The 56420-nt window shown below is 72.9% G+C and carries 54 protein-coding genes and 2 rRNA genes (1 of these 56 running past the window's edge); 38 read left to right on the forward strand and 18 right to left on the reverse strand.

Annotated elements, in window-relative coordinates:
* The 10 genes from ACFQ6N_RS08305 to pstB all read left to right on the forward strand — a co-directional run.
* A 23S ribosomal RNA gene (locus ACFQ6N_RS08305) occupies positions 1–93 on the forward strand; the annotation flags it as partial.
* 71 nt (positions 94–164) lie between these two features.
* Positions 165–281, forward strand: a 5S ribosomal RNA gene (rrf, locus tag ACFQ6N_RS08310).
* Between the two features lie 73 nt (positions 282–354).
* The gene (mshD, locus tag ACFQ6N_RS08315) at positions 355–1365 is read left to right on the forward strand and encodes a mycothiol synthase (RefSeq protein WP_380647767.1); all 1011 of its coding nucleotides are present in this window, start codon (positions 355–357) and stop codon (positions 1363–1365) included.
* 374 nt (positions 1366–1739) lie between these two features.
* Positions 1740–3917 (forward strand): RNA degradosome polyphosphate kinase, encoded by a 2178-nt coding sequence (locus ACFQ6N_RS08320; protein ID WP_380647977.1) that lies wholly within the window; start codon positions 1740–1742, stop codon positions 3915–3917.
* Between the two features lie 122 nt (positions 3918–4039).
* Positions 4040–5125, forward strand: coding sequence for a CHAD domain-containing protein (locus ACFQ6N_RS08325; protein WP_380647768.1), 1086 nt, complete (start codon positions 4040–4042; stop codon positions 5123–5125).
* Positions 5126–5198: 73 nt separating this feature from the next.
* Positions 5199–5660 (forward strand): NUDIX hydrolase, encoded by a 462-nt coding sequence (locus tag ACFQ6N_RS08330; protein ID WP_380647770.1) that lies wholly within the window; start codon positions 5199–5201, stop codon positions 5658–5660.
* 225 nt (positions 5661–5885) lie between these two features.
* Positions 5886–7019, forward strand: coding sequence for a phosphate ABC transporter substrate-binding protein PstS (gene pstS / locus ACFQ6N_RS08335; RefSeq protein ID WP_380647771.1), 1134 nt, complete (start codon positions 5886–5888; stop codon positions 7017–7019).
* A 151-nt stretch (positions 7020–7170) separates the two neighbouring features.
* Positions 7171–8148, forward strand: coding sequence for a phosphate ABC transporter permease subunit PstC (pstC, locus tag ACFQ6N_RS08340; RefSeq protein ID WP_380647772.1), 978 nt, complete (start codon positions 7171–7173; stop codon positions 8146–8148).
* A complete protein-coding gene (gene pstA / locus ACFQ6N_RS08345) occupies positions 8145–9215 on the forward strand; it encodes a phosphate ABC transporter permease PstA (RefSeq protein WP_380647773.1) in 1071 nt (356 codons plus the stop codon). Before pstC ends, pstA begins: the two co-directional genes overlap by 4 nt.
* A 42-nt stretch (positions 9216–9257) precedes the next feature.
* A complete protein-coding gene (gene pstB, locus ACFQ6N_RS08350) occupies positions 9258–10034 on the forward strand; it encodes a phosphate ABC transporter ATP-binding protein PstB (RefSeq protein WP_380647774.1) in 777 nt (258 codons plus the stop codon).
* 308 nt (positions 10035–10342) lie between these two features.
* Here pstB and ACFQ6N_RS08355 read toward each other — a convergent pair whose 3' ends face one another.
* Both ACFQ6N_RS08355 and ACFQ6N_RS08360 read right to left on the reverse strand, forming a co-directional pair.
* On the reverse strand, positions 10343–11338 hold the full coding sequence (locus ACFQ6N_RS08355; RefSeq protein WP_380647775.1) for an anion permease: 996 nt from the start codon (positions 11336–11338) through the stop codon (positions 10343–10345).
* Between the two features lie 5 nt (positions 11339–11343).
* Positions 11344–11964: a DUF47 domain-containing protein gene (locus tag ACFQ6N_RS08360; protein WP_030059626.1), complete on the reverse strand. Its 621-nt coding sequence runs from the start codon at positions 11962–11964 to the stop codon at positions 11344–11346.
* Positions 11965–12324: 360 nt separating this feature from the next.
* Between ACFQ6N_RS08360 and ACFQ6N_RS08365 the strand changes: the two genes are divergently transcribed.
* Positions 12325–12714 (forward strand): metal-sensitive transcriptional regulator, encoded by a 390-nt coding sequence (locus ACFQ6N_RS08365; protein WP_380647776.1) that lies wholly within the window; start codon positions 12325–12327, stop codon positions 12712–12714.
* Positions 12715–12788: 74 nt separating this feature from the next.
* Here the strand turns inward: ACFQ6N_RS08365 and ACFQ6N_RS08370 are convergent, their stop codons facing one another.
* Together ACFQ6N_RS08370 and ACFQ6N_RS08375 are read right to left on the reverse strand one after the other, a co-directional pair.
* Entirely contained in the window at positions 12789–12977 is a 189-nt protein-coding gene (locus ACFQ6N_RS08370) for a hypothetical protein (RefSeq protein WP_380647778.1), read from the reverse strand.
* A 196-nt stretch (positions 12978–13173) separates the two neighbouring features.
* Positions 13174–14073, reverse strand: a complete 900-nt coding sequence (locus tag ACFQ6N_RS08375) for a hypothetical protein (RefSeq protein ID WP_380647779.1) — start codon at positions 14071–14073, stop codon at positions 13174–13176.
* 163 nt (positions 14074–14236) lie between these two features.
* On the opposite strand from ACFQ6N_RS08375, the gene ACFQ6N_RS08380 reads away from it, so the two are divergent.
* Complete coding sequence (locus tag ACFQ6N_RS08380) at positions 14237–14428, forward strand: hypothetical protein (RefSeq protein WP_380647780.1); 192 nt, start codon at positions 14237–14239, stop codon at positions 14426–14428.
* An 82-nt stretch (positions 14429–14510) separates the two neighbouring features.
* Here ACFQ6N_RS08380 and ACFQ6N_RS08385 read toward each other — a convergent pair whose 3' ends face one another.
* The gene (locus ACFQ6N_RS08385; protein ID WP_380647781.1) at positions 14511–15245 is read right to left on the reverse strand and encodes a phosphatase PAP2 family protein; all 735 of its coding nucleotides are present in this window, start codon (positions 15243–15245) and stop codon (positions 14511–14513) included.
* Between the two features lie 193 nt (positions 15246–15438).
* Positions 15439–16542, reverse strand: a complete 1104-nt coding sequence (locus ACFQ6N_RS08390; protein ID WP_380647978.1) for an NlpC/P60 family protein — start codon at positions 16540–16542, stop codon at positions 15439–15441.
* A 323-nt stretch (positions 16543–16865) separates the two neighbouring features.
* On the opposite strand from ACFQ6N_RS08390, the gene ACFQ6N_RS08395 reads away from it, so the two are divergent.
* The 6 genes from ACFQ6N_RS08395 (at position 16866) to ACFQ6N_RS08420 (ending at position 24435) form a co-directional block, all read left to right on the forward strand.
* Positions 16866–17216 carry a hypothetical protein gene (locus ACFQ6N_RS08395; RefSeq protein WP_380647782.1) on the forward strand — a complete coding sequence of 117 codons (351 nt, stop codon included), beginning with the start codon at positions 16866–16868 and terminating at the stop codon, positions 17214–17216.
* A 168-nt stretch (positions 17217–17384) separates the two neighbouring features.
* Complete coding sequence (locus ACFQ6N_RS08400) at positions 17385–18215, forward strand: hypothetical protein (RefSeq protein WP_380647783.1); 831 nt, start codon at positions 17385–17387, stop codon at positions 18213–18215.
* A 220-nt stretch (positions 18216–18435) separates the two neighbouring features.
* On the forward strand, positions 18436–19476 hold the full coding sequence (locus tag ACFQ6N_RS08405; protein ID WP_380647784.1) for a hypothetical protein: 1041 nt from the start codon (positions 18436–18438) through the stop codon (positions 19474–19476).
* A gap of 7 nt (positions 19477–19483) precedes the next feature.
* Positions 19484–21058 carry an SCO6880 family protein gene (locus tag ACFQ6N_RS08410; RefSeq protein WP_380647785.1) on the forward strand — a complete coding sequence of 525 codons (1575 nt, stop codon included), beginning with the start codon at positions 19484–19486 and terminating at the stop codon, positions 21056–21058.
* A 44-nt stretch (positions 21059–21102) separates the two neighbouring features.
* A complete protein-coding gene (locus ACFQ6N_RS08415) occupies positions 21103–22452 on the forward strand; it encodes an ATP-binding protein (protein WP_380647786.1) in 1350 nt (449 codons plus the stop codon).
* 183 nt (positions 22453–22635) lie between these two features.
* On the forward strand, positions 22636–24435 hold the full coding sequence (locus ACFQ6N_RS08420) for a bifunctional metallophosphatase/5'-nucleotidase (protein ID WP_380647788.1): 1800 nt from the start codon (positions 22636–22638) through the stop codon (positions 24433–24435).
* A 56-nt stretch (positions 24436–24491) separates the two neighbouring features.
* Here ACFQ6N_RS08420 and ACFQ6N_RS08425 read toward each other — a convergent pair whose 3' ends face one another.
* The 5 genes from ACFQ6N_RS08425 to ACFQ6N_RS08445 form a co-directional block, all read right to left on the reverse strand.
* Positions 24492–26030, reverse strand: a complete 1539-nt coding sequence (locus ACFQ6N_RS08425) for an ATP-binding protein (protein WP_380647789.1) — start codon at positions 26028–26030, stop codon at positions 24492–24494.
* Entirely contained in the window at positions 26027–26797 is a 771-nt protein-coding gene (locus ACFQ6N_RS08430; protein ID WP_380647790.1) for a response regulator transcription factor, read from the reverse strand. The genes ACFQ6N_RS08425 and ACFQ6N_RS08430 overlap by 4 nt, the downstream gene beginning before the upstream one ends.
* Before the next feature lie 77 nt (positions 26798–26874).
* The gene (locus tag ACFQ6N_RS08435) at positions 26875–28014 is read right to left on the reverse strand and encodes a S1C family serine protease (RefSeq protein WP_380647791.1); all 1140 of its coding nucleotides are present in this window, start codon (positions 28012–28014) and stop codon (positions 26875–26877) included.
* 164 nt (positions 28015–28178) lie between these two features.
* Positions 28179–29237, reverse strand: coding sequence for a LacI family DNA-binding transcriptional regulator (locus tag ACFQ6N_RS08440; RefSeq protein ID WP_380647792.1), 1059 nt, complete (start codon positions 29235–29237; stop codon positions 28179–28181).
* A 128-nt stretch (positions 29238–29365) separates the two neighbouring features.
* On the reverse strand, positions 29366–30097 hold the full coding sequence (locus ACFQ6N_RS08445) for a response regulator transcription factor (RefSeq protein ID WP_380647793.1): 732 nt from the start codon (positions 30095–30097) through the stop codon (positions 29366–29368).
* Positions 30098–30779: 682 nt separating this feature from the next.
* Here ACFQ6N_RS08445 and ACFQ6N_RS08450 point away from each other — a divergent pair.
* The 7 genes from ACFQ6N_RS08450 (at position 30780) to ACFQ6N_RS08480 (ending at position 35594) form a co-directional block, all read left to right on the forward strand.
* The gene (locus tag ACFQ6N_RS08450) at positions 30780–31073 is read left to right on the forward strand and encodes a MoaD/ThiS family protein (RefSeq protein ID WP_380647794.1); all 294 of its coding nucleotides are present in this window, start codon (positions 30780–30782) and stop codon (positions 31071–31073) included.
* Between the two features lie 5 nt (positions 31074–31078).
* The gene (locus ACFQ6N_RS08455; RefSeq protein ID WP_380647795.1) at positions 31079–32557 is read left to right on the forward strand and encodes a hypothetical protein; all 1479 of its coding nucleotides are present in this window, start codon (positions 31079–31081) and stop codon (positions 32555–32557) included.
* 208 nt (positions 32558–32765) lie between these two features.
* Positions 32766–33488, forward strand: a complete 723-nt coding sequence (locus ACFQ6N_RS08460; protein ID WP_380647797.1) for a DUF2993 domain-containing protein — start codon at positions 32766–32768, stop codon at positions 33486–33488.
* Positions 33489–33765: 277 nt separating this feature from the next.
* On the forward strand, positions 33766–33846 hold the full coding sequence (locus tag ACFQ6N_RS08465) for an Ms5788A family Cys-rich leader peptide (RefSeq protein ID WP_350517234.1): 81 nt from the start codon (positions 33766–33768) through the stop codon (positions 33844–33846).
* A 234-nt stretch (positions 33847–34080) separates the two neighbouring features.
* Entirely contained in the window at positions 34081–34917 is an 837-nt protein-coding gene (locus ACFQ6N_RS08470; RefSeq protein WP_380647798.1) for a sulfurtransferase, read from the forward strand.
* Positions 34918–34956: 39 nt separating this feature from the next.
* Positions 34957–35247 (forward strand): DUF1416 domain-containing protein, encoded by a 291-nt coding sequence (locus tag ACFQ6N_RS08475; protein ID WP_030059605.1) that lies wholly within the window; start codon positions 34957–34959, stop codon positions 35245–35247.
* A gap of 74 nt (positions 35248–35321) precedes the next feature.
* Positions 35322–35594 carry a DUF3099 domain-containing protein gene (locus tag ACFQ6N_RS08480; protein ID WP_380647799.1) on the forward strand — a complete coding sequence of 91 codons (273 nt, stop codon included), beginning with the start codon at positions 35322–35324 and terminating at the stop codon, positions 35592–35594.
* A 46-nt stretch (positions 35595–35640) separates the two neighbouring features.
* Here ACFQ6N_RS08480 and ACFQ6N_RS08485 read toward each other — a convergent pair whose 3' ends face one another.
* Positions 35641–36003 carry a DsrE family protein gene (locus ACFQ6N_RS08485; RefSeq protein ID WP_380647800.1) on the reverse strand — a complete coding sequence of 121 codons (363 nt, stop codon included), beginning with the start codon at positions 36001–36003 and terminating at the stop codon, positions 35641–35643.
* A gap of 348 nt (positions 36004–36351) precedes the next feature.
* Here ACFQ6N_RS08485 and ACFQ6N_RS08490 point away from each other — a divergent pair, with 348 nt between their 5' ends.
* The 3 genes from ACFQ6N_RS08490 to ACFQ6N_RS08500 all read left to right on the forward strand — a co-directional run bounded on the left by ACFQ6N_RS08490 (position 36352) and on the right by ACFQ6N_RS08500 (position 38541).
* Positions 36352–36954 carry an FABP family protein gene (locus ACFQ6N_RS08490; protein WP_380647801.1) on the forward strand — a complete coding sequence of 201 codons (603 nt, stop codon included), beginning with the start codon at positions 36352–36354 and terminating at the stop codon, positions 36952–36954.
* A 140-nt stretch (positions 36955–37094) separates the two neighbouring features.
* A complete protein-coding gene (locus ACFQ6N_RS08495; RefSeq protein ID WP_380647802.1) occupies positions 37095–37559 on the forward strand; it encodes a Fur family transcriptional regulator in 465 nt (154 codons plus the stop codon).
* Between the two features lie 19 nt (positions 37560–37578).
* The gene (locus ACFQ6N_RS08500; RefSeq protein WP_380647979.1) at positions 37579–38541 is read left to right on the forward strand and encodes a YgfZ/GcvT domain-containing protein; all 963 of its coding nucleotides are present in this window, start codon (positions 37579–37581) and stop codon (positions 38539–38541) included.
* A 45-nt stretch (positions 38542–38586) separates the two neighbouring features.
* Here the strand turns inward: ACFQ6N_RS08500 and dtd are convergent, their stop codons facing one another.
* Positions 38587–39027 (reverse strand): D-aminoacyl-tRNA deacylase, encoded by a 441-nt coding sequence (gene dtd, locus ACFQ6N_RS08505; RefSeq protein ID WP_380647804.1) that lies wholly within the window; start codon positions 39025–39027, stop codon positions 38587–38589.
* 666 nt (positions 39028–39693) lie between these two features.
* On the opposite strand from dtd, the gene ACFQ6N_RS08510 reads away from it, so the two are divergent.
* From ACFQ6N_RS08510 to ACFQ6N_RS08520, 3 genes are all read left to right on the forward strand, one after another.
* Positions 39694–40332 carry an ABC transporter substrate-binding protein gene (locus ACFQ6N_RS08510; RefSeq protein ID WP_380647805.1) on the forward strand — a complete coding sequence of 213 codons (639 nt, stop codon included), beginning with the start codon at positions 39694–39696 and terminating at the stop codon, positions 40330–40332.
* Positions 40333–40406: 74 nt separating this feature from the next.
* Positions 40407–41366: an asparaginase gene (locus ACFQ6N_RS08515; protein WP_380647806.1), complete on the forward strand. Its 960-nt coding sequence runs from the start codon at positions 40407–40409 to the stop codon at positions 41364–41366.
* 188 nt (positions 41367–41554) lie between these two features.
* Positions 41555–41764 carry a dodecin gene (locus ACFQ6N_RS08520; protein WP_380647807.1) on the forward strand — a complete coding sequence of 70 codons (210 nt, stop codon included), beginning with the start codon at positions 41555–41557 and terminating at the stop codon, positions 41762–41764.
* A 52-nt stretch (positions 41765–41816) separates the two neighbouring features.
* Here the strand turns inward: ACFQ6N_RS08520 and ACFQ6N_RS08525 are convergent, their stop codons facing one another.
* From ACFQ6N_RS08525 to ACFQ6N_RS08535, 3 genes are read right to left on the reverse strand one after another with little or no spacing between them, the layout of a single operon-like run.
* On the reverse strand, positions 41817–42641 hold the full coding sequence (locus tag ACFQ6N_RS08525) for a heme ABC transporter ATP-binding protein (RefSeq protein WP_380647980.1): 825 nt from the start codon (positions 42639–42641) through the stop codon (positions 41817–41819).
* Positions 42632–43759, reverse strand: a complete 1128-nt coding sequence (locus ACFQ6N_RS08530; protein ID WP_380647981.1) for a FecCD family ABC transporter permease — start codon at positions 43757–43759, stop codon at positions 42632–42634. The genes ACFQ6N_RS08525 and ACFQ6N_RS08530 overlap by 10 nt, the downstream gene beginning before the upstream one ends.
* A gap of 29 nt (positions 43760–43788) precedes the next feature.
* Positions 43789–44808, reverse strand: a complete 1020-nt coding sequence (locus ACFQ6N_RS08535; RefSeq protein ID WP_380647808.1) for a hemin ABC transporter substrate-binding protein — start codon at positions 44806–44808, stop codon at positions 43789–43791.
* Between the two features lie 171 nt (positions 44809–44979).
* Between ACFQ6N_RS08535 and ACFQ6N_RS08540 the strand changes: the two genes are divergently transcribed.
* Both ACFQ6N_RS08540 and ACFQ6N_RS08545 read left to right on the forward strand, forming a co-directional pair.
* Positions 44980–46530 (forward strand): HtaA domain-containing protein, encoded by a 1551-nt coding sequence (locus tag ACFQ6N_RS08540; protein ID WP_380647809.1) that lies wholly within the window; start codon positions 44980–44982, stop codon positions 46528–46530.
* Between the two features lie 55 nt (positions 46531–46585).
* The gene (locus tag ACFQ6N_RS08545; protein ID WP_380647810.1) at positions 46586–48244 is read left to right on the forward strand and encodes an HtaA domain-containing protein; all 1659 of its coding nucleotides are present in this window, start codon (positions 46586–46588) and stop codon (positions 48242–48244) included.
* A gap of 157 nt (positions 48245–48401) precedes the next feature.
* Here ACFQ6N_RS08545 and ACFQ6N_RS08550 read toward each other — a convergent pair whose 3' ends face one another.
* Together ACFQ6N_RS08550 and ACFQ6N_RS08555 are read right to left on the reverse strand one after the other, a co-directional pair.
* Entirely contained in the window at positions 48402–49070 is a 669-nt protein-coding gene (locus tag ACFQ6N_RS08550; RefSeq protein WP_380647811.1) for a heme oxygenase (biliverdin-producing), read from the reverse strand.
* A 277-nt stretch (positions 49071–49347) separates the two neighbouring features.
* Positions 49348–49839 (reverse strand): inorganic diphosphatase, encoded by a 492-nt coding sequence (locus tag ACFQ6N_RS08555; protein WP_188300447.1) that lies wholly within the window; start codon positions 49837–49839, stop codon positions 49348–49350.
* Positions 49840–49915: 76 nt separating this feature from the next.
* On the opposite strand from ACFQ6N_RS08555, the gene dacB reads away from it, so the two are divergent.
* The 5 genes from dacB to ftsH all read left to right on the forward strand — a co-directional run.
* Positions 49916–51526, forward strand: coding sequence for a D-alanyl-D-alanine carboxypeptidase/D-alanyl-D-alanine-endopeptidase (gene dacB, locus ACFQ6N_RS08560; protein WP_380647813.1), 1611 nt, complete (start codon positions 49916–49918; stop codon positions 51524–51526).
* A 142-nt stretch (positions 51527–51668) separates the two neighbouring features.
* Positions 51669–52841: a zinc-dependent metalloprotease gene (locus ACFQ6N_RS08565; protein ID WP_380647814.1), complete on the forward strand. Its 1173-nt coding sequence runs from the start codon at positions 51669–51671 to the stop codon at positions 52839–52841.
* 283 nt (positions 52842–53124) lie between these two features.
* Complete coding sequence (tilS, locus tag ACFQ6N_RS08570) at positions 53125–54252, forward strand: tRNA lysidine(34) synthetase TilS (protein WP_380647815.1); 1128 nt, start codon at positions 53125–53127, stop codon at positions 54250–54252.
* Between the two features lie 71 nt (positions 54253–54323).
* Positions 54324–54878: a hypoxanthine phosphoribosyltransferase gene (hpt, locus tag ACFQ6N_RS08575; RefSeq protein WP_380647816.1), complete on the forward strand. Its 555-nt coding sequence runs from the start codon at positions 54324–54326 to the stop codon at positions 54876–54878.
* Positions 54879–55104: 226 nt separating this feature from the next.
* On the forward strand, positions 55105–56420 hold the 5' portion of the coding sequence (gene ftsH, locus ACFQ6N_RS08580) for an ATP-dependent zinc metalloprotease FtsH (protein ID WP_380647817.1). The gene runs 739 nt beyond the window's last position; only the first 1316 of its 2055 coding nucleotides appear in the window; the start codon lies at positions 55105–55107; the stop codon falls past the right edge of the window.

Raw genomic sequence — 56420 nt, forward strand, 5'->3', positions numbered from 1 at the left:
GGCTCCCAGTAGACGACTGGGTTGATAGGCCGGATATGGAAGCCCTGTAAGGGGTGGAGTTGACCGGTACTAATAGGCCGAGGGCTTGTCCTCAGTTGCTCGCGTCCACTGTGTTGTTCTGAAACAACGACCGCCCTGCCGGCGGGTCGACAGTTTCATAGTGTTTCGGTGGTCATAGCGTGAGGGAAACGCCCGGTTACATTCCGAACCCGGAAGCTAAGCCTCACAGCGCCGATGGTACTGCAGGGGGGACCCTGTGGGAGAGTAGGACGCCGCCGAACAATCATTCAGAAAAACCCCTGATCCATCATGGATCAGGGGTTTTTCGCATTTCCGGTGACGTATCGTCAGGGCATGGACGATCAGACAGCGGTCATTGCGGAGAACGTGCTCCGGCCCGGGCAGCGCGACGGCGCCCTGCGTGTGCTGGCGGAGGCCCAGGTGGTGGACGGCCGGGCTGCCGTGTCCGAGCAGGGCCGGATCCGGCTGCGTGCCGCGGAGACTCCGCGCCCGGGCGTCATCCACCTCATCGAGACCGAGACCAAGACCGAGTCCGAGAGCGGGACCGGCACCGGGGCCGACGTCGCAGCCGAAGCCGTCCTCGGCTACGGCCAGCTCGAAGTCCCGTCGGCCTCGACTGCCAACCCCGCCGCCGAGCTGGTGGTCGACCCGGCCGCCCGCGGCCGCGGCCTGGGCCGCCCGCTGGTGGACGCCGTGCTGGCGCAGGCCCACCGCGCGGGGCACGACGCGGTGGACTTCTGGGTGCACGGCGGTCATCCGGCGGCCCGGCACCTGGCCGGGGCGTACGGCGCCGAGCTGGTCCGCGAGCTGCGGCAGATGCGCCGGACCGGTCCGCAGACCGAGGAGGTGCCCGTCCCCGAGGGCGTCGAACTCCGTACCTTCCGTCCGGGCGAGGACGATGCCGAGTGGCTGCGGCTGAACGCCCTGGCCTTCGCCCACCACCCGGAGCAGGGCGCCTGGACCGAGCAGGACCTGGCCGAGCGGATCGCCGAGCCCTGGTTCGACCCGGCCGGCTTCTTCCTGGCCACCCGCGGCGGCCGGGTGGTCGGCTTCCACTGGACCAAGGTGCACCCGGCCGGCGGCTCCGAGCCGGAGCTCGGCGAGGTGTACGTGGTCGGGGTGGACCCGGCCGAGCAGGGCAGCGGCCTCGGCCGTGCGCTGACCGCGGCGGGCCTGCGCCATCTGACCGGTACCGCCGAGGGCGGGCGGGGACTGGACACCGTCCTCCTCTACGTCGACGCCGACAACCCGGCCGCCGTGCGGGTGTACGAGCGGCTGGGCTTCACCGTGCACGAGGTGGACCTGATGTACCGGGCCCGGTACCGCGGGGACCGCTCGGCCTAGCCGGTCGGTCAGCCCGCTCGGTCGGTCGGGCAGGTCGGTCAGCCGGTCGGGCAGGTCGGTCAGCCCGCCCGGCCGGTCGGGAGCGGCCGGCCGCGGGGGAGGGGCCGGGACGGCGGCGGCCCTTGCCCCGACCGACTCAGCTTTCCTCCTGGCCATGCGGTGTTTACCGTGGATTCAATTGCTGCCGCGAAGATCACAGGATGAAGTCCGTAGTGTCTCGCTCGTGCAGAGTCGACCGCCACGCACCGGCCGGTCCTGTACGGACCGCGCCCGGAGGCTGGGTGCTGTCCCCGGGTCCGGCCCGGGGCGAGGACGACGGCCCGCAGAGCCATTCGCGTCCGGACGCCGTCCTGCTGCTGGAGGAGCTGGAGCCCATGAGCATCCCCCGCCCCGTCTCTGCCGCGCTGTCGCCGACGGCCAGGATGTCCAGTGCGCTGGGCATCCCGCCGGAGCTGCCGGCCACGGACGAGCAGGAGTTCGAAGCGTTGCCCCAGGGCCGCTTCCTGGACCGTGAGCGCAGTTGGCTCGCGTTCAACGAGCGCGTCCTGGAGCTGGCCGAGGACCCGGGGATACCGCTGCTGGAGCGGGCCAAGTTCCTGGCGATCTTCGCCAGCAACCTGGACGAGTTCTTCATGGTCCGGGTGGCCGGCCTCAAGCGCCGGATCGCCACCGGGGTCGCCCAGCGCAGCGCGTCCGGCCTGCAGCCGCGCGAGGTGCTGGACCTGATCTGGACCCGCTCACGCGAGCTGATGGCCCGGCACGCGGCCGCCTTCCAGCAGGAGGTGCTGCCGGACCTCGCCACCGAGGGGATCGAGCTGGTCCGCTGGCCGGAGCTGGCCGAGAAGGAGCAGGCCCGGCTCCACACGCTGTTCCGGCAGAAGATCTTCCCCGTCCTGACCCCGCTGGCCGTCGACCCGGCGCACCCCTTCCCGTACATATCGGGGCTCTCGCTCAACCTGGCCGTCGTGGTGCGCAACCCGGTCTCCGGGCACAAGCACTTCGCCCGGGTGAAGGTGCCGCAGTCGCTGGCCCGCTTCCTGGAGGCCTCGCCCCAGCGGTACGTCCCGCTGGAGGACGTGATGGGCGCGCACCTGGAGGAGCTCTTCCCGGGGATGGAGGTGCTGGCCCACCACGCCTTCCGCGTCACGCGCAACGAGGATCTGGAGGTGGAGGAGGACGACACCGAGAACATCCTCAAGGCCCTGGAGAAGGAGCTGATGCGGCGGCGCTTCGGCCCGCCGGTCCGGCTGGAGGTCGAGGAGTCGATCGACCCCTACATCCTGGACCTGCTGGTGCGGGAGCTGAACATCACCGAGGCGGAGGTCTTCCCGCTGCCCGGGCCGCTGGACCTGACCGGGCTGTTCGGGATCGCCGAGCTGGACCGCCCCGAGCTCAAGTACCCGAAGTTCGTGGCGGGTACGGCCCGCGGGCTGACCGACGTGGAGTCGGCCTCCCAGCCCGACATCTTCGCCGCGATGCGCGAGCGCGACGTGCTGCTGCACCACCCGTACGACAGCTTCTCCACCTCGGTGCAGGCCTTCCTGGAGCAGGCCGCCGCCGACCCGGACGTCCTGGCGATCAAGCAGACCCTGTACCGGACCTCCGGCGACTCGCCGATCGTCGACGCGCTGATCGACGCGGCCGAGTCCGGCAAGCAGGTCCTGGTCCTGGTCGAGATCAAGGCGCGCTTCGACGAGCAGGCCAACATCAAGTGGGCCCGCAAGCTGGAGGAGGCCGGCTGTCACGTCGTCTACGGCCTGGTCGGGCTGAAGACGCACTGCAAGCTGTCGCTGGTGGTCCGCGAGGAGGGCGACACCCTGCGCCGCTACTCGCACGTGGGTACCGGCAACTACCACCCGAAGACGGCGCGGGTCTACGAGGACCTCGGCCTGCTGACCTCCGACCCGCAGGTCGGTGCCGACCTCTCGGACCTCTTCAACCGGCTGTCCGGCTACTCGCGCCGCGAGTCCTACCGCCGTCTGCTGACCGCCCCGCGCGGCCTGCGCGACGGCCTGGTCTCGCGGATCCACAACGAGATCGCCAACCACGCGGCGGGCCGTCCGGCGTACGTCAAGCTCAAGGTCAACTCGATCGTCGACGAGGCCGTGATCGACGCGCTGTACCGGGCCTCGCAGGCCGGGGTGCCGGTGGACGTCTGGGTGCGCGGGATCTGCGCCATCCGTCCCGGCGTGCCGGGGCTGAGCGAGAACATCCGGGTCCGCAGCATCCTGGGCCGCTTCCTGGAGCACTCCCGGGTCTTCGTGTTCGGCAACAACGGCGATCCGGAGGTCTGGATCGGCAGCGCCGACATGATGCACCGCAACCTGGACCGCCGGATCGAGGCGCTGCTGCGGATCACCGATCCGGCGCACCGCGCCGAGCTGTCCGGGCTGATCGACCTCGGGGTGTCGGACGAGACCGAGTCCTGGCACCTCGGGCCGGACGGGGCCTGGACCCGCCACTCGCTGGACGCCGAGGAGCGCCAGCTGCGGCACGTCCAGGACCTGCTGATCGACTCGCGCCAGCGCCGCCGGGCCGCCACCGCGCGCTGACGCGTCCACTGATGCGAAGCCGCCGGGGCAGCCGGCCCTGAGGACTCTCGAAGGGCAGCTGCCGCCGGCGGTCGGCCACCAGCTCCGGGGACGGCCCCGGGGGAACGGGGATCTACCACGCCATGACCGATGCGCCGATGACGGCCCAGGCGGCCTCCACCGCGACCGCCGGGGACATCCTTGCCCGCCACCTCACCGCCCAGGCGGGCGCCTTCCTGCGCGCCCTGCCGCTGGCGGTGGGCGAGGTCGGCGCCAGACCCGGGACGGCCTCCGTCCTCCCGGCGGCGGGCACCGCGGACCTGCTGCGGGCCGTCCGGCGGATCGGCGGGCTGCTGCACACCTTCGGCTCGGTCTTCGAGCAGAGCTGGGCGCAGGAGTCACGCACCGAACTGCGCTGGCTGCTCAACCTGCTGGCGCTCGAACCCGGCTACGTCCGCCGCTCGGCCCGGCTGCTGGGCGCACTGGACTCGCTGAGCGGCTCCGACCCGGACGGGACGGGCATGCTGACCGGCCACGCGGGCGCCCCCAAGGCGCGGGCGCTGCTGGACCGGCAGCTGACCCTGGCCAGGACGCGGGCGCACTCCACTGTGCTCCAGGAGCTCCGCTCGGCGCGGCTGCACGCCCTGGCGGACCGGATGACGCTGCTGGTCGGCGAGGCGCCGCTGCTGGAGTCGGCGGCCGGCCGGGCCCCGGCGGTGCTGCTGCCGCACGCCGCCGCCGCGTTCGCCGCGCTGTCCGCGACCGCCCAGCAGCTGCCGCTGCACCGGGCCGCGACGCCGTACGGCGGGGACGGGATGCGCCGGCTGGGCGCGGTCCCGGCGGCCCGGGGCGCGGTGGACGCGGACACGGCGCTGGCCGCCGACGACGCGCCCTGGGCCCGGCTGCGGATCCTGGTGAAGCGGGCCCGGTACGCGCTGGAGGTGTGCGGCCGTCCGTCCTCCGAGCTGGACGAGCTGGACGCGGTGCTGGCCCGGCAGCAGGAGGCCGCGGACGCCGCGGTCACCGCCGCCACGGCGGCGCGCACCCCGCGGATCACCCCCGCGACGGCGTACGTGCTGGGCGTGGTGCACGCCGACCAGCGGCGGGAGGTGGAGTCGGCGAGGTACGCGTTCGGCCGCCGGTGGCCCGACCTCCCGCCCGGCCCGGACGGCTGGCTGGAGCTCCCGGCCGGGTCCTGGGCGCACTCCGCGGCACCGAGGACGGTCTGAGGTGGGCGGGCGCCCGGCAGCGGGACGGGCGGCCGCGGAGTCCGGGGCGGGGACCGGGGCGGGGCGTCCCCCGGTGGTCCTGGCGGCGGGCGCGGTGCTGTGGCTGCCGGGCCGGCTGAAGAAGAGCGGCCGGCTGGGGCGGCCGCGGATCGCGCTGATCCACCGGCCCAAGTACGACGACTGGAGCCTGCCGAAGGGCAAGCTCGACCGCGGCGAGGGCATGGCCGACGCGGCGCTGCGCGAGGTGTGGGAGGAGACCGGGTTCCGCTGTCTGCTCGGCCCGGAGCTGCCCGCGCAGCACTATCAGGTGCAGGGCCGTCCCAAGGAGGTCCGGTACTGGGCGGCGGTGCCGTCGAGCGGCGCCTTCCGGCCCAACCGGGAGGTGGACCGGCTGGAGTGGCTGCCGGCCGGGAAGGCACGCGCACGGCTCACGTACGACCACGACCGGGTGCTGGTCGACGCCCTGCTGGCGATCCTGGGGGCGAAGCCGGTGCGGACGGCCGGCGGGCCGCCGGTGGAGGAAGCGTGGAAGTGATCTCGCCGCGCCCTCGCCGTGACGCAACCGTTACTACCTGACGTAGTTTCCTGCCATCCTTTCGAGGTTCACTCCCCGTTCACTTGCGACCGGCTGTCGTGTCACTTCCCCGGCTTAACTTCGGGACCACCGGAGGGCCGCACGGGCCCCGGACCACAGCAAACCCGCGCTTCGCCGTCCTCGTACGGCCCGCGCAGCGGGCATTGCCACAGAAAGGGACACCCAGTGAAGCTCCAGCGGAACGGCCGCTCCAAGGCCCTCGCGATCGGTGCCATGGCGCTCGTCAGCTCGCTGTCGCTCGCCGCCTGCGGCTCGGACAACAACAACACCTCGACCGCGGCCGGCTCCGGCGGTTCCGCCTCGGCCGGTCCCGCGATCACCTGTGGCAAGCCCGGTTCGCTGATCGCCGCCGGCTCGACCGCCCAGGGCACCGCGGTCGACGTCTGGAAGACCAACTTCAGCGGCGCCTGCTCCGGCACCACCATCAACTACCAGGGTGTGGGCTCGGGCGCGGGCATCCAGCAGTTCACCCAGGGCAAGGTCCAGTTCGCGGGCTCCGACTCGGCCCTGAAGCCGGCCGAGGTCGACGCCTCCAAGGCGGTCTGCACCGGCGGCCAGGGCATCGACCTGCCGATGGCCGGCGGTCTGATCTCGCTGGTCTTCAACGTGGACGGCGTGGACAGCCTGGTCCTGGACGGCCCGACCGCCGCCAAGATCTTCGACTCGCAGATCACCAAGTGGAACGACCCGGCCATCGCCGCCCTGAACCCGGGCGCCAAGCTGCCGGACGCGGAGATCCAGTCCTTCCACCGCTCGGACGACTCCGGCACCACCGACAACCTGACCAAGTACTTCGCCGCCGCCGGCAACGGCGCCTGGACCTACCCGTCCAGCAAGACCTGGGCGGCCAAGGGCGGCCAGTCCGCCAACGGCAGCGCCGGCGTCGCGGCCCAGGTGAAGCAGGTCAAGAACTCGATCAGCTACGTCGAGCTCGCCTACGCCCAGACCAACAGCCTGAAGAGCGCCTCGATCAACACGGGCGCCTCCAAGCCGGTCGAGGCCACCGCCGCGAACGCCGCCAACACCTTCGCCAAGGCCCAGATCGCCGGCACCGGCAGCGACCTGGCGCTGAAGCTGGACTACGCGACCAAGGACGAGGGCTCCTACCCGCTGGTCCTGGTCACCTACGAGATCGTCTGCGACAAGGGCAACAAGGCCGACACCCTCGACACCCTGAAGGCGTTCCTGACCTACACGGCCAGTGACGCGGGCCAGAAGGCGGCCGGCGAGAAGGGCTACGTCCCGCTCCCGAAGGAGCTGACCGACAAGGTCAACGCCGTCATCCCGACCCTGGCCTGACCCGACAGGACCACCGGTGGGGCGGCCCCGTGAGCGAGGGGGGCCGGGGCCGCCCCACCGGAGCGCACCGAACCCAGCACCACGTCCGGGGCACCGCCGCCATGGTGCCGTCCCCCTTCCCGGGGCGGCGCCACCAGACCGGAGTAGACCAATGACTTCATCCTCCCCTGCCGCCCCGCGAGGCAGGGAAAGCCGGCCGCGCGACAGCCGGGTCGGCGACAAGATCTTCATGAACCTCGCCCGGGGCTCGGGCATCCTGCTGCTGGTCATCATGGCCGCGATCGCCGGCTTCCTGGCCTGGCGCTCGGGTCTGGCCCTCAGCAAGAACGACGGAAACTTCCTGACCTCCTTCGAGTGGGCGCCGGACGCCCCGAAGCCGGTCTTCGGCATCGCCGTCCTGGCCGTCGGCACCATCGTGAGCGCCGTCATCGCGATGGCGATCGCCGTCCCGGTGGCCATCGGCATCGCGCTGTTCATCTCGCACTACGCGCCGCGCCGGATCGCCCAGCCGTTCGCCTACCTGGTCGACCTGCTCGCCGCCGTCCCCAGCATCGTCTACGGCCTGTGGGGCGCGCTCTTCCTGGTCCCGCACATGGACGGCCTGACCAGCTGGCTCAACGACTACCTGGGCTGGACGTACATCTTCGACCAGACCAAGTCCGGCACCCCGCGCAACCTGTTCACCGTCGGCATCCTGCTGGCGATCATGGTCCTGCCGATCATCACCGCGGTCACCCGCGAGGTGTTCCGCCAGGTGCCGCGGATGCACGAGGAGGCGGCGCTCGCGCTCGGCGCGACCCGCTGGGAGATGGTCCGCACCGCGGTGCTGCCGTTCGGCCGCCCCGGCATCATCTCGGCCTCGATGCTCGGCCTCGGCCGCGCGCTCGGCGAGACCATCGCGGTCGCGGTGGTGCTCTCCTCCAGCAACGTCCTCTCGCTGCACATCCTCGACGCGGGCGGCGGCACCTTCGCGCAGAACATCGCGCTGAAGTTCGCCGAGGCCGGCGACAACGGGCGCAACGCCCTGATGGCCTCCGGCCTCGTCCTGTTCGTCATCACCCTGCTGGTGAACGGTGCCGCGCGACTGATCATCGCCCGCCGCAAGGAGTACTCGGGGGCCAACGCATGACCGTCACCGCCGTCGTCGAGGACGCCCGACCCCTCGGCCGCCCGCTGACCGCCAACCGCCTGCCCAAGTGGGCACCGGCCGCCGTCGCCGCCGGCTCGATCGTCGCCGGCTGCGCGATCGGCGCCCTCGGGGGCCTGGAGAGCCACCTCCAGTGGGGCCTCATCTCGGCCGCGCTGTTCCTGCTGGTCAGCTACGGACTCTCGGCCCGGATCGAGGGCCGCCGGCAGGCCAAGGACCGCTTCGCCACCTCGGTGGTCTGGGTCGCCTTCATCCTGGCCGTCGTCCCGCTGGTCGCCCTGACGGTCTACACCGTCCAGCAGGGCATCCACGTGGTCGACGGGAACTTCCTCAGCCACTCGATGAAGGGCGTGCTCCAGTCCGGCCCGGGCGGCGGCATCTACCACGCCCTGATCGGCACCCTGGAGCAGGTCGGCCTCGCCACCGCGATCGCCGCCCCGATCGGTCTGCTGACCGCCGTCTACCTGGTCGAGTACGGCCGCGGCAAGCTCGCCAAGGCGGTCACCTTCTTCGTCGACGTCATGACGGGCATCCCGTCGATCGTCGCGGGTCTGTTCATCCTCTCGGTCTGGAACCTCGCGCTGGGCTTCAACTACTCCGGCTTCTCGGGCAGCCTCGCGCTGGCGATCCTGATGATGCCGGTCGTGGTCCGGTCCACCGAGGAGATGCTCAAGCTCGTCCCGAACGAGCTGCGCGAAGCCTCGTACGCGCTCGGCGTGCCGAAGTGGAAGACCATCCTGCGGATCGTCCTCCCCACCGCCATCGGCGGCATCACCACCGGTGTGATGCTCGCGGTCGCCCGCATCACCGGCGAGACCGCCCCGGTGATGATGCTGGTGTTCGGCGCCGACTACATCAACAGCAACCCGTTCGACGGACCGCAGCAGTCCCTGCCGATGTACATCTGGACGCAGTACTCGCAGGTCAACAACGACTACGGCTACGCCCGTGCCTGGGGCGCGGCGCTGGTGCTGATCGCCTTCGTGATGGGGCTCAACCTCATCGCCCGGGGCATCGCCCGCTGGCGCTCGCCCAAGAGCGGGCACTGAGCGACCGACTGACGTACGAGACAGACGAGAGAAGCAACGATCATGGCCAAGCGCATCGACGTCAGCGGACTGTCGGCCTTCTACGGCACCACCAAGGCCATCGAGGACATCTCGATGGCGATCGAGCCCCGCTCGGTGACCGCCTTCATCGGCCCCTCCGGCTGCGGCAAGTCCACCTTCCTGCGCACCCTGAACCGGATGCACGAGGTGATCCCCGGCGCCCGGGTCGAGGGCAAGGTCCTCCTGGACGACGAGAACCTGTACGCCTCCAACGTCGACCCGGTCGCCGTGCGCCGGGCGATCGGCATGGTCTTCCAGCGGCCGAACCCGTTCCCGACCATGTCGATCTACGACAACGTGATCGCCGGCCTCCGGCTCGCGGGCGTCAAGAAGAAGTCCGTCCTGGACGACGTGGTGGAGCGCTCGCTCAAGGGCGCCAACCTCTGGAAGGAGGTCCACAACCGGCTGAACAAGCCGGGGGCCGGCCTCTCCGGCGGTCAGCAGCAGCGCCTGTGCATCGCCCGCGCCATCGCGGTCGAGCCGCAGGTCCTGCTGATGGACGAGCCCTGCTCCGCGCTCGACCCGATCTCCACCCTCGCCATCGAGGACCTGATCGGCGAGCTGAAGTCGCAGTTCACCATCGTCATCGTGACCCACAACATGCAGCAGGCGGCCCGCGTCAGCGACCGCACCGCCTTCTTCAACCTGGCGGGCGTCGGCCAGCCGGGCAAGCTGGTCGAGCTGGACGACACCCAGCGGATCTTCTCCAACCCGTCGGTCCAGGCGACCGAGGACTACATCTCCGGCCGCTTCGGCTAGACCGACCGGACCCGTCACGAGCGGCAGTGCGGCGAGTGACGGAACGCGAGCTGTCCCGCGGTGCTGCATGGCGGTGCCGCCGCGGGACATGAAGAAGGGCCCGCCCCCGAGATGTGGGGGCGGGCCCTGTCAGTTGTTCACCCGCTCGCCTCCGGGGCGCTCGGACCCGGTGCCGACGGTCGGCGGGCGCTGCGCCACCTCCTGCGTCGGCGGCTTGGCCCTTCTCCCTTTCGGCACCGGCGCGCCCCTTTGGCTCGGGGCGGGCGGTCGGGGTGGCTCGGGGCTGATCGGGCGTTCGGGCCGGGTGATCAGCCCCAGAACAGGTGGACGAACCAGTACACCAGCGCCGCGACGATGGCGGCCGCCGGCATCGTGATGAACCAGCCGAGCACGATGTTCTTGGCGACTCCCCAGCGCACCGCGCGGATCCGCTTGGTGGCGCCCGCGCCCATGATCGCCGCGGTGATCACGTGGGTGGTGGAGATCGGCGCCTTGAAGACGAACGACGTGATGTACATGATCGCCGCGGACGTGGCCTCGGCAGCGAAGCCCTGCGGCGGGTCCAGCTCGATGATCTTTCGGCCGAGCGTCCGCATGATCCGCCAGCCACCCGCGTAGGTGCCCAGCGAGAGCATGGTCGCGCAGGAGATCTTCACCCAGACCGGGATGTCCCCGGTGGTCTGGTGGCCGGAGATGGTGAGCGCCATGACCACGATGCCCATGGTCTTCTGGGCGTCCTGCAGACCGTGCGCCAGGGCCATCGCGGCGGCCGAGGCGGTCTGGGCGACCCGGAAGTTGCGCTTGGCCTTGTGCGGGTTGGCCCGCCGGAAGATCCACAGGATCGCCAGCATCACCGCGAAGCCGCCGATCAGGCCGACGACCGGCGAGACCACCATCGGGATGACGATCTTGTCGATCACCCCGCTCCAGATCACGTCGATCCCGCCGGCCAGCGCCGCGCCCACCATGCCGCCGAACAGCGCGTGCGAGGAGGAGGACGGCAGACCGAAGTACCAGGTGACCAGGTTCCAGGCGATCGCGCCGACCAGGGCGGCGAACAGGATCGCCATCCCCTGGTTGCCGGTGGGGGTCTCGATGATCCCCTTGGAGACGGTGTGCGCCACGCCGCTGCCGAGGAAGGCGCCGGCCAGGTTCATCACGGCGGCCATCGCGAGCGCGGCCCTGGGCGTGAGCGCCCGGGTGGAGACCGAGGTGGCGATCGCGTTCGCCGAGTCGTGGAAGCCGTTGGTGTAGGTGAAGAAGAACGCAACGCCGATGACGGCGATGAGTGCAGCCATGTCCACGAGGGTCAGGACTCCTTGACGGCGATGGTCTCCACCGTGTTGGCGACGTGCTCGAACGCGTCCGCCGCCTCCTCAAGGACGTCCACGACCTGCTTCAGCTTGAGCACCTCGATGGCGTCGTACTGACCGGAGAACAGGTGGGCGAGCAGCTTGCGGTGGATCTGGTCGGCCTGGTTCTCGAGCCGGTTGACCTCGATCCAGTACTCGGTGAGGTTCGACATGCTCCGCAGGTTCGGCATCGCCTCGGCGGTGAGTTCGGCGGCCCGCGCCAGCACCTCGATCTGCTGCTCGATCCCCTTCGGCAGGGTCTGGATGTCGTAGAGGACGACCAGGTCGACGGCCTCCTCCATGAAGTCCATGATGTCGTCCAGCGACGAGGCGAGGCTGTAGATGTCCTCGCGGTCGAAGGGCGTGATGAAGGACGAGTTCAGCTGGTGGAAGACGGCGTGGGTGGTGTCGTCCCCGGCGTGCTCGGCGGCGCGCATGCGCTCGACGATCTCCGCACGGGCCGACACGTCTGATCCCAGCAGCTCCAGCAGGAGCTTCGATCCGACGACGAGGTTCTCCGCCGCGGCGGCGAACATGTCGTAGAAGCTCGTCTCCTTCGGGGTCAGGCTAAAACGCACGGAAATCTCCGATGTGCGGGGTACGGACTGAACGATGCTAGGTGCAACCAAGCGCAATCGCGCAAACGGGTGCCGGGAATGGAGCCGGAACCTCCCCTTCCGTTCGGCTGCCGCACCGGCTGACCCGGGACGCCCCGCCACGTGCGGACGCGAGCCCCCAGTCTGACGGAACCTCGCCCGGATTGTCCCCGTCGTGCGCGCGGAAGAGCCGGGTCGCCGCTCAGACGGGTGAACCGCCGGACGGCCCCGCCGGGACCGTCCGGCACATGCCGCGTCGGCGGTCGGAACACCACGGAAGGCCCCGGTGTTGGACACTTGTGGCCGACGCAGCCACCAGGCACTCAGACGAAGGCGGGGCCGATGACCACCACGCGAGCGCGCACCGAGCCGGATCACGCGCACGGGGCCGACCCGCACGCCGACCACACCGCACCCGCGGCCGCCGGGGCGCAGCAGGGCGGGCACGGCCCGCACGGCTACAGCGCGCAGAAGGACGCCCACCTCAAGCGGCTGCGCCGGATCGAGGGCCAGATCCGCGGCCTCCAGCGGATGGTCGACGAGGACGTCTACTGCATCGACGTGCTCACCCAGGTCTCGGCCAGTACCAAGGCACTGCAGTCCTTCGCGCTCTCGCTGCTGGAGGAGCACCTGCGGCACTGCGTCGCCGCGGCCGCCGAGCAGGGCGGCGCCGAGCTGGACGCCAAGGTCGCCGAGGCCACCGCCGCGATCAGCCGGCTGCTGCGCAGCTGAGCCGCCGGCAGCCACGAGTCCGGCCCCGGCTCGCGCCCGCCCGCGCCCGGCTCCTTGCCTCCGGCCCGGCCCCGTCAGCCGTCGGCCTCCCGGTCGGCGGGCCCGGGCTCGGCCCGGTCGAGCAGCACCTCGTCGATCCGTTCGGTCGGCAGCCGGTCGCCGGAGCTGGCCGTCGCGGCGATCATCAGCTCGCCGGCCAGCTCGATCTCGTCGAGGGCCGCGTCGTCGTGGCCGCCGCTGCGGCCGCCCGTGGACGACACCACCTGCACCACCCCTTCAGTGCCTCGCCAGCCCGGGCGGCAGCCACCCGACGTCCAGCCTAGGCACTCCGGGGCCCGTCCACATGGCACGGACGGGCCATCTCGGCGCCGCCGAAACGGGTGGCCATCGCTCCCCGGACGGCCACCCGCTACGGCGGCGCCCCGTTTCGCCCCGGCGCCGGAGCACTGCCGCAAGGGCCTACTTGGGGCTCTCCGTGGGCTTCATCTGGTAGATGTCCGAGGCCGACGGCTCGGCCGCCTCGACCGGCTTCCCGAAGTCCGACAGCGCGGTCGTCGAGGTCACCTTCACCTGGTCCTTGGCCTCCTTCGAACCGGCCACCCCGGCGAAGGTGAACACCTCGACCACCTTCCGCAGCCGGCCCTGGTCGTCCAGCCAGGCGTCGTACGGGACGTCCTTGACGGTGAACGTCTGGGCGCCCATCCGCAGGCCGTCCCCGCCCCGGCCGCCGGTCGCGTCGGCCGCCTTCGCCAGGTCCAGGGTGCCCCGGTAGTGGTGCAGCGAGACCCCGTCGACGGTCTCGGTGCCGACCGCCTCCGCCTTCTGCGCCCCGCGCAGCGCCCCCGCCGACGAGGCCGGGTCGGTGGCGCCGCTGCTGACCAGGTTGCCGTCCGGCAGCTGGCGCACGTCCAGCTTCACCCACTTGCCCTCGGGCACCTTGGCACCGCTGTTCTGCAGGTAGACGGTGCCCGGCAGGACCACCTCGACGATCTTCCCGGTGGTCGCCGCGCCCGGCGGCACCTGGACCTCCAGCCGGCCGATCCGCTTCACGTAGTCGTAGCCGCCCGTGCCACTGAACGAGGCCTTCTTCTCGGCGGACTCGGTGACCAGCTCGGTGGCGGTGTGCGCCGAACCGGTGCGGCCGGTGATGTCGGCGGCGTTGCGCACCGCCGTCAGCGGGTCCGCGGCGAGCTGGTCGGGAGCGTTCGACTGCTGGTCGGAGGAGCCCCCGCCGGAGCCGCCGGAGCAGCCGGCCGCCCCCGCCGCCAGGGCGGCGGCGAGCAGGGCGGCCCCGGCCGCCGAGCGCAGGTGCGGAGCCGGACGGCGCGCTGGCCGCCCGGTGCGCTGCTGGTCGGTCATCTTCATCCTTGCGCCAACCCCCTCGGGCCCGACTGCCCTGCCGGGACACCACCGGGTGGGCAGAGCTCTTGCCAGGCAAACGAGTTGGGGCACGAGGGGTTACGGGTGCCGGTGCTCCGGAAGGCGTCGCGCGGCGTGCCCCCGGCGGGTTACGGTGAACCACGTGCACAGTGAGCTGCCGGCCCCGCCCGGCACCACCCGGATGCCCGAGCACCGCCTCTCGATCAGCGAGCGCGGCTCATTCGCCTTCGCCAGCTGCAGCTGCGGCTGGTACGCGCCGGCCCGCCGCTCCCGTGACCTGGCCCGCCGCGAGGGGGCCGACCACCTCGCCGAGAGCGGCACCGAGCCGGACTGACGGCCTCGGCGCCCCGTTTCCGAACAAGGGCCGGGGACGGCGGCAGGAGGCAGGGGACGGTTCCGGTGCGGGTGCGGCCGGATCAGGCCGCGAGGTCGGACTCCGGCGGCTGCTCCTCGGTGCGCACCGCGCCGCGCCCCCGTCCGCGTCCCCGCCGGCGCTCCCGCGGCCCGGCCCCGCCGCGGGCCGCGCCGCCGCGCTCCGGTGCCCGGATCAGCGGGGCGACGGCCGTCCGGCCCAGCGCGTGGCAGAACGGCACCAGCACCGCCATCGCGATCGGCGCCAGCAGCAGCACCACCGCGACGGCGAGCGCGAAGCCGCCGATCACGTCGGTGGGGTAGTGGACGCCCATGAACATTCGGCAGAAGCCCTGGAGCAGGGCGAGGCCGCCCGCGATCCAGCCGAGCCTGCGGTTCACCAGGAACAGCGCCACCGCGACGCCCATCGTCATGGTCGAGTGGTCGCTGACGAAGGAGTGCGTGCCGGCCTTGCCGTCCACCAGCACCAGCAGCCCGGGATGGTCGACGAACGGGCGCGGGCGGTTCACGATCGCGGCGATCGGCAGGTTGGCCAGTTCGGCGATGGCGACCGAGAGCGGGACCCAGAGCAGCCCGGCGACCGCCACCGGCGCGTCCGGGCGGCGTCTCGCCTGGAGCCAGGCCACCAGGCCCAGCATCCCCAGGCCGATCAGGATGCCGTACTCGCCGATCCACGAGACCAGGTGGTCCAGCCACTGCGGGGAGCGCTTGGCCAGGCCGTTGACGGCGTAGAGCAGACCGAGGTCGGGGTTGGTCGTGTCGGCAAGCGGCGTCGACACGCCGCACCTCCTTCTGCTCCGCAGCTCCTGGTCGTTCCGGCCGGGCCCGCCCGGTGCGGGATGGTGACGAGGGGCCACCGGAAGAAACGTCATTTCCGGGGGACAGCGTTCCACGGAAACGCGCAGTTATGGAAACTTGACTCAGCGTCCACAGGGCGCACACAGGTCCCGGGCGCCCGGGACCTGCCCCTGCCTAACGGCCCGCCCCCGTGGGGGTCGGCCCGGTCGGCGCGGGAGGGGCCGCCACCGCGCTGCGGGCGGGTGCCGCCGCGGCGTTGGCCTGGGCGCCGCCCTGGGCACCTCCCTGGGGTCCGGCGGGGCTCGTCGGCGCCGTCGAGCCGGGCCGGCTCGGGGCGTTGACGGACCCGTCGTTGTTCCGGGTCGGCAGCGCCTGGGCGCCGTCCGAGGTGACCCGGGTCGCGCCGATGTACTCCCTGCTGTCGATCTTGTCGTAGCGGATCACCGCGCCGGTGTGCGGCGCGTTGATCATGTAACCGCCGCCGACGTAGATCCCCACGTGGTGGATGCTCCGCGGATCGCCCAGGTCCGTCGCCCAGAACACCAGGTCGCCCGGCCGCAACTGATCACGCGACGGGTGCGGCCCCGCGTACCACTGGTCGTTGGCCACCCGGGGCAGGGTGATGCCCACGCTGGCGTACGCCGCCTGGGTCAGGCCCGAGCAGTCGAACCGCCCGTTCTGCGAGGGCAGGCCCTCGCCGCCCCACAGGTACGGGGTGCCCAGCTTGGTCTGCGCGAAGTAGATCGCCGCCGCCGACTGCGCGGACACCTCCAGCGGCGCCGTCGGCGCGGTGAAGCTCCGGGCCATCGCCTGGATGCTCCGCACGTACCCCTGGGTCTCCTTGTACGGCGGGATGCCCCGGTTGCTCGTCACCGCGTACGGGCCGGCGTTGTAGGCGGCCAGCATGTTCGCCTGCGGATCGCCCGGGACCTTCGACACGTCCTTGGCGAGCGCGCAGTCGTAGACCGCCGCCGAGGCGATCGCGTCGTACGGGTCCCAGACGTCCTTCCGGCCGTCCCCGTTCGCGTCCGTCCCGTACGTCGCCCACGTCCCCGGCATGAACTGCGCCATTCCCTGGGCCCCGACCCCGGAGCGCGCCTTGGGATCGAAACCGCTTTCCTGGTAGAGCTGCGCCGCGAGCATCGGCGGAGAGATCTCCGGACACAGCGCGCCCCACTTCTGGATCGCCTCCTGGTAGGCCGCGGGGACCGTTCCGGGCGACAGGGCGGAACGATTCGCCGACTGCTGCGGCGTCCCACTCGCCGCATAAGTCCCCATCGTCACCAGCCCGATGAGGCCGAACCCGACAACTCCCGCAGCGACGGCGGCCGTAGCGGCCTTCCGGAGTACCATCAGCACCATCCCGACGATTCGTCAGTCGAAGTGTCCCGGAAGGCGTTGCTCACCGCAATCATCAGAGATACAAGGAGTGAGCGCTATCCTTCGTACGGTGGACATCCTCGCGTACGTGTCCGATGCCTCACGACCAATCCGCGAGAAGTAGCCAAGTCGACATCAGATCTGGCCAAGAATAGGCACCGACCCTTCGCGCGGGCGGGGTCCGGGCCCTTGAATTTGCCTGATCGGGCGGTGAGATGGAAATGAACCTGAGCAGCGTGCACACCTATGCGGTCGGCCACCTGGCCGAGGACCCACCCAAGAAGCCGAATATCGACACCATCATCGGCGGGATCGCCCCCGACTGGGGCCCGTTCGCGACCCTCGGGTCGGAGGCCCGGGTGATGGTCGAGGTCATCATGGCCGTCGCCATCCTCCTCTGCCTCGGCCTCGCCGTCTGGGGTGCGGCCAAACAGCGGATCGGTGCGACCGCCATGCGGGACAGCTTCGGAGCCGAACAGGGCAAGGGACTGATCGTCGCCGGACTGACCGGCGTGTTCATCATCGGATCACTCGGCACTCTGTTCACCATTGTCTACGGCATGGCGATCTGACGATCGGACAGCAGTAGTCCGGTCCGTCCGAGGCCCGGTCCCCGCCCGGACCCCCTCCGGCAGCCGGCCCGCCAGGAGTTCACCCCCGTTCCCACCCTCCGTTCGCGCCCGCCCCCGGGTGGAGGGCCCCCGGAGCCGCCCCCGGCTCCCCGCACCAGGAGGGCCGCCGTGCCGTTGTCCGACGACCAGCCGCACACCCGCACGCGGCTGCCGGTCGGCGAACAGCCCTCCCCGCCGCCGAGCCTCCGTCAGTCCAAGCCGCTGCGCACCCTGCTGACCGTCCTCGTGGTCGTCACCCTGCTCGTGGTCGCCATCGCCATCGCCAACCGTGGCAAGCCCGCCGCCGGCAGCAGCAGTAGCGGCAGCGGCGGCGGCTCCGCCGACCGCGCCGCCCCCAGCGCACCCCCCGGGGCCGGCCCCGCCCCCAGCGGCGACCAGCCCGTCGGCACCACCGCCAACGGCATCGCCACCGGCTTCCCGCACAGCGACCAGGGCGCCCAGTCCGCGGCCACCAACTACGCGGTCGCCATCGGCTCCGCGGACATGTTCCGCACCGACAGCCGCCACACCATCGTCGCCACCATCGCCGACCCGGGCGCGGCCCCGGCCCTGCAGAGCCGCCTGGACCAGGGCTTCGGCGGCGACACCGCCACCCGCTACGGCCTCGACGCCCAGGGGCGCGCCCCCAAGGGCCTCACCTTCGTCAGCCGGACCGTCCCGGTCGGCACCAGGTCGACGGGCTACAACGACAGCGACGCCAAGGTCGAGGTGTGGTGCACCGGCCTCACCGGCCTCGCCGGCGAGCGCTCCGTCCAGCCGGTGACCACGAACTGGTTCACCCTCACGCTCTCGCTGCACTGGACGGGCAGCGACTGGAAGCTCAGCGACTTTACCCGCAAGTCGGGTCCGGCACCGATGCCGGGAGACCAGCAGGCCGCCACAGCGGATGAGATCGCCGGAACAGCAGAGCAGTTCGGAGGGTTCCGCTATGCGCGTTGACGGTGCGGTCGGGAAACGGCTTCCTCGATTCGGCCGGGTCGTCACGACCCTCGTCCTTGTGCAGGTTGCGGCTGTCGGCATGGCATCCCGGGCCTTCGCGGAGCCGAGTCCAAGCCCTTCGGCCACCAACAACTGCGATGTCCTGCCACTGCCTGGCAGCGACGTCTACTGCGCGTCCAAGCCTGGAGGGTCGATTCCAGGCGGCGGAACCGTCGGGAATGTGACCGATCCGCTCGGGTCGTTGGCGAAGAGCTGTGCGCAGGCGGCGGCGTGGGTGGTGCGGAACCTGTCGGGGGCGATCGACGGGACGACGCAGGTGGACTTCACCAATGCGTCGTTCCTGCAGCAGTACGCCGTGGTGTTCGCCGTGTCGACGGTGATCACGCTGGTGCTGTGGCTGCTGGCGGTGACGAAGCGGGCGGTGCGGGGGGCGCCGTTGACGACGGCGTTCTCGGAGGCGATCGGTTTCCTGTGGCTGACGGTGGTGGCGTCCGCGTTCACGCCGTTGATCCTGTACACCGTGGTGAGCGTGACGGACGGGCTGACCAAGGCGATCGCGGTCGGGACGAAGACGGACACCGGGTCGTATCTGGGCGGGTTCGCGGACACCCTGGAGAAGGGGAACGTCGGCGGCGGGCCGTTGATCCTGGTGCTGGTGTCGCTGGTCGCGGTGCTGGCGGCGGCGGTGCTGTGGATCGAGCTGCTGATCCGGGCGGCGATGCTGTACGTGGGCGCGCTGCTGGGTACGGCGGTGTACGCGGGGCTGGTCGACAAGCAGTTGTGGAAGCACGTGCGCCGGTGGGCGGGGGTGATGCTGGCGGTGGACCTGGCGAAGCCGATCATCGTGGTCATCCTGGGCCTGGCGGGCGCGGTGGCGACCGGGGCGGGGGCGAGTGACGACTTCGCCCGGGTGCTGTCGGGGTTGGCGATCCTGTTCCTGTCGATCTTCGCGAGTGCCTCGATCTACCGTTTCGTGCCGGGCTTCGGCGACGAGATCCTGAACATGCGCCATGCCCGGGCCAATGCCGTGCAGGCGGGCTCGGCGATGATCAACGGCACGGCGAACCTGATGAAGCAGGGCATCACCACGCACGGCGAGCGCGGTGCGCAGGCGGGCGGTGGCGGTGGTGGTGCGGGCGGCGGCTCGGTCGCGCCGGGCATCGCCGCCCACGCCGGCCGGACGCCGGCGCCGCCGGCACAGGCCGGGCCGCCGCAGGGCGCGGTCCCGGTCCGCGAAAGCAATCCAGCGAAGGGAGGGTGACGGGTAAGTGAGCAGTGAACCGCTCGGCCAGTACGGTGCCCAGTACGCCCAGCCGTACGTGCACCAGCGCCGCACCTACCTGATCGGCAAGGCCCGCCCGAACGCGCCGATCGGCCGGAACCGGGAGTCCGGCGAGATCATCCTGATCATCTTCGGGGCGTTCCTCGGGATGCTCTGGGGCCTGCTGATGCCGGTCCTGCCGCTGCGGATCGGCGGTCTGCTGGGTCTGCCGGTGCTCGCGATCGCGGCGGTGTACGTGCCGTACCGCAAGCGGACGTTCTACAGGTGGGTGGAGATCAACCGCACCTACCGCCGGACGGTGCGCAGCGGGCGGGCGGTGTGGCGCTCGGACGTGATGGACGCCGGCACCCGGTTGGACGGCCGGGAGGTGGAGGTCGGTCCGCCGCCCGGGGTGGGCCGGTTGCGCTGGCTGACGGCGCCGTTCGGGCCGGACGAGGTCGGGGTGCTGATGCACCTGGAGCGGCGGACGGTGACGGCCGCGATCGAGATCGAGGGCCCGGGTGTCGGGCTGCGCGACTCGGAGGACCAGGAGACGCTGGTCGACCGGTTCGGGACGCTGCTGAAGCACGTCGCCAACGGGGACGGTTTCGTGACCCGGTTGCAGATCCTCGCCCGGACCCTGCCGGCCGACCCGGACGCGCACGCCAAGGACGTGGAGCGCCGTGGCGACACGTCCGCGCCGCGCTGGCTGAAGGATTCGTACGACCAGCTGCAGTCGATGGTGTCGACGTCCTCGGAGCAGCACCGGGCGTACCTGGTGGCCTGTATGCACTACACCCGTGACCTGGCCGCCGAGGCGCACGCGATGGGCCGGACGGCGACCGACCGGCGGGCCCGGGACGACGAGGGGCTGGCGGCCGTGATGGCGCGCGAGCTGACCGACATCTGTGCCCGGCTGGCCGAGGCGGACATCCGGGTGCGCCAGCCGCTGGGCCAGGCCCGGCTGTCCTCGCTGCTGCACTCGATGTACGACCCGGACCACCCGATCGACCACATCCAGGCGATGTCGCGGCGCAACGCCTGGCCGGCGGAGCTGGACGCGACGCAGGCGCAGTACCTCCAGGCGAAGACGCGGGAGTCGGCGACCCGGGAGCCGTGGTGCCACGCCACCGCGTGGATCAAGGAGTGGCCGCTCACCCCGGTGGGCGTCAACTTCCTTGCGCCGCTGCTGGTGCACACCCCGGACGTGATCCGGACGGTCGCGGTGACGATGGACCTGGAGCCGACCGATGTCGCGATCGAGCGGATGCTGACCGAGAAGACCAACGACGAGGCGGAGGCCAGTCGCGCCGCCAAGATGAACCGGACGGTCGACCCGCGGGACCTGGCGCACACCGGCCGGGTGGACCAGCGCGGTGACGACCTGGCCTCCGGCGCGGCCGGGGTGAACCTGGTCGGCTACATCACGGTCTCCTCGCGCAATCCCGACGCGCTGGCCCGCGACAAGCGGACCATCCGGGCCTCGGCGGGCAAGAGCTACCTCAAGCTGGAGTGGTGCGACCGCGAGCACCACCGCGCCTTCGTCAACACCCTTCCGTTCGCCACCGGCATCCGCCGCTGAGAACGTCCGTCCCCGTCCACCGCTGACCCGTCGGGAGGCCGTACATGGCGATCGGCAACCTCACCGAGGCCTTCACCAGCCTGATGTTCGGCAAGGTGGAGACCACCCGCCTGCCGGTGCGCACCTCCACCGGCCAGGCGCAGGCGGTCTACCTGCCCACGGCCGCGCCGGGGCTGGGCGACTCGGGCGTGATCATCGGCCGAGAGGTGTACAGCGGCAAGGGGTACGTGTACGACCCCTTCCAGCTGTACGGGCAGCAGCTGCCGGCGCCGCACTGGCTGGTCCTCGGCGAGTCCGGCAACGGCAAGTCGGCGCTGGAGAAGACGTACGTGCTGCGGCAGTTGAGGTTCCGGGACCGCCAGGTCGTGGTGCTCGACGCGCAGGGCGAGGACGGCGTCGGCGAGTGGAACCTGATCGCGAACGCGCTGGGCATAAAGCCGGTCCGGCTGGATCCGATGGCGGCCCGGGACGGCGGGGTGAAGCTCAATCCGCTGGACCCGGCGATCACCCAGACCGGTCAGCTGTCGTTGCTGCGCACCATCGTCGAGGTGGCGATGGGGCGCGGGCTGGAGGAGCGGGCGGGGTTCGCGCTGAAGGCCGCGCACGCGCACGTGGTGGCCTCGGTGACGGACCGCCAGCCGGTGCTGGACGACATCATCGACACCCTGCGCAGCCCCGACCTGTCCTCGGTGGAGTCGTTGGGCGTGGCGGTGGACGACGTGCAGTCCTGGGGCCTGGACGTCGCGCTGGTGCTGGACCGGCTGGTCGACGGCGACCTGCGCGGGATGTTCGACGGGTCGACCACCGACGGCATCGACCTGGACGCGCCGCTGATCGTCTTCGACCTCTCGCACATCGACCGCAACTCGATCGCGATGCCGATCCTGATGGCGATCGTCGGGGTGTGGCTGGAGCACACCTGGATCCGGCCGGACCGGAAGAAGCGCATCTTCCTGGTCGAGGAGGCCTGGCACATCATCAACAGCCCGTTCGTGGCGCAGCTGTTCCAGCGGCTGCTGAAGTTCGGGCGCCGGCTGGGCCTCTCCTTCGTCGCGGTGGTGCACCACCTGTCGGACGTGGTGGACGGCGCGGCGGCCAGGGAGGCGTCGGCGATCCTGAAGATGGCCTCGACCCGGACGATCTACATGCAGAAGGCCGAGGAGGCGCGGGCCACCGGCCGGGTGCTGGGCCTGCCGCGCTGGGCGGTGGAGATCATCCCCACGCTGTCGCCCGGCATCGCGGTCTGGGACGTCAACGGCAACGTCCAGGTGGTCAAGCACATCATCACCGACGCCGAGCGGCCGCTGGTGTACACCGACCGTGCGATGACCGAGGACGCGGTGGCGGAACGGGTGCGGGCGGAGCGGCACTTGGCGGCCGAGCCGGGGGTCTGAGGGCGGTCCCGCACGGCCTCCGCACCCGGCGGACGGTGACGGTTCGTCCGTAGGTAATCCTCTCGTTACGTTCCACGTCCTGACAGCTACGCGCGTTGACTCTAGGCTTCACAGGCGCAACACATGCCCGAACGCCGCCGCTGTCCACAGCCCGGTGCTCCTCCGATGTGCAGGGGACCCCTCATGCTCACCGTCAGATCCCGACGGACGGCGCTCGCCGTCGCCGCTGCCGCAGGTCTGCTCGGCACGGTGGTCGTGCCGACGGCCGCCCAGGCCGCCGCCGCCGACGCCAAGCGCCACAAGACCGTCAACCTCCAGCTGCTGGCGATCAACGACTTCCACGGCAACCTGGAGCCCCCGGCCGGCTCGTCCGGCACGGTCAAGGAGATCGACCCGGCCACCGGCAAGGAGGTCTCCACCCCGGCCGGCGGCATCGAGTACCTGGCCACCGAGCTGCGCAAGGCGCGGATCCCGGCCGACGACTCGATCACCGTCGCGGCCGGCGACATCATCGGCGCCAGCCCGCTGACCTCGGCGCTGTTCCACGACGAGCCGACCATCGAGGCGATGGACAAGCTCGGACTCGACGTCACTTCGGTGGGCAACCACGAGTTCGACGAGGGCGCGCAGGAGCTGCTGCGCATGCAGGAGGGCGGCTGCCACCCGACGGACGGCTGCTACGAGCCCGGCCGCACCTTCAAGGGCGCCAACTTCAACTACCTGTCGGCGAACGTCACCGACGAGAAGACCGGCAAGCCGCTGCTGGCCCCGTACTGGGTGACCAAGTCGCAGGGCGTGAAGGTCGGCTTCATCGGCGTCACGCTGGAGGGCACGCCGAACATCGTGACCGCCGAGGGCGTCAAGGGCCTGAAGTTCGCCAACGAGGTCACCACGATCAACAAGTACGCCGCCGAGCTCAAGGCCAAGGGCGTCAACTCGATCGTCGCGCTGATCCACGAGGGCGGCTACCCGGCCAGCAGCGTCTACAACTACGACTGCGGCGCGGCCGGCCAGGGCATCTCCGGCCCGATCGTCGACATCGCGAAGAAGATCGACCCGGCGGTCGGCGCCATCGTCACCGGCCACACCCACAACGCCTACGCCTGCAGCATCCCCGACCCCAACGGCGTGCCGCGCTCGGTGACCAGTGCCGCCTCCTTCGGCCGGCTCTTCACCCAGATCGACATGAAGCTGGACAAGACCACCGGTGAGATCGTGCGTCCCACGGTGAAGGCCGAGAACCACGTGGTGCGCCGCACGGTCGAGAAGGCGCCGGACATGACCGCGCTGGTGGACCACTACTCCAAGCTCGCCGCCCCGATCGCCAACCGTCCGATCGGCTGGATCGCCTCGGACATCAACGGCCGCGGCAACAGCGACCTGGAGAAGCCGCTCGGCGACCTGATCGCCGACGCGCAGGTGGAGGGGCTCGCCCCGGCCGGCAAGGGCGGGGCGCAGATCGCCTTCATGAACCCCGGCGGCATCCGCTCCGACCTGGTCTACAAGGCCTCGGGCAGTGAGGGCGACGGCGTGGTGACCTACGGCGAGGCGTTCACCGTCCAGCCGTTCACCAACATGATGCAGGTCAAGACGCTGACCGGCGCCCAGCTGGTGCAGCTGCTCCAGCAGCAGGTCAGCGGCTCCAACACGGCCGCGCCGAAGATCCTCCAGGCGTCCTCGGGCCTGCGCTACACCCTGGACATGCGCAAGACCGGCGCGGACCGGGTGGTCGTCGACTCGATCCGGCTGAACGGCGCTCCGATCGACCCGGCCGCCAAGTACCGGGTCGCGGCCAACGAGTTCCTGGCCGGCGGCGGCGACGGCTTCCCGGCCTTCGCGGCCGGCACCGACAAGCTCGTCGGCGCCTCCGACCTGGACGTCTTCGCGGCCTACCTGGGCGCCCACAGCTCGGCGGCCTCGCCGCTGAAGGCCCCGGCGCAGGACCGGATCAAGGTCATCGGCCCGGGCAGCGACATCGACTGACCGTGCCGGTTCCAGGGCGGGTGGGGCGCTGTCGGGGCGCCCCACCCGCCCTTCCGTCATTCCGGGGCGGGGCCGCCGGGCAGCCGGACGGTGGCCAGTGCGCCCGGACCGCCGTCCGCGGCCGGGCCGAGGGTGACCTCGCCGCCCGCGTCCCGGACGCTCTGGGCGACGATCGACAGCCCCAGGCCTGAGCCGGGCAACTGCCGCGAGGACGGCGAACGCCAGAACCGGTCGAAGACGTACGGGAGTTCGTCGGCCGGGATGCCGGGGCCGTGGTCGCGGACGGTCAGCACGCCCTGCCGGAGCCGGACGGCAATGGTGCCGCCGGGCGGGCTGTACTTGACCGCGTTGTCCAGCAGGTTGATCACCGCCCGTTCCAGCCCGGCCGCGTCGCCGTGGACGTACCAGGGCTCGGTGTCCGTCGCGAAGACCAGCCCCGGGCCGCGCAGCTTCGCCCGTTCGACGGCCCGTCCGGCGATCTCGTGCAGGGCGACGACGGTGAGGTTCGGGCCGGCCTTGGGGGTGTCGGGGCGGGAGAGCTGGAGCAGGTCGCCGATCAGGACGGTGAGCTCCTGCATCTGGGCCTTCATGTTGCCCAGCAGCTTGGTCTTGGTGGCCGGGGGGAGCGGGCGCCCGGTGTCGTTGCTGCGGATCAGCAGGTCGACGTTGGTGCGCAGGGAGGTGAGCGGCGTCCGGAGTTCGTGGCCCGCGTCGGCGATCAGCCGGGTCTGCCGCTCGCGGGAGTTGGCGAGGGCGGTGCTCATGGAGTTGAACGAGGTGGAGAGACGGGCGATCTCGTCGTGCCCCTGGACCGGGATGGTGGTGCCGACCTCCTCGGTCCTGGCGATGTGCTCGACGGCGTCGGTGAGCTGGTCGACCGGCTTCAAGGATGAGCGGGCGACCAGCCGGCCGGCCACGGCGGCCAGCAGGATGCCGCCGACGGAGACGGAGCCGAGCAGGATGGCCAGGCCCTGGAGGGACTCCTCGACGGCCTGGGTGGATCCGGCCACCATCACCAGGGCCGCCGGATACCCGGATACCTCCGAGCCGACGGCGGTCACGCGGACCATGGCCGGGGTGCCGTTGGTGTAGTGGCCGTCCCGGATGATCGACTGCCCGGGCCTCAGTTGCAGCGCCTTGCTGTCGTCGCTCTGGGTGAGGATGGCCTTGGTGGCGCTCGGAGGCAGGCAGACCAGGGTGCTACCGGTCGGGCTGAGCAGGACGTACTGGGTGTCACGAGGAGCCGAGCCGCCGACCGGGGGCTGGCGGGGATTGCTCTGGACGTTCCTGAGGGCGGCCTGCGGGCTCGCGGCGCAGTCGGGGGGATTGGGCAGGCGGAGGGGGACGCTCACGCTCTGGAGGTCACTGCGGACGATGCCGTACATGCGTTCCCGGGCGATGAACCAGCACGCCAGCGCGGACAGCGCGATGGCGACCGCCACCGCCGCCGCGCTCAGGATGGTGAGGCGGCTGCGCAGGGAGCGCGAGCGCAGCCAGTGGACGAGGCGCTGGCGGCGGCCGGGGGTGCGGGGCGGGATCAGGGGCGGGGGCGGAACGGTGCCCTTGGTGGCGGTGTGTTCGCCCTGCTCGTTCACGCGCCGGTGCCGGCGGCCGGGCGGAGGGCGTAGCCGACGCCGCGCACGGTCTGGATCAGGCGGGGCATGCCGCCCTGCTCGGTCTTGCGGCGCAGGTACATCACGTACACGTCCAGGGAGTTGGAGGAGGGCTCGAAGTCGAAGCCCCAGACCGCCTTGAGGATCTGCTCGCGGGTGAGGACCTGGCGGGGGTGGGAGAGGAACATCTCCAGCAGCATGAACTCGGTGCGGGTCAGTTCGATCGGCTTCCCGGCGCGGGTGACCTCGCGGGTGGCGGTGTTCATCCGCAGGTCGGCGAAGGCGAGCACCTCGCTCTCGTCCTCGACGGCGGCGCGGGCGGCGGCCTCGGCGGCGAGGGCGTTGCGGCGCAGCAGGGCGCGGACGCGGGCGAGGAGTTCGTCGAGTTCGAAGGGCTTGGCGAGGTAGTCGTCGGCGCCGACGTCGAGGCCGGTGACCCGGTCGCCGACGGCGTCGCGGGCGGTGAGCATCAGCACCGGGACGGTGTCGCCGCGCGAGCGCATCCGGCGGACGGCGGTGAGGCCGTCCATCCGGGGCATCATGATGTCCAGCAGGACGAGGTCGGGCCGGTCGCGTTCGACGGATTCGAGTGCCTCGTAGCCGTCGGTGGCGGTGGCGACCTCGTAGCCCTCGAAGGCGAGGCTGCTCTCCAGGGCGTCCCGGAGGGCGGGTTCGTCGTCGACCACGAGGAGCCGGGCGGCGGGGTGGCCGGGCTCGGCGGAGGTGCGGTCGTCGGCGGACGGGGTCATGGGCGGCTGCCCTTTCTCGTCGGGTGGAGGGCCTGCTGGGAGTACTGGGAGCAATTGTCCGTCCTGTGGACGGTGTCTTACAGGTTCTGGCCGGCTTCGAGTTTCGGCAGGACCTGCTTGATGCTGTCGATCGGGATGGCGAAGCCGAGGCCGACGCTGCCTGCCGTGCCGCCGCCGGCGGTGGAGCTGGTGCCGCTCGGGGCGTACATCGCCGAGTTGATGCCGATGACCTGGCCGTTGGCGTTGATCAGCGGGCCGCCGGAGTTGCCGGGGTTGAGGGCGGCGTCGGTCTGGAAGGCCTTGTAGGTGGTGGTGGTGCCGTTGTTCGCCTGCGGCTGGGCGCCGCGCAGGCCGGGCAGGCTGGGGAAGCCGAAGCCGCCGTTGCCGCTGGTGGTGCCCTCGTCGAGCTGGACGGTGACGTCGCGGTTCTCGGCGCTGATGATGCCGGAGGTGACGGTCCCGGTGAGGCCGTCGGGGTTGCCGATGGCGACGACCGGGTCGCCGACGGCCACGGTGGCGGAGTCGCCGAGGGCGGCGGGGGTGAGGCTCTTGGCGCCGGTGGCGGTGATCACGGCGACGTCGAGGGACTTGTCGGTGCCGGTGACGGTGGCCTGGGCGGTGGAGCCGTCCTTGAAGGTGACGGTGATCCGGCCGCCATCGGCCGCGGTCGCGATCACGTGGTAGTTGGTGAGGATCCGGCCGTCCTTGTCCAGGACCACGCCGGTGCCGGTGGCGGTGCCGTTGCCGTTCTTGACGGTGATCTGGACGACGCTGGGCGAGACGGCGGCGGCGATGGCCGGCACGTCGGCGCTGCCGTCGCTGCGGGCGGAGACGGGGCTGGCGACGGTGCCGACCCGGGTGTCGGCGGACTGCCGGTCGGCGGCGATCACTCCGCCGGTGACCCCGCCGAGGACGGCGGCGACCGCGGCGACGGCGGTGACCAGGGCGAGCCGGCCGCGCAGCAGGCCGCGGCGGGCCCGGCGGCGGGGGCCGTCGGGGCCCTCGGGGGAGCCGTGGCCGAGGGCGGTGGGCGGCTCGGGCGGCATGGGCGGGGGAGGCGGCGGCCCGTCGAAGCCGCCGTCGGAGTGGTCCTCGCGGTAGGCGTGGCCGTACGGGTCGCTGCCGGCCGGGGTGCCGGCGCCGAGGACGGTGCCCTCGATGATCCGGGGCTCGTACGGGCCGTACTGCTCGCTGGGGCGCTGCTGCTCTTCGCTCATGCCGACCAAGCTCCGCCCGGCGGATGAGGACGGGATGAGAACCGGCTCAGAAGGGGGAGAGAAGCCCGTTGGGTTCTCATAAAGCCTGGTCAGGCACCCTGCGGACCGGAATCGGTGATTCCGGCCCCGGTCCGGTCCGCGGCCCGCTGCGACAGCCGGGCCGGCTACTCCGCGCCGCTGCGGCCGGGGGCGGCCCCGTCGCAGCCGCAGGAACGGCGGATGACCAGGCGGGACGGGAACTTGCGGACCCGTTCGGTGTCCGATCCGGGCACCATCAGCGAGTCGTCCAGCACCAGGTCCACGGCGGCCCGGGCCATCGCGTCGCGGTCGGAGGCGACGGTGGTCAGCGGCGGGTCGGCCAGCGCGGCCTCCGGCACGTCGTCGAAGCCGGCCACCGCGAGGTCCTCGGGGACGCGCAGGCCGACCTCGCGGGCGGCCCGCAGCACGCCGATGGCCTGGTCGTCGGTGGAGCAGAAGATCGCCCGCGGCCGGTCCGGCGAGCGCAGCACGCCGAGCGCGACCTCGTAGGCGCCGTAGCGGTGGAACGGTGCGTCGATCAGGTGCGGCTCGGTGGGGACGCCGTGCGCGTCCATGGCGCGCTGCCAGCCCTCGACGTGGTCGATGACCGGGTCGCCGGGGGCGGGGGACTCGACCGGACCGCCGAAGCAGGCCACGTACGGGTGCCCGTGCACCTCCAGCAGGTGGCGGACGACGGCCTCGGCGCCGCCCACGTCGTCGGTGACCACCGCGACGTCGTCGATCGCCTCGGGGCGGCGGTGCAGCAGCACCACCTTGGCGCCCTCCATCGCGGCGAACTCCTCGGCGGCGCGCTGCGAGGGGCCCTGGCTGACCAGGATCAGGCCGGAGACGCGCATGCCCAGGAAGGCGCGGACGTAGTGGACCTCGCGGTCGTCCACGTAGTCGGAGTTGCCGATCAGCACGAGCTTGCCGCGCTCGGAGGCGGCGCGTTCCACGGCGTGCGCCATCTCGGCGAAGAAGGGCTGGCGGGCGTCCGGGACGACCATGCCGATCAGGTTGGTCCGGCGGGAGGCCATCGCCTGGGCGACGCTGTTCGGCCGGTAGCCGAGCTGCTCGATCGCCGCGAGGACCTTCTCCCGGGTCGCGGGCGCGACCGGGCGCGGCCCGTTGTTGATGACGTAGCTGACGACCGCGGTCGAGGTACCAGCCAGTCGGGCTACATCGTCGCGCGTCACTTTGGCCACGGGGGGAGTCTACGCGTGTGGTCTCCGGGGCGGCAGTGGGTGCTGGGGCCGTCCCGCAGGTGGTCGGCGGGCCGCTCCCGGACGAACCGGACATGCCGGGCGGGGGACGGGCCCGCCCGGCCCGCGGGTCAGGCGTCCAGGGTGGTGGCGGGGCGATGGGCCGGCTCCGGGCGCTCGCCCTTGTCCGGCTTCTCCGGGACGACGAAGCGGTAGCCGACGTTGCGGACGGTGCCGATCAGCTGCTCGTTCTCCACGCCGAGCTTGGCGCGCAGCCGCCGGACGTGCACGTCCACCGTCCGGGTGCCGCCGAAGTAGTCGTAGCCCCAGACCTCCTGCAGCAGCTGCGCCCGGGTGAAGACCCGTCCGGGGTGCTGGGCGAGGTACTTGAGCAGCTCGAACTCCTTGAAGGTGAGGTCGAGCGCCCGGCCCTTGAGCTTCGCGGAGTAGGTGGCCTCGTCGACCGAGAGGTCGCCGTTGCGGATCTCCGTCGGGCTGTCGTCGGTGTCGAGCTGGAGGCGGCCGAGCGCCAGCCGCAGCCGGGCCTCGACCTCGGCCGGGCCCGCAGTCTCCAGCAGGACGTCGTCGATGCCCCACTCGGCGGTGACGGCCGTCAGGCCGCCCTCGGTGACCACCAGGATCAGCGGACAGCCGATGCCGGTGGAGCGCAGCAGCTGGCAGAGGCTGCGGATCTGCGGCAGGTCGCGCCGGCCGTCGACCAGGATGACGTCCGCACTGGGGGTGTCCACCAGGGCCGAGCCCTCGGCGGGGGCCACCCGGACGTTGTGGAGCAGCAGGCCGAGGGCGGGCAGCACCTCGGCCGAGGGTTGCAGGGCATTGGTGAGGAGGAGGAGAGAACTCATACCCGGTGGTCCCCTTTCCGGGTCGTCGCGGTCGCGTTACGGCTGCCGCCACAGCCGGATGGCGCACGTGCTGAGGGTGAGGAGGGGAGGACGGGCGCCCGGGGAGTACCGAGGGAGCGGACGGCGAGCAGGGCGCGACGGCGTACCCGCCGGGGGTCCCGCAACCCCTGGCGCACCGTTTCTGCCCCGCTCATCACCGCGAACCTCCGGTCTGGTCCGGTGCCGGGCGGCGGCCCGGCGCCGGTGGCGACGTCCCGGCCGGCCGTGGCACGTCGTTGTGCCGCGTCCGACGGGGCGGTTCCCGCGGTCCGCCGGGGGTGGGCCGACGAATCGCAAGAACGTCCGTACTGGCGTCCTGAAAGCACAAAAGGACCCGGGGGCGACTCTGCCCGGATCCCTCTTGGTGGTCGAGGATAGCCGACCTCCTCCCCCGCCGGGAGTGTTCGAATCCGGCGGTTCGCCCTTTTCGGGCGTACGCCGGGTGAGCCTGGACACAGCTTCGAGCGCCGCTCCACACCCGCCGGGCCAGGGCGATTGCCGGTCGTGGCGGCGGACACGCCATCATGGGACGCACATCGGCGGCGTCGCGCGGGTCCATCGTTCGGGTGGTCGGGCGGCCGTCCGGTGGCGAGCCGGACCGGGTCACCGGGGCCGGGCGAGGACGACGAGAAGGGGTGGCCCGATGGGCGCGACCACCGAGCCCGCCAGCGGCGCCCGGGTGCGCGGGACGATCCGCTACTGGGCGGCGGCGAAGTCCGAGGCCGGGCTGGCCGAGGAGCCGTACGAGGCGGCGACCCTGGCGGAGGCGCTGACGGCGGCCAAGCAGCGGCACGCCGACCGGCCGAAGCTCGTCCGGTTGCTCGGGCACTGCTCGTACCTGGTCGACGGTTCCCAGGTGGGCGCCCGCGACCACGCGGCCGTCGCCCTGACCGAGGGCGGGACGGTCGAGGTCCTCCCGCCGTTCGCGGGAGGCTGAGCGGCGTGACGGACATGGACGACCCCAACCACGGCGGCTACGGCGAGTGGCCGCAGCAGCCCCGGCAGCCGCAGCAGCCGTACCCGCCCCAGCAGCCGTACCCGCCCCAGCACCCGCAGCAGCAGCCGTACCGGCCACAGGCCGCGCAGGGGCACCCGCAGCACCCGCAGCACGGCCAGGCGTACCCGCAGCAGCAGCCGCCGTACGGCTACCCGGTGGACGACGCGTCGGCGACCGCGGTGCTGCCGGTGGTCCCGGCGTTCGACGACGCGACGGCGACCACCCTGCTGCCGCCCGTGCCGCCGATGGACGATGCCGAGGCCACCACGCTGCTGCCGCCGGTGGTGGTGTCCGGGGCGATGCCGGTCGCGCCGCCGCGGTACCCCGGGCAGGCCCCGGCTCAGAACCCGGCTCCGTTCCGGGCTCAGCAGCAGCCCCAGGCCCACCAGCAGCCGTCGGCGCAGCAGCAGCCCCAGGCTCACCGGCAGCCGTCGGCGCAGCAGCAGCAACAACAACAGCCACAGCAGCCGCAGCCGTCCCGGCCGCGGGCCCGGCACGCGGCCCCGGCGCCGCAGCCCGCCGCCTCGCACCAGGCGGCGGACGCCTTCGACCCGCCGACCATGACGCTCAAGCGTCCGGCCGCCCCGGCCGCCCCGGCCGCCCCCGGTCCGGGGAGCCCGGGCCCGGGCGTCCCCGGTGCGGCGCCGTTCTCGGCCTTCCCGGCGCAGCCGGCCCCGGCCGCGCCGGGGTCCGGACCGTCCGCCGGCCCGCGCGGCCGGACCGGTTCGCCGATCATCGACCCGGGTCTCCAGCCGGCCCTGATCACGGCCGGTGCGGCCGCGCTGCTGGCCGGCGGTGCCGCGCTCGGGCAGGTGGCGCTGGCCCTGGTGGTCGCGTTGCTGCAGTTGCTGACGGCGGCCGGCTGGTTCCGGCTGAACGGCATGTGGCCGGCCCGTCAGGGCATCCTGCTGGCGGCGCTGTCCGGGCTGACCGCGGACGTGGCGGTGCTGCTCGCGGACTCCGACGGCGGCATGGCGGCCGTGGTGGGCACCATGGGCGGGTTCTTCCTGCTGGTCCTGGTGCTGCAGACGTTCCGTCCGTCGGATCCGAAGGAGCGGTTCTACGCGCTGACGGTGCTGGGCTCGGCCACCGTGGTGACGGCGATGTGTACGGCGCTGCTGGTGGCGGACTGGGTGCCGGCCGGGGTGGGCGCGGTCGCGCTGGCCACCGTGCTGGCCGCGGCGCCGCTGCCCGGGCCGAAGCAGTTGGGCCCGGTCCTGGGCCTGGTCGCGGCCGTGGCGCTGGGTCTGCTGGTGGGTGCGCCGGTGGCGCTGGGTGCGCTGGCCGGGCTGGGCGCGCTGGTCGGCCGCCGGGTCGCGGCGTACGACTTCCCGTCCCGGTTCGTGCATATGACGGCGGGCGTGGCGCTGCCGCTGGCGGTGGCCGCGCCGCTGATCTGGATCGCCACCGACCTGTTGGCCTGACCTTCCCCGGGCCGGGGTCCCCTCTTCCCGTCGGCGTCCCGCTCCGGAACCATGCTCCGGGGCGGGACGTCGTACGGGCGGGAGCGGCCGCGTCCGCCGGCCGCCACGGCACGGCACGGCGCGGCGCGGCACCGCGAGCGACGACAGTGACCGGACAACGAGCGACGACAGCGACCGACTACGGCGACCGGCGACGACGGGGGACACGATGCGCGGATGGCTGAAGGCCACGATCGGCCTGGTGGTGCTCTCGGGCCTGCTGCTGGGCGCCGACCGGATCGCGGTCGGGGTGGCCGAGGACGAGGCCGCCGACCGGATGGTGAAGAGCGGCCGGATGGGCCAGCGGCCGGACGTCTCGATCGAGGGCTTCCCGTTCCTCACCCAGGTGCTGTCGATGAAGCTGGACGACGTCCGGGTCTCCTCCGACGGCCTGACCGTCGGCGACGGCAGCCGGCAGGTGGCGCTGCACTCGTTCAAGGCCAAGCTCGCCGGGGTGGAGGTGAGCGACAGCATGAACAGCGCCACCGTGGCGCACGGCACCGGCAGCGGGGTGATCTCGTACCCGGACCTCGCGCAGCTGCTGCCGCCGGCCTCCCAGCTGCTGCACGGGACCAAGCTGCCGGTGGGCAGCGGCTCGCGGCTGAGCCTGTCGTACGGCGGGCCGGGCAAGGTGAAGGCCTCGCTCGGGCCGGTCGCGATCGGTGAGGGCACCGTGCACAACGACGGGAACACCGTCACGGTGGACGGCTTCCGGCTGAGCTCCCTGGCCGGGATGATCGCCGGGATGACCGACCAGCAGATCGAGCCGATGGGCTTCACCCTCGACACGCTGCCGGCCGGGCTGAAGCTGGCCGTCAAGGACGGTGTGACGCCGCTGCCGGAGGGGCTCCAGCTGACCTTCGAGGGCAAGGACGTCAAGCTCCTGGGCTGAGCCCGGCCGCACGGCCCGCCGCCCGGGTCCGCCGCCGCTCCGCCGAATCGTTCCGCTCCGCCGAATCCGCTCCGCCGAATCGTTCCGCTCCGCGAGACGCGCTGTTCCAGCGCGGGCCGCGGAGCGGTGCCGTTTGCGCCTCCTGTGCGCCGCCGGGGGAGGATCGGCCGGGGCCAGGCGGGCCGAATGGGGGCCAAATCCCACCATGCGACCGTTTCGGTCTCGGTATTCGATACGCTGATGACAGCGGGCCTCCGGTGTCCCTAGCATCGTCGGCATGAAGCGACAGACGGACCTCACGAAGCGGCGGGCGGTAGACCTGTGCCGCGTGGCCGCCTGTCTGTGTCGAATGCGCTGACTCGGCGTTCCGGCTGGGTAGTTGACGCCCGCCGCCGAGCTTTCCGGTGACCGCGCCCGGTCGTACCCGCGGGCCGCAGCCGATGTACTCCGCAGTCCCCTCCCCGGTCGTACCGGCCCTCCCGTCCCGTCCCATCATTCGGACAGGGATTCGGACCGTACCCCGCCCGGGAGCCCCTGCAGCACCTCCTGAGCAGCACCTTCCGCAAACCGCCCTCGGATGGAGAACACCACCATGAGCCGCAGCGACGTCCTGGTCGACGCCGACTGGGTCCAGGCCCGCCTGGACGACCCGAAGGTCGTCATCGTCGAGGTCGACGAGGACACTTCCGCGTACGACAAGAACCACATCCGCAACGCCGTCCGGATCGACTGGAAGACCGACCTCCAGGACCCGGTCCGCCGCGACTTCATCGACCAGGCGGGCTTCGAGGCGCTGCTCAGCGCCAAGGGCATCGCCAACGACGACACCGTCGTCCTCTACGGCGGCAACAACAACTGGTTCGCCTCGTACGCCTACTGGTACTTCAAGCTGTACGGCCACGGTGATGTCCGCCTGCTGGACGGCGGCCGCAAGAAGTGGGAGCTGGACTCCCGCGACCTGGTCGCCGAAGTGCCGGCCCGCCCGGCCACCGAGTACACGGCGCAGGCCGTCGACTCGTCGATCCGCGCCTTCCGCGACGACGTGCTGGCCGCCATCGGCACGCTCAACCTGGTCGACGTCCGCTCGCCCGACGAGTTCTCCGGCAAGCTGCTCGCCCCGGCCCACCTCCCGCAGGAGCAGTCGCAGCGCCCCGGCCACGTGCCGAGCGCCCGCAACATCCCGTGGGCCAAGAACGCCAACGACGACGGCACCTTCAAGAGCGACGAGGAGCTCAAGGCGCTGTACGAGGCCGAGGGCGTCGACCTGGCGACGGACACCATCGCCTACTGCCGCATCGGCGAGCGCTCCGCGCTCACCTGGTTCGTGCTGCACGAGCTGCTCGGCCAGGAGAACGTCAAGAACTACGACGGTTCGTGGACCGAGTACGGCAGCCTGGTCGGCGTGCCGATCGAGCTCGGCAGCAACTGAGCCCCGGCTCGGACCGTAAGTCAGAAGGGAAGTACGGACATGTGCGGTGCGAAGGCCGGCGGGCCGGACCTGGCAGGAGTTGACGTGGCGAACGAGACGATCATCCAGGGTTCTGTGACCCGCGACGGTGAGCCGGTCAACGGCTACGTGCGGCTGCTGGACGAGGGCGGCGAATTCACGGCCGAGGTGCCCACCTCGGCGACCGGCCAGTTCCGGTTCTTCGCCCGCCCGGGCAAGTGGACCCTGCGCGCGCTGGTGCCGGGCCAGACCGTGGACCGCCAGGTGGTGGCCTCCCAGGGCACCGCCGTCGAGGTCGCGATCGCGGTCTGACCGGTCGCGACCGGAGGACGGACGACACCCGAGGGCCCCTGCCGCGCAGGGGCCCTCGGTCGTACCGTGGAGGGGTGCAGGGAAGGCGGCGGCGTCGCTACTACTTCGCCATGATGGGCGTGTGCCTGGGCCTGTTCGTCCTGGCCTGGGGAGTCGTGCGGTTCTTCTCGGTCGGCGCGGCGATCGGCATGTGCGTGGTCGCCATGGTCATCCCGCCGGCCGCCGCGGTGTTCGCCAACAAGCGGGACCCGGACGACGACTGGTGGGACGACCCGCGGTGGGAGGACCCGAAGTGGGACGAGCCCGGCCACGACCGGGACCACCCCGACCACGAGCAGCGGCCGTAGCCGTCGGCGGGCCCCCGCGCACGGGGGACGCCGGCGCGGTCGGACGTCAGTACACGAGGGCCTGCACGCCGTCCGCCATGATCTCGCTGACGAAGACCTGGGCGCCCGCGATCCGGACACCCTCGACGGTGTCCTTCTGCTCGATCCCGCGCCGCGCCGCGCACTGGGTGCACAGCGTCACCGAGCCGACCGCCAGGATCGACTCCAGCAGGTCCGGCAGCGGCGCCGCGTGCGGCAGTTCGAACTCCGCCGCCCGGCCCGGCAGCGCGAACCAGGAGGACTCCCCGGTCAGCCAGAGCGAGACCTCGATCCCGCTGGCGACGGCCACCGCCGCCACCGTGAACGCCTGCGAGCACCGCTCCGGCGCGTCCGCCCCTGCGGTGACCTTGATGACCAGTTTCTTCGCCATGGCGCCACCATAGAGGTCCCGTCACCCCCGCCGTCCGTCATCCCCGGAACCCTTGGGCAAAGCTTGAGGGGCGTGGTGACGACGGCGCGGACGGCGAGGTGGTGGGGCTCACCGCGACCGGCCGGAACCCGGCGGATAGAGTGAGCGCAGCAAAATCCACCACACTGTCGCCGCCTGGGAGCCCCCCGTGTCCGGTATGGAAATCTTCTTCGACGGTCTGCTGGCCCTCATGGCCGTGCTGATCACCTGGTTCGCCATCTTCTCGGTGATGAAGCTGTACCAGGGCCAGCGCTGAGCCTGCCGTACGGTTGAGGCATCCCCGCACCGACGACGACAGCGACCAGGAACATGATCGAGATCCCCTCCGACCTCCACAAGGACGTCGTGCCGCTCGCCTTCCTCCTCGGCACCTGGGAGGGTGCGGGCGTCTACGCCCCGCTGCCGGGTGAGGAAGCCGCCGGAGCGGAGAAGTGCAACTTCGGCCAGGAGATCGTGATCCGCCACGACGGCCGCCCCTTCCTGGAGTTCCGCTCCCGGACCTGGGTGCTGGACGACGAGGGCGAGAAGATCCGCCCGCTGGAGAACGAGCACGCCTTCTGGCGCATCACCAGCAACCACGACGGCACCAGCGGCGTCCGGGGGATCGAGATCTCCTCGGTCCGTGACGACGGCACGGTCGAGATCTGGTACGGCGAGCTGGCCGACGGCAAGCCGCAGGTCGACGTCTCCACCGACGCGGTGGCCCGGATCGAGGGCTCGCCGGAGTACTCGGGCGGCAAGCGGCTGTACGGCTTCGTCAACGGCGAGCTGCTCTGGGTCGGCGAGAAGGCCGCCCCGAACGTCGCGCTGCGCCCGTACATGTCCGCGCAGCTGAAGAAGGTGCTCAGCCCGGCGCAGCTGATCAAGGACATCAACGACCTGCCGGACGACGGCATCGCCTTCTTCAAGTAGGCACCCCGGGTCCGTCGAGCAGGCACCTTCGCGTCGGCGCGGCCGGCGGGGCGGCAACGGATCGTGCACGAGGTAGGGACCGGCCCCCGGCCGGTCCCTACACTGGCATCAGGACCCCCGACTTTGGCAGGGACAGCACCGTGGCGGACACCGGCACCACCGACTGGCAGCTCTCCGGCGACTGGAAGACGGACCTGCGTGAACGCGGCTACCGACTCACTCCCCAGCGCCAGCTCGTGCTGGAGGCCGTCGACGCCCTCGACCACGCCACCCCCGACGACATCCTCTGCCATGTCCGGCGGACCGCCAGCGGCATCAACATCTCCACCGTCTACCGGACGCTGGAGCTGCTGGAGGAGCTCGGCCTGGTCTCGCACGCCCACCTCGGCCACGGCGCCCCGACCTACCACCTGGCCGGCCGCCACCACCACCTGCACCTGGTCTGCCGGGACTGCGAGAAGGTCACCGAGACCGGGACCGAGATCGCCCAGCCGCTGATCGACAGCCTGCGCGCCCAGCACGGCTTCGACACCGACCTCAAGCATTTCGCCATCTTCGGCCGCTGCGCCGACTGCACCGCCAAGCTCGCCGGGGACCGGCCGTAAGCTGGCCGGTATGACCGGTGTGAAGAGCCCGCTGCTTGCCCTGCCCGGAGCCGTCCCCGCCGAGGGGGCCGACGAAGGCGTCGCCGCCCACTACGGCGACATCTTCCGCGAGCAACGCGACCTGGCGCGGGGCACCGGCTTCGTCGACCTCTCGCACCGCGGGGTGGTCACCGTCACCGGCGCGGACCGCCTCGCCTGGCTGCACCTGCTGATCACCCAGCACGTCAGCGACCTGCCCCCGCAGCAGGCCACCGAGGCGCTGGTGCTCTCCGCGAACGGGCACGTCGAGCACGCGCTCTCCCTGGTGGACGACGGCACCACCACCTGGGCGCACGTCGAGCCGGGCACCCAGGAGGCGCTGGTCGCCTACCTGGAGAGCATGAAGTTCTACTACCGGGTGGAGGTCGCCGACGCGACCGCCGAGTACGCCGTGGTCCACCTGCCGGCCGGCTCCACCGGCTCCGTCGAGGGCGCCGCCGCCGTCCGCGAACTCCCGTACGGCCGCGACCTGTTCGTGCCGCGCGCCGACCTGGAGAAGCTGACCGCGGGGTACGGCCCGGCGGCCGGGGTCTGGGCGTACGAGGCGCTGCGGATCGAGGGCCACCGGCCCCGGCTCGGCTTCGAGACCGACCACCGGACCATCCCGCACGAGGTGGACTGGCTGCGCACCGCCGTCCACCTGCAGAAGGGCTGCTACCGCGGCCAGGAGACCGTCGCCCGGGTGCACAACCTCGGCCGCCCGCCGCGCCGACTGGTCTTCCTGCACCTCGACGGCACCGAGGAGACGCTGCCCCCGCACGGCACCGAGGTGCGGCTGGCCTCCGACCCCGACGGGCGGGCGCTGGGCTTCGTGACCTCCTCGGCGCGGCACCACGAGCTGGGGCCGATCGCGCTGGCGATCGTCAAGCGGAACGTCCCGGTGGACGCGGTGCTGCTGGCCGGGACGGTGCCGGGCACCCAGGACGTGATCGTCCCGCAGTAGGCCCCCGCGGCAGGCCCCTGCGGCAGGCCCCTCGGGTCCCGGGCGTCAGATCTCGACGAGGACGGTGAACGGGCCGTCGTTCACCAGGGCCACCCGCATGTCGGCGCCGAACCGGCCCGTCTCCACCTTGGCGCCCAGTGCGCGCAGCTGGGCGACCACCTCGTCCACCAGCGGCTCGGCGACCGGGCCGGGGGCGGCGGCGTTCCAGGTGGGGCGGCGGCCCTTGCGGGCGTCGCCGTAGAGCGTGAACTGGCTGATCACCAGCAGCGGGGCGCCGAGGTCCGAGCAGCTCTGCTCGACGCCCTCCTCGTTCGCCGGCAGCAGCCGCAAGGTCCAGAGCTTGCGCGCCAGCTGGGCGGCCTTGGCGGGGGTGTCGTCATGGGTGGCGCCGACCAGGACGCAGAGCCCGGGCCCCTCGATCGCGCCGACGGTCTCACCGGCCACGGTCACCCGGGCCTCGGTCACTCGCTGCACCACTGCTCGCATGCCGTCATTGTGCCGGAGGGCCGGACGGCCGCCGGAGGGGCCCCGGGGTGGGCGGCGCGGGGGCGTACCCCGCCCGCGCTACGGGCCAGGTGCGCGCTCCGTCCGGCGCCGCGCGCCCCCTGGCGCGGGCTGCGGAGGGTGCTCGCCCTCCCCCCGTCCCGGGCCCGTCGCCTTGACGTGCCGGGCCCGTCGCCCGGTGTGGCACCTCCCCCACGTGCGTCACAGGGGTCTTCTCAGGGCGCATGCGTGGGGCGCGCGCAAGGGTGGTGCACGCCGTGAGGTGCGCGCCTGCGCTGGTTGGGGCGCCACTCTTCCTGCGGAAAGCTCCGGTCATACCAGCCACCCCTGTTCGCCAGGGGGCCGTTCGGGTGCACGGGCGGTGCGCGCGCGCCGGGCGGGGTGGCACGCTGGTGGACCGTACGAAGGGTCCGGGGCGCCATGAGGTCCGCCGCGTCGGGCCGGGGTTCGGCCAGGCGGTCGAATCGGTGGGTCAGGCGTTCTGGCGGTGTCGCCCCGGTGGGTGGTCGCGGCCGGGAAGCGGAACCTCCGGAAGCCGCCGGGCGTGCCGACGGACGGGACGCCGAGCCCGCCGGGGGCGGGCCGGACCGGCGGCAGGGACGGGGTGCCGCGAGCGGGCGGGATTCGGACGACGGCAGGGTGGTTGGGATGGACGCGAGCAGTGTGGCGCGGGACCGGTCCGGGCAGGCGGCACAGGCCCCCGGGGGCCCGCGCGGTCCCGGGGCGGGTGCCGAGGAGGACCCCGATCTGGAGCGGCTGGGCCTGGACCAGCTGCGGGTGCTGCGCCGGGAGACCCTGGAGCAGGAGGCCGACCTGTCCTATCTGCGGCGGCTGCTGCACGGGCGGATGGACATCCTGCGCGCCGAGCTCGACCGGCGGCCCGGCCCGGACCCGCTCCGGACGGCCGGTGCGGCCGGTGCGGCCGGGGCGTCCGGTGCCGACCCGGTCCCCGGCGACCTGCTGGACCGGCTGCCGGCGATCCTGACCGACGCGCCGTCCACCGTGCGGCGCTCGGCCCGGCACGTCACGCTCGGCCCGCCGCGCACCCTGGAGTCCCGGCTGGAGGCGGACACCCTGATGGGCGACGTCCAGCTCGCCGACCTGGCCGCCCACCCGGCCGAGGAACTGCTGGCCGCGCTGGAGCGGCTGCGGGCGCACGAGCGGGAGGTCTCCGGGCGGCGCCAGCGGCTGCTGCGCACGGCCGACGGTTGCAACGCCGAGATCACCCGCAGGTACCGTGATGGGGAAGCACGGGTCGACGACCTGCTCGCAGGGGGGCCGCTCTGACCGGGTGAGTCGCCGTGGGCGGGTGGGGCCCGGCTCGCTCCCGGTCAACCCTCGCCCCGGAAGGCTCACCTCCGATGCCCCAGCTCGCCGCCGCGCCCGTTCTCGCCGAGGTCATACGATCCGGCTTCGTCGAGGGCCGTCACCACGGCTCCCTGGTGCTGCTCGCCGCCGACGGTTCGGTCGAGTTCGCGCTGGGCGACCCGGACGCGCCGGTCTTCCCGCGGTCGACGGCCAAGCCGTTCCAGGCGGTGGCCATGCTCCGGGCCGGGCTGGCGATCGAGGGGGAGCTGCTGGCGCTGGCGGCCTCCAGCCACTCCGCAGAATCGTTTCATCTGACCGGTGTCCGGGCCATCCTCGACTCCGCCGGTCTCGACGAGTCGGCCCTGCGCACCCCGGCCGACCTGCCGCTGGACGAGACCGAGGCGGAACTGCTGCTCGCCGCCGGCGGCCACCGCGCCCCGATCCTGATGGACTGCTCCGGCAAGCACGCCGGCTGGCTGGCCGCCTGCGTGGCCAACGGCTGGGACACCGCGAGCTACCTCGACCCGGCCCACCCGATCCAGCGGCTGGCCCGCGAGGCCCTGGAGGAGGGCACCGGCGAGACCCCCGTCCACGCGGGCGTGGACGGCTGCGGCGCCCCGCTGCTGGCCGTCAGCCTGACCGGCCTGGCCCGCGCCTACCGCGGCCTGCTGCTGTCGCCCGAGGGCTCCGCCCCGCGCCGGGTCGCCGACGCGATGCGCGCCCACCCCGAGTACGTGGCCGGGACCCGCCGGGCCGACACCTGGCTGATGCGGGCGGTCCCCGGCGCGCTCTCCAAGATGGGCGCCGAGGCCGTCCAGGTGGTGGCGCTGCCGGACGGACGGGCGCTGGCCTTCAAGATCGACGACGGTGGCGAGCGGGCCCGCGGCCCGGTGCTGGCGGCCGCGCTGCGCCGGCTCGGGGTGACCGGGGCGGACGGGACCGTCGAGCGGATCGGCGCGGCTCCGCTGCTCGGCGGCGGCGTGCCGGTCGGCGAGGTCCGGGCGGCCTTCTGACCGGGGCCCGCCGGGGCCCTGCGGGGCCCTCGCCCGCCGGGCCCGGGCCCTGCGGGGCCCTCGCCCGCCGGGGCGGCCGCCCACCGCCGGAGCCCGTACGGCGGTCGGCGGCGGCCCGTCGGGGTGCGGGCGGCGCGGGGCCGGTGCACGGTGGACCGGGGGCCGTCGCACTGCTGAGGGAGTCCGCCATGACCGACCACGTGTACCGGGTGACCGAGATCGTCGGGTCCTCGTCCGAGAGCGTCGACGCCGCGATCCGCAACGGGGTGGAGCGGGCCTCCCGGACCCTGCGCAACCTCGACTGGTTCGAGGTCTCGCAGGTCCGGGGCCATCTGGAGGACGGCCGGGTCAAGCACTACCAGGTCTGCATCAAGGTCGGCTTCCGGCTGGAGGACTGACCGGCCGGCCCCGGCCGGCCAGGACCGGCCCGGCCGGAGGGTCGCGCCCGGGTCAGCCGCGCTCGGGGAGCACCAGCGGCACCCCGGTGCGCGGGTGCGCCAGCACCTCGACCGGGTGGCCGTACACCTCGCTGAGCAGCGGCGCCCGCAGCACCTCGGCGACCGGCCCGTCCGCGACCGTCGCCCCGTCCGTCAGCAGGACCACCCGGTCCGCGTAGGCCGCCGCCAGGGACAGGTCGTGCAGCACCACGACCACCCCGTCCCCGGCGGCGGCGCGGGCCCGGGCGACCCGCAGCACCAGTTCCTGGTGGCGCAGGTCGAGGGCCGCGGTCGGCTCGTCCAGGAGCAGCAGCGGGGTGCGCTGGACCAGCACCCGGGCCAGCGCCACCCGGGCCCGTTCGCCGCCGGACAGCGCGGTGAACGGGCGCCCGGCGAAGCCGGTGGACTCGGTGGCCGCCATCGCCTCGGCGACCACCGCCTCGTCCTCGGCGGCCGCCGCCGTCCCGGCCCAGGGCGCGCGGCCCATCCGGACCACCTCGTCGGCCGGGAACGGGAACGACAGCGCGGCGGACTGCGGCAGCAGCGCGCGGTGCAGGGCGAGCGCGGCGGCGCCGTAGCCGGCCAGCGGCCGGCCGAGCAGCGTGACCTCCCCGCCGTCCGGTGCGACGTCGCCGGCCAGGACGGACAGCAGGGTGGACTTCCCGGCGCCGTTGGGCCCGAGCAGTGCGACCACCTCCCCGGCGGCGACCCGGACCGAGGCCCCGGTCAGCAGCCCGCGCCCGCCCACGCTCAGCCGTACGGCCTCGGCGGCGAGCAGCTCGGTTCCGATCGACGGTCGTCCGGGGATCTCCCGGTGGCGGCGCAGTCTCACGCCCAGCCTCCCTGCCTGGTCCTGGTCCGGCGCAGCAGCCAGAAGAAGAACGGGCTGCCGAGCAGGGCGGTGAGCACGCCGAGCGGCAGTTCGGCCGGCTCCGCGAGGGTGCGGGCGGCGAGGTCGGCGGCCACCAGCACCAGCGCGCCGCCGAGCGCCGAGGCGGGCAGCAGGAAGCGGTGGCCGGGCCCGGCGAGCATCCGCAGCAGGTGCGGCACGACCAGTCCGACGAAGCCGATGATGCCGCTGACCGCGACGGCCGCGGCGGTGAGCAGCGCGACGACGGTGATCAGCACCAGCCGCATCCGTTCGACGTCCACGCCGAGGTGGCGGGCCGGGCGCTCGCCGAGCGCCAGCAGGTCCAGCTTCCGGGCGTACAGCGGGGCGACGGCGAGGCCGGTCAGTGCGAACGGCAGGACGGCCAGCACCTTGCCCCAGGTGGCCTGGGCGAGCGAGCCGAGCTGCCAGAAGGTGACCTGGCTGATCGCGGCGGAGTCGGCGGTGAAGAGGAAGATGCCGATCAGCGCGCCGCAGAAGGCGTTCACGGCGACGCCGGTGAGGATCAGTGTGACCACTTCGGTGCGTCCGCCGGCACGGGCCATCAGGTAGACCGCGAAGACCGTCAGCAGGCCGCTCGCGAAGGCGAAGGCGGTGACCGTCCAGCTGCCGAGGGCGTCCAGGCCGAGCACGATGCAGGCCACCGCGCCGACCGCGCCGCCGGAGGAGACGCCGATCACGGCGGGTTCGGCGAGCGGGTTGCCGAACACGCCCTGCATCAGCGCCCCGGCGCAGCCCAGCGAGCCGCCGACCAGCAGGGCGAGCACCACCCGGGGCAGCCGGACGTTCCACAGCACCGACTCGGGCACCCGGTCCAGGGCGTGGCCGCCGAGGCCGAGGCGGTGGGCCGCGGAGGCGAGCACGTCGCCGAGCGGGATGCGGTAGGCGCCGATGCCGGCCGCCAGCAGGGCGCAGAGGACGAGGGCGGTGGCGAGGGCGGCGGTGATCAGTACGGTCCGGTCGACGGCGCGGGTACGCCGCTCGCGGGGCGGCGTGGAGGACGGTGCGGAGGACGGGCCCGAGGGCTGTGCCGCAGCCGGTTCCGGGGGCTGCGCGGCGGGCGGCACCGGGGGTGTCCGCCGCCGTGCGGGGGCGGTCACCGGGCGCCCGCCGGGTAGAGCTGGGCGGAGATCTCCCGCAGCACCTGCGGGGTGCGCGGGCCGTAGCTGAGCAGTTGTCCGTCCTCGATGGAGACGATCCGGCGGTCCAGCCCGGCGGGGGTCTGGGCGACGCCGGGCAGCTTGAGCAGGCCGTCGACGCCGCCGACCGAGTCGAGCCCCTTGCTCATCACCAGGATCGCGTCGGGGGCGGCCTTGACCAGGGCTTCGCTGGTGAGCGGGGTGAAGTCGCCGGTGAGGCCGGCGGCCGTGCCGGCGTCCTCGCCGCCGACCGCCTCGATCAGCGAGCCGGCGCCGGAGGCGGGGCCGCCGAGCAGGTAGACGGAGGCGCTGCCGCGCAGGTAGAGGAAGGCGACCTTGGGCCGGTGGCCGGTGGTGGCCGGGACGGCGGCCCGGGCGGCGTCCGTCCGCTGTTCGGTGCGTTCCCTCAACTGCCGTCCGGCGTCCGGGACTCCGAGGGCGGCGGCGACGGTGTCGATGCGTGGGCCGACGTCGGCCAGGCGCTTGGCGTCGTCCAGGACGATCAGCGGGACCCCGGCGGCCCGGATCTGGGAGATCGCCTCGGCCGGGCCGGTGGAGCGGTCGGCGAGGACGACGGTGGGGTGCAGCGAGAGCACGCCCTCGGCGGAGACCTCGTGGGCCTGGGTGATCACGGGCAGGTCGGCGGCCTGCCGGAAGGTGGTGGACACGTCCCGGGCGACCGCCTTGGGGCCGAGGCCGAGGCTGAACACCAGCTCGGCGAGGCTGCCGTTGAGCGGGATGATCCGTTCGGCGCTGGTGACGGTGACCTGGCGGCCGTCGGCGGAGGCGGTGGTGGCCGGGAGCTGCGGGACGGGTGCGACGGCCAGTGGTTCGACCGTGTCGGGTGCGCGGGAGGCGGGGGCCGCCGCGGTGTTCCCGGCGGGGCCGCAGGCGGCGAGGGGGAGCAGCAGGCCGAGGGCGAGCAGCAGGAGGGCGGGCCCGCGGGCCGCCCGGGATCGGATCGTGCCGCTGCTCAACCTGAGTCCTTCCGTCGGGAGTTGGCGCCTGTCGCGGTGGGGTGGGAGGTGCGGTGACGGGCGTCTTGACTCATATATTAGGTTAGCCTTACCTAAATCCTGCAAGGGGGTCGGTGTCTGCCGTGCCCGCCCCCTGCGCCGTCCCCGCACCCCGTCGAGGAGTGATCCGCCGTGCCCCTGTCCAGCCGGCTCCGCCGTTCGGTCGCCGCCCTGGTCGCCGCCCTCGCCGCCCTGCTGGCGGTGGGGCTGTCACCGGGTCAGGCGGCGGCCGCCGAGGGCAAGGTCTCCGGCGGGCGGCTGGACTGGGGGATCAAGCAGTCCTTCCTGACCTACCTCACCGGGCCCATCGCGAAGGGCAAGTGGAGCCTGACGGGTGGCGCGGCGACGGTCGGCGGCAACACCTTCCGGTTCCACTCCGCGAACGGGACGTACGACCCGGCGACCGGCGCGCTGACCGCCGCCTTCTCCGGCGGGGTCCGGTTCACCGGGCACCAGGAGAACGGCGTTGACGCACTCGACATGAGCCTCGGCCGGCTCACCTTCCGGGCCGTCCAGGGCGGCGCGGCCGGGCTCTACGCCGACGTCAGCAGCAAGTCCAAGGAGACCGGACAGGTCAGCAGCGCCGGCCAGGCCAAACTGGCCGACCTCTCGCTGGCCGGCGTCGACCTGCGCGGCGCGGGCGGCACCCTGACGCTGAGCAGCGTCCCGGCCACCCTCACCGATGCCGGGGCGAAGGCCTTCGGCAACTTCTACCAGGCCGGGACGGCCCTCGACCCGCTCACGCTCTCGGTCAACCTGCCCGCCGCGCAGGCCGCTTCGGCACCACCGGCACCGGCACCGGCCCCGACCGCCGCGCAGAGCGCCCCGGCCGCCGCCCCGAGCACCGCCCCGGCCGCCGAGCCGACCGCCCCGGCCCCCGCCGCCCGCACCGGGTTCGCCGCCGGGAGCCTCGACTGGGGCGTCCGCCGCACCTTCCGCGACTACGTCACCGGCACGATCGCCCAGGGCCGTTGGGAGCTCGGCGCCGGTGCGGCCGACGGCGGCGCGTTCTTCCGCTGGACCCCGGCCAAGGGCAGCTACGACCCGGCGACCGGCGCGCTGACCGCGGACTTCGGCGGCACCGTCCGCTTCACCGGTCTGCGCAGCGGCGACACCTACGGCCTGGACCTCACCCTCGCCGCCCCCGGTGTCACGGTGGCCGACGGCCGGGGCCGACTGGTCGCGGACGTCTCCGGCCGGACCCCGGACGGCGCCGTCCAGCAGCTCGGGAGCGTCGAGCTGGCCGCGTTCGACCCGGCCGGGCTCACGGTGGACGGCGGCCTGCTGAAGGCCGTCGAACTGCCGCTCACCCTCACCGAGGGCGGCGCCAAGGCCTTCGGCGGCCTCTACCCGACGGGCACCGAGATGGACCCGCTGAGCTTCGCCGTCGCCCTCGACCCCTCGGCCGCGCTGCCCCCGCTGCCCGACCTCGGCAGCGCCCCGGCCTCCCCGCCGGCGGCCGCCGCGAGCCCGGCGTCCGCCGCACCCGTCGCGACGTCCGCCCCGGCCTCCTCCGGCGGCGTTCCGGTCGCGGCCGTGGCCGGCGGCGCGGTGCTGGTGGCCGCGCTCGCGGCGACCGGCGGCCTGCTGCTGCGGCGCCGCCGGGCCGCCGCCACAGCCGGGACGGCCGACGTCGCAGCCGGGACGGCCGCCGGCGGCCGAGGCTCCGACGACGCGGCCTGACCCCCCTCCGGGAGCGTCCCCCCGCTCCCTCCCCCATCCGAACGGAGTAACCAGCATGTCCCGCAACCGCACCCGGCTGGCCGCCCTCGCGGCCGCCACCGCCGGCCTCGGCCTGACCGCGCTCGGTGCCCCCGCACTCGCCTTCGGCGCGGGCGGCCCCGGCAGCGTCAGCTACGACACCGGCTCCCTGGACTGGGGCGTGAAGGCCGGCTTCCGCTCCTACATCGGCGGCCCGGCCTCCCAGGGCGGCGCGATCGAGCTGACCGGCGGCGCCACCACCAACGCCGACGGCACCTTCCACTTCGGCCTGGCGAGCGCCGGCTACGACCTCGCCACCCACACCCTCAGCTCCTCCTTCACCGGCGGCGTCCACTTCACCGCCCACCACGGCGCACTGGACGTGGCGCTCAGCGACCTGAAGATCACCACCTCCGGGACCACCGGCACGCTCACCGCCGACACCGCCTCCAAGGAGTCGATGGGTGCGGCCGAGATCACCCGCCGGGATGACGTGCCACTGGTGACGTTCACCGTTGCGCGGGACACCACCACGGGGGTGCCGGCCGCCGCGAAGATGACCGAGCAGGGGGCCAAGGCCTTCGCGGGCTTCTACCCGGCTGGGACGGACATGGACCCGCTGTCGCTGCTGCTGAAGCAGGGCCCGGCGACGCCCTCCCCGTCCCCCACCGCCACCACGCCCACCGCCACGCCGTCCGGCCCGGGCACCGCCTCGCCGACCGCGCAGCCGAGCTCGACGCCCACCTCGACGCCGTCGTCCACCCCGTCGGCCACGCCGTCCTCCTCGCCGAGCCCGACCGCGTCCGGCACCCCGTCGTCCTCCGCGTCGCCCACCGCCGGCCCCTCGGCGAGCGGGACCCCCGGCACCGTCCCGGCCCGGCTGCCCGTGCTGAACGGCACCCTGGACTGGAAGGTCAAGGAGAGCTTCCGCAAGTACCTCGAATCCCCGATGGCCGCCGGCAAGGTCGAGTTCGGCGGCGGCGCGGCCGACTACCGCTTCGGCGGTGCCACCGGCGCGTACAACACCGCCGACCACACGCTGACCGCCGCCTTCGACGGCTCGGTCCGCTTCCTCGGCCACCCCGGCAAGGACGGCTGGGCGCTCGACACCAAGCTCTCCAAGCTGGGCCTGGCGATCGACCGCGACGGCGCCTTCCTGACCGCCGACGTCAACAGCAAGTCGGCCGACGGCAAGTCGACGTCGCTGAGCGGTGCCCGGATCGCCAAGCTCGACGTCCCGGCCTCCGCGCTGAAGCCGGTCGACGGCGTGGTGACGCTCTCCGGCGTCCCGGCCACGCTCACCGCCGAGGGCATCCCGGCGTTCTCCGACTACCCGGCCGGTACGGTCCTGGACCCGGTCACCGCCGTCCTGGCGTTCGACAAGGACGCCAAGCTGCCGCCCGCCGGATCGACCGGCGGCGGCGGCAGTGGCAGTGGCGGCGGCTCCGGTGCCAACGTCGGGTCCGGCGCCAACGGCCAGGGCTCGGGCTCGGGCAGCGGCACGGTCGGCGGCGCCTCGCTGACCTCCACCGGGCTGACGTCCACCGGGCTGGGCGGTGCGGGCGGCGGTTCGCTGGCCGCGACCGGTGCGGACACCCCCGTGGTCCCGCTGCTCGCCACCGCCGCCGGACTGCTGCTGGTCGGCGGCAGCGCCACCGTGCTGGTCCGCAGCCGCCGGAGCGCCGCGCGGTCCTGACCAGGCCTTATGAGCGGGCCTCATGGCCCAGCCTCATGAGCAGGCCTCATGAGCAGGCCTCATGAGCAGGCCTCATGAGCAGGCCTCATGACCCGGCCCCGGCGAGCAACCGCTCGCCGGGGCCGGAGCCGTACCCGGTGCCGCCGGGACGGAACGCCTACGCGCTCAGCGGGTAGCGCGAGTCCAGGTCGCGGAAGACCGCCCCGTTGAGCACGAAGGCCCGCTTGCACTCGTCGACCACCCGGCGCCGCTCGACCTCGTCCATCGCCGCGCCGGCCGCGTCCAGCCTGGCCCGGTACTCGCGCTTGAAGGCGGCCGGGTTCTCGACCTCCTCGAAGACGTAGAACCGCACGCCGTCGCCCTTGCGGGCGAATCCCCAGGTCTTCTCCGCGACGCCGCGGATGATCTGACCGCCGGACAGGTCGCCCAGGTAGCGGGTGTAGTGGTGCGCGATGTACCCGGCCGGCCATTCGGCGGCCAGCTCCTCGATCCGGGCGACGTACGCGGCGGTGGCGGGCAGCGGCTCCAGCCCGTCCTGCCAGTCGGGGCCGCGCAGGTGGGCCAGGTCGCGCTCGATGGCGGCGGTGCGCAGCAGCGTCCGGTCGACGAAGGGGCCTGCCAGCGGGTGCTCCGCGAGCTGCTCCAGCGGGCCCTCCAGGGCCCGGTAGACGTGCCAGAGCTGGCCGGTGAGGTCGGCGTACGCCTCTATCCCGAGTCGGCCGTGGAGCAGGTGGCCCATGAACGGGGAGTGCTCGGCGGCCTCGTGCTCCTCGCTGCTGGCGGTGCGGAGCACGGTGGAGAACGGGACGGGCTCGGACGCGGGCATGCGGCCTCCAGGGATCGGATGCGGCCGGGTCGGATTCCGCCCCGACAGTTTTGGTTAGCCTAACCTAACTTCACATCTTGCCGACAGGCTGTCGGCAAACTGTTCGACAGCCTGCCCGCAGAACCCACCGGCCAACCACCCGGCCGAGCGGGCGCGCGGCCGGTCCCGCCCCCGGAAACGACAGGGGCCGGGGCCCGCGGACGAATCCGCGAACCCCGGCCCAGGCTGTCCCGACCTACCTCGAACTGCCCTGATCGAACGAGATCGGAACGACGGCTCAGTGGCCGCCCTGCTCCGCAAGGCGCTTGATCGAAGCGGTGACCTCGGCCTCGGCCTCGGCGCGGCCGACCCAGTCGGCGCCCTCGACGGACTTGCCGGGCTCCAGGTCCTTGTAGACCTCGAAGAAGTGCTGGATCTCCAGGCGGTCGAACTCCGACACGTGGTGGATGTCGCGCAGGTGCTCCCAGCGCGGGTCCGTCGCCGGGACGCAGAGCAGCTTGTCGTCGCCGCCGGCCTCGTCGGTCATGTGGAACATGCCGATCGCGCGGCACTTGATGAGGCAGCCCGGGAAGGTCGGCTCGTCCAGGATGACCAGGGCGTCCAGCGGGTCGCCGTCCTCGCCGAGCGTGCCCTCCACGTAGCCGTAGTCGGCCGGGTAGCGGGTCGAGGTGAAGAGCATCCGGTCCAGCCGCAGGCGACCGGTCTCGTGGTCGACCTCGTACTTGTTACGAGAGCCCTTCGGGATTTCGATAAGGACGTCGAACTCCAACGGTTCCTCCAAGGTAGGGACTGACAGAATCCAAGTGTCTCCTACGGGAGTGAGTGCTCGGGAAAGGGGCCGGTCGGTGCGCGCAGGGGGAGGAGCGGCTCGCCGCCGGAGGGGGACGGCCGCGGGGCTGTTCGGAGCGGCGGTCCTGGTCGCCGGAACGGTCCTGACCTCGGGCGGCGCGTACGCGCAGCCCTCGCCGTCGCCCGGCGGTCACAGCGCCGGGCACGGCGGGGACGACAGCCACGACGGCAGCCGTGACGGCGACCGCGGCGAGCGCGACGGCGGGAAGGGCGACCACGGGAAGGGCACCGGCCGGAGCCGGCCGGGCGAGAGCCCGTCCGCGACGCCCACCCACCGGTCCGGGCCGTCCGCCGCCGCAGGCCGAACGCCCGCCGCGCGCCCGGCCCCCGCGGCGGGCGCCGTGCTGGCCGCCGCCGAGGTCGGCCCGGAGGCCGCCGTCCCCACCGCGCAGGGCCTCCAGCAGGCCCTGGCCGCCGCCCTCGCCGACCGCGGCCTCGGCGAGGTCACCTTCGCCGTCGCGGACGCCTCCGCCGACCGGTTCCTGTACGGCTCGGGGGAGAACACCCCGGCCACCCCCGCCTCCACCACCAAGCTGGCCACCTCGATCGCGGCGCTGTCGCTCATCCCCGGCGACACCCGGCTGAGCACCAGGGTGGTCCGCGGCGCGGACCCGGGCACGATCACCCTGGTCGGCGGCGGCGACCCGACGCTGACCGCCCTGCCCGCCGACCAGGTCCGGATCGGCGGGCAGCCCGCCGACGCCGACACCGCCCCGGCCTCGCTGGACGCGCTCGCCCGGCAGACCGCCGCCGCCCTCGCCGCCGCCGGCACCACCACGGTCAGGCTGGACTACGACCTGTCGATGTACACGGGCAGTCCGCAGCACCGCAACCACGACGCGCAGAACATCGCCCTGGTCGTCCCGTTGATGGTGGACGAGGCCAAGGTGGACCCGAGGAGCCGCGAGGAGGCGCCGGCCCGCGTCGCCGACCCGGCCGGCGCGGCCGCCGAGGCCTTCGCCGCCCTGCTCAGGACGCAGGGCATCACCGTGGAGGGCCGGGCCAAGGCCGCCGCGGCCCCGGCCGCCGCCGACGCGCCCGTCCTCGGCCGGGTGGACTCGCCCACCGTCGACCGGCTGGTCGAGCGCCTGCTGACCACCTCCGACAACCAGCTCGCCGAGGCGATCGCCCGTCAGGCCGCCCTGGCCGCCCACCAGCCGGCCGGTTTCGAGGGGGCGGCCGCCGCCGTCACCCAGGAGCTCGCCCGGCTCGGGGTGCCGATGGCCGACGTGGTGCTCAACGACGGCAGCGGCCTGAACCCGGGCAACGCGATCCCGCCCGCCGTCCTGGTCCGGCTGCTCTCCCTGGCCGCCTCCGACCGGTACCCCGCCCTGCGCCCGGTGCTCACCGGCCTCCCGGTGGCCGGTTTCACCGGCACCCTGGGCAAGCGCTACGGCTCCGGCTCGGGCGCGGCCGACGCGGCCGGCCTGATCCGGGCCAAGACCGGCACCCTCAGCGGCGTCAACACCCTTGCCGGCACCGTCGTCGACGCCGACGGCCGGCTCCTGGCCTTCGCCGTGATGACCCGCACCACCGCCCCCGCCGACACGGCCCGCGCCGCGATGGACCGGATCGCCGCCCGGCTCACCGCCTGCGGCTGCCGCTGACCCGCCCGCCCCGAGGCCGCCGCCGGGCCGGTGCGCCGATGACGACCCGCCCGCGGCGGGCACCCGCCCGGGTGCGGGCCCGGGCCGAGGTGTTCGGGTCGGGTGGCTGCCGCAGGCGGCGGGGAGCACGTACGGTGAGGGCATGACGAGCGCGAGTGGCGGTGCTGACATGGTCGACTGGAACCTCGCGGTCGCAACCGCGACCAGGCTGATGCGGCCGGGGCCCGAGGTGAGCCGGGCGGAGGCGGCGGCGGTGGTCGCCGAGCTGCGCAGGCACGCCCTGGCGGCGGAGGAGCACGTACGGGCGTTCACCGGCATGCGGTCGTCGAGCCTGGCGCAGGCCGCGGCGACGCCGGTGCTGGTGGTGGACCGCCCCGGGTGGGTGCGGGCGAACGTGGCGGGCTTCCGTACGGTCGTCCAGCCGCTGGTGGAGAAGTTGCAGGCGCGCCGGACGGGCGGCGCGGCGGCCGGAGTGTTCGGCACGGTGGGGGAGAAGGCGACCGGGATCGAGGTCGGGGCGCTGCTGGCGTTCCTGTCGACCAAGGTGCTGGGCCAGTACGAGACCTTCGCCCCGGCGGAGCCCTCGCTGGAGACCCCGGACAGTCCGGCGGCGCTGTTCGACAAGCCGCGGCTGGGGCCGGAGGGCCCCGGGCCGGGCCGGCTGCTGCTGGTGGCGCCGAACATCGTGCACGTCGAGCGGGAGCTGGACGTCGACCCGTCCGACTTCCGGCTCTGGGTCTGCCTGCACGAGGAGACCCACCGGACGCAGTTCACGGCGGTGCCGTGGCTGCGCGACCACATCCAGTCCGAGGTGCAGTCCTTCCTCGCCGAGACGGACGTCGACCCGGGCGCGCTGCTGGACCGCCTGCGGGACGCGGCGGGTTCGCTGGGCGGGCTGCCGGGCGTCGGCGGCCGGGAGAGCGCCTCCTCGGCGAACCTGCTGGAGATCGTCCAGTCGCCCTCGCAGCGCGAGATCCTCGGCCGGCTGACGGCCGTGATGTCGCTGCTGGAGGGCCACGCGGACGTGGTGATGGACGGGGTCGGCCCGGCCGTCGTGCCGACGGTCGCGGAGATCCGGGAGAAGTTCCAGCAGCGTCGGGACCGCGGCGCGAACCGGCTGGACCTGCTGCTGCGCCGGCTGCTGGGCATGGACGCCAAGCTGCGCCAGTACCAGGACGGCGCGGTGTTCGTGCGCGGGGTGGTGGAGCAGGTCGGCATGGAGGGGTTCAACCGGGTGTGGACCTCCCCGAACACCCTGCCGACCAAGGAGGAGATCCACGACCCGACCGCCTGGGTGGCCCGGGTGGCGCGCTGAGCGGCCCGGTGGCACAGGCGGGTCGTGAGCCGGGCGGCAAGCGGCGCGTGGTGGTCAAACCCGCTCGTACGAGTGGTCCAATCGGGCAGACGACGAGTGAAGAAGCGTTTCTTCATTCACCCGAACGTGGGACGGTGGTCGTACCGGTGGCGCGGGTGGCGTAGCGGGTCGCTCCTTTCTGCCACCATCTGTGAGCGCCCGGTAACAGGGCGCTCACGGCAGGTGCGCGGTCCCGCCGCGTCCGCCGCAGTCCTGTCCCCCTTCCGCCGAGGAGTTCTCCGCCGTGGGCCCTCACCCCGCCGTCGCCGCGATACGCCTGGCCGTTCGCCGCACGCTCACCGACCTCGCCGCCGAGGTCGGTTCCACCTTCACCGCGCCCGTGCGCTCGCCCCGGGAGCGCCCGGCCGGTGCGCCGCTGGTCGGTGCCGCCGTCGGCACCACCCTGATCGGCAACGCCGCGCGCCACCCGTCCGGACTGCCGCGCACCCCGGCCGCGCCCGGCTCGCCGCTGGTCCTGGTCGCCGTCAGCGGCGGCGCCGACTCGATGGCGCTGGCCATCGCCGCCGCCTTCGAGGCCCCCAAGATCGGCCTGCGGGTCGGCGCCGTCACCGTCGACCACGGCCTCCAGCCCGGTTCGGCCGAGCGCGCCGACCAGGTCGCCGAGCGGCTGCGCTCGCTCGGACTCGACCCGGTCGAGGCGGTCCCGGTGCGGGTCGGCCGCGCCGGAGGCCCGGAGGCGGCAGCCCGGGACGCCCGCTACACGGCCCTGGACGAGGCCGCGGACCGCCACGGCGCCGTCGCGGTGCTGCTCGGCCACACCCGGGACGACCAGGCCGAGACCGTGCTGCTGGGCCTGGCCCGCGGCTCCGGCTCCCGCTCGCTGGCCGGGATGCCGGCCCAGAAGGGCCGCTACCGCCGCCCGCTGCTGGAACTGGACCGGGCCGCCACCCGGCAGGCCTGTTCCGCCCAGTCGATCCCGGTCTGGGACGACCCGCACAACTGTGATCCCGCCTACACCCGCTCCCGGGTCCGCCACGAGGTGCTGCCGGTCCTGGAGAAGCACCTGGGCGGCGGCGTGGTCGAGGCGCTGGCCCGCACCGCCCGGCTGTTCCGCGACGACGCCGACGCCCTCGACCAGTGGGCCTCTTTGGCCGAACGCGACCTCCGTACGGGGGAAGGCGCCCTGGACGCCGCGAAACTGGCCGAACTGCCGTCGGCGGTCCGCCGCCGGGTGCTGCGCCGGGCCGCGCTGCGCGCGGGCTGCCCGGCCGGGGACCTGTTCGCCCGGCACCTGGAGACCATCGACCTGCTGGTCACCGGATGGCGCGGCCAGGGGCCGCTGCACCTACCCGGGGGCGTCGAGGCCACCCGCAGGTGTGGCACGCTGGTCTTTCGGCGGCAGGGCGACTGACGGGCGAGGCATGCCCCGGGGGAGCCGGCCGCCGGCCACAAAGACCCCGAACGTTTGAGGACGTATCCCCGGTGGACCAGAACGACATGGGCGCTGACCTCGCGAAGGTGCTCATCAGCAAGGACGAGATCGACGCCAAGCTCTCGGAGCTGGCCGAGCGAATCGACCGGGACTACGCAGGGAAGGACCTGCTGATCGTCGGCGTCCTCAAGGGGGCCGTGATGGTCATGGCCGACCTGGCCCGGACCCTGCACTCGCAGGTCACCATGGACTGGATGGCGGTCTCCTCCTACGGGATGGGCACCAAGTCCTCCGGCGTGGTCCGGATCCTGAAGGACCTGGACACCGACATCGCCGGCCGTGACGTCCTGATCGTCGAGGACATCATCGACTCCGGTCTGACGCTGTCCTGGCTGCTGGGCAACCTGGGCTCGCGCGGCCCGGCCTCGCTGGAGGTCTGCACCCTGCTGCGCAAGCCGGACGCGGCCAAGGTCGAGATCGACGTGAAGTACGTCGGTTTCGACATCCCGAACGAGTTCGTGGTCGGCTACGGCCTGGACTACGCGGAGAAGCTGCGTAACCTCCCCTTCATCGGCACCCTCGCCCCGCACGTCTACGGCGGCTGAGGGTCCGTTCGGGCTAGGGGCGGGAACAGTAGGTGGTTCCCGCCCGTTGGACCGAGGGACCAAAGAACCAAAGCCGTGTCGCCGTGCTCCCGCCATGGGTGGGTCCCACTGCGGTACGGTCCAATAAACCGCTCTTCACATGAGCACCGAACCGGATGCGCCGCGGCCCACAGCCACACGGCGCCGCTGAGTGGCAGGAGGGACGGGGCGGCAACGCCCCGCATGGATGGACGTCAAGCGATACTTCCGTGCGCCGATCATGTGGATCGTGCTGGCCGTCCTCGCCGTCATCGTACTGATGCAGGTCGTTTCGGACTCGAACGGCTACAAGACGGTGGACACCGGTCAGGTCGTCGCAGCGATCGATGCGCACAGCGTCAAGTCGGCGCAGATCACCACCGGTGACTCGAACACCATCAAGATCCAGCTGAAGGACGGCGCAACGCTGCCCAACGCCGGCACGGGCAAGACCCCGTCCGGTACCAAGTTCCAGGCCTCGTACATCGGCGACCAGGGCGTCGCCATCGCCGACAAGCTCCAGGCCCAGATCAACGACAAGGACCCGAACACGCTCGCCGAGGGCTACACGGTGAGCCCGGAGAAGCAGAGCACCTTCGTCAGCCTGCTGCTGTCGATGCTGCCGATCGTGATCATCGTCCTGGTCTTCCTGTTCCTGATGAACCAGATGCAGGGCGGCGGCTCCCGCGTCATGCAGTTCGGCAAGTCCAAGGCCAAGCTGCTGACCAAGGACACCCCGAAGACCACCTTCGCCGACGTCGCCGGTGCGGACGAGGCGGTCGAGGAGCTCCACGAGATCAAGGAGTTCCTCCAGGAGCCGGCCAAGTTCCAGGCCGTCGGCGCCAAGATCCCCAAGGGTGTGCTGCTCTACGGCCCGCCCGGTACCGGCAAGACCCTGCTGGCGCGTGCCGTCGCGGGCGAGGCCGGGGTGCCGTTCTACTCGATCTCCGGCTCGGACTTCGTCGAGATGTTCGTCGGCGTCGGCGCCAGCCGTGTCCGCGACCTCTTCGAGCAGGCCAAGGCGAACGCCCCGGCGATCGTCTTCGTCGACGAGATCGACGCCGTCGGCCGGCACCGCGGTGCGGGTCTCGGCGGCGGCCACGACGAGCGCGAGCAGACCCTCAACCAGCTGCTGGTCGAGATGGACGGCTTCGACGTCAAGGGCGGCGTGATCCTGATCGCGGCGACCAACCGCCCCGACATCCTGGACCCGGCGCTGCTGCGCCCGGGCCGCTTCGACCGCCAGATCGCGGTCGAGCGCCCCGACCTCCAGGGCCGTCTGGACATCCTCAAGGTGCACCAGAAGGGCAAGCCGATCGCGCCCGACGTCGACCTGTCGGCCGTCGCCAAGCGCACCCCCGGCTTCACCGGTGCCGATCTGTCGAACGTCCTCAACGAGGCGGCGCTGCTGACCGCCCGTTCGGACAAGAAGCTGATCGACAACTACATCCTGGACGAGGCGATCGACCGCGTCGTGGCGGGTCCGCAGAAGCGCACGCGGATCATGTCCGACAAGGAGAAGAA

It is taken from the genome of Kitasatospora sp. NPDC056446 (assembly GCF_042796115.1).
Lineage (GTDB): Bacteria > Actinomycetota > Actinomycetes > Streptomycetales > Streptomycetaceae > Kitasatospora.

Bases quoted from the DNA above. Each gene is read 5' to 3' on its own strand.
- mshD (WP_380647767.1), top strand. From the start codon at position 355: ATGGACGATCAGACAGCGGTCATTGCGGAGAACGTGCTCCGGCCCGGG.
- ACFQ6N_RS08320 (WP_380647977.1), top strand. From the start codon at position 1,740: ATGAGCATCCCCCGCCCCGTCTCTGCCGCGCTGTCGCCGACGGCCAGG.
- ACFQ6N_RS08325 (WP_380647768.1), top strand. From the start codon at position 4,040: ATGACCGATGCGCCGATGACGGCCCAGGCGGCCTCCACCGCGACCGCC.
- pstC (WP_380647772.1), top strand. From the start codon at position 7,171: ATGACTTCATCCTCCCCTGCCGCCCCGCGAGGCAGGGAAAGCCGGCCG.
- pstA (WP_380647773.1), top strand. From the start codon at position 8,145: ATGACCGTCACCGCCGTCGTCGAGGACGCCCGACCCCTCGGCCGCCCG.
- pstB (WP_380647774.1), top strand. From the start codon at position 9,258: ATGGCCAAGCGCATCGACGTCAGCGGACTGTCGGCCTTCTACGGCACC.
- ACFQ6N_RS08365 (WP_380647776.1), top strand. From the start codon at position 12,325: ATGACCACCACGCGAGCGCGCACCGAGCCGGATCACGCGCACGGGGCC.
- ACFQ6N_RS08375 (WP_380647779.1), bottom strand. From the start codon at position 14,073: ATGACCGACCAGCAGCGCACCGGGCGGCCAGCGCGCCGTCCGGCTCCG.
- ACFQ6N_RS08390 (WP_380647978.1), bottom strand. From the start codon at position 16,542: ATGGGGACTTATGCGGCGAGTGGGACGCCGCAGCAGTCGGCGAATCGT.
- ACFQ6N_RS08395 (WP_380647782.1), top strand. From the start codon at position 16,866: ATGAACCTGAGCAGCGTGCACACCTATGCGGTCGGCCACCTGGCCGAG.
- ACFQ6N_RS08415 (WP_380647786.1), top strand. From the start codon at position 21,103: ATGGCGATCGGCAACCTCACCGAGGCCTTCACCAGCCTGATGTTCGGC.
- ACFQ6N_RS08420 (WP_380647788.1), top strand. From the start codon at position 22,636: ATGCTCACCGTCAGATCCCGACGGACGGCGCTCGCCGTCGCCGCTGCC.
- ACFQ6N_RS08430 (WP_380647790.1), bottom strand. From the start codon at position 26,797: ATGACCCCGTCCGCCGACGACCGCACCTCCGCCGAGCCCGGCCACCCC.
- ACFQ6N_RS08435 (WP_380647791.1), bottom strand. From the start codon at position 28,014: ATGAGCGAAGAGCAGCAGCGCCCCAGCGAGCAGTACGGCCCGTACGAG.
- ACFQ6N_RS08445 (WP_380647793.1), bottom strand. From the start codon at position 30,097: ATGAGTTCTCTCCTCCTCCTCACCAATGCCCTGCAACCCTCGGCCGAG.
- ACFQ6N_RS08450 (WP_380647794.1), top strand. From the start codon at position 30,780: ATGGGCGCGACCACCGAGCCCGCCAGCGGCGCCCGGGTGCGCGGGACG.
- ACFQ6N_RS08460 (WP_380647797.1), top strand. From the start codon at position 32,766: ATGCGCGGATGGCTGAAGGCCACGATCGGCCTGGTGGTGCTCTCGGGC.
- ACFQ6N_RS08465 (WP_350517234.1), top strand. From the start codon at position 33,766: ATGAAGCGACAGACGGACCTCACGAAGCGGCGGGCGGTAGACCTGTGC.
- ACFQ6N_RS08470 (WP_380647798.1), top strand. From the start codon at position 34,081: ATGAGCCGCAGCGACGTCCTGGTCGACGCCGACTGGGTCCAGGCCCGC.
- ACFQ6N_RS08475 (WP_030059605.1), top strand. From the start codon at position 34,957: ATGTGCGGTGCGAAGGCCGGCGGGCCGGACCTGGCAGGAGTTGACGTG.
- ACFQ6N_RS08485 (WP_380647800.1), bottom strand. From the start codon at position 36,003: ATGGCGAAGAAACTGGTCATCAAGGTCACCGCAGGGGCGGACGCGCCG.
- ACFQ6N_RS08490 (WP_380647801.1), top strand. From the start codon at position 36,352: ATGATCGAGATCCCCTCCGACCTCCACAAGGACGTCGTGCCGCTCGCC.
- dtd (WP_380647804.1), bottom strand. From the start codon at position 39,027: ATGCGAGCAGTGGTGCAGCGAGTGACCGAGGCCCGGGTGACCGTGGCC.
- ACFQ6N_RS08510 (WP_380647805.1), top strand. From the start codon at position 39,694: ATGGACGCGAGCAGTGTGGCGCGGGACCGGTCCGGGCAGGCGGCACAG.
- ACFQ6N_RS08515 (WP_380647806.1), top strand. From the start codon at position 40,407: ATGCCCCAGCTCGCCGCCGCGCCCGTTCTCGCCGAGGTCATACGATCC.
- ACFQ6N_RS08520 (WP_380647807.1), top strand. From the start codon at position 41,555: ATGACCGACCACGTGTACCGGGTGACCGAGATCGTCGGGTCCTCGTCC.
- ACFQ6N_RS08545 (WP_380647810.1), top strand. From the start codon at position 46,586: ATGTCCCGCAACCGCACCCGGCTGGCCGCCCTCGCGGCCGCCACCGCC.
- ACFQ6N_RS08550 (WP_380647811.1), bottom strand. From the start codon at position 49,070: ATGCCCGCGTCCGAGCCCGTCCCGTTCTCCACCGTGCTCCGCACCGCC.
- ACFQ6N_RS08565 (WP_380647814.1), top strand. From the start codon at position 51,669: ATGACGAGCGCGAGTGGCGGTGCTGACATGGTCGACTGGAACCTCGCG.